This window comes from Actinoplanes aureus (genome assembly GCF_015704865.1).
Taxonomy (GTDB): Bacteria; Actinomycetota; Actinomycetes; order Mycobacteriales; family Micromonosporaceae; genus Actinoplanes; species Actinoplanes aureus.
Genome location: NZ_JADQTO010000016.1, coordinates 55032 through 111949, shown reverse-complemented (window position 1 = coordinate 111949; position 56918 = coordinate 55032). Strand labels below are relative to the sequence as shown.

General features: G+C 68.7%; 51 protein-coding genes, 2 tRNA genes and 5 pseudogenes (2 of these 58 cut by a window edge). 22 read left to right on the top strand and 36 right to left on the bottom strand.

Annotated features, from left to right (window positions below; all coding sequences use genetic code 11):
* The 6 genes from I4J89_RS30040 to urtE all read left to right on the top strand — a co-directional run.
* Positions 1–395, top strand: partial view of a substrate-binding domain-containing protein gene (locus I4J89_RS30040; protein WP_196417475.1) — the 3' portion only. Its footprint begins 652 nt before the window's first position; the window shows 395 of its 1047 coding nt (coding positions 653–1047); its start codon lies beyond the left edge, outside the window; the stop codon is at positions 393–395.
* Between the two features lie 288 nt (positions 396–683).
* Complete coding sequence (urtA, locus tag I4J89_RS30035) at positions 684–1931, top strand: urea ABC transporter substrate-binding protein (RefSeq protein WP_196417474.1); 1248 nt, start codon at positions 684–686, stop codon at positions 1929–1931.
* 51 nt (positions 1932–1982) lie between these two features.
* Entirely contained in the window at positions 1983–2870 is an 888-nt protein-coding gene (gene urtB, locus I4J89_RS30030; RefSeq protein WP_196417473.1) for an urea ABC transporter permease subunit UrtB, read from the top strand.
* A complete protein-coding gene (gene urtC, locus I4J89_RS30025; RefSeq protein WP_196417472.1) occupies positions 2867–3955 on the top strand; it encodes an urea ABC transporter permease subunit UrtC in 1089 nt (362 codons plus the stop codon). The genes urtB and urtC overlap by 4 nt, the downstream gene beginning before the upstream one ends.
* Positions 3952–4686 carry an urea ABC transporter ATP-binding protein UrtD gene (gene urtD / locus I4J89_RS30020; RefSeq protein ID WP_196417471.1) on the top strand — a complete coding sequence of 245 codons (735 nt, stop codon included), beginning with the start codon at positions 3952–3954 and terminating at the stop codon, positions 4684–4686. Before urtC ends, urtD begins: the two co-directional genes overlap by 4 nt.
* Positions 4686–5378 carry an urea ABC transporter ATP-binding subunit UrtE gene (urtE, locus tag I4J89_RS30015; protein WP_196417470.1) on the top strand — a complete coding sequence of 231 codons (693 nt, stop codon included), beginning with the start codon at positions 4686–4688 and terminating at the stop codon, positions 5376–5378. Before urtD ends, urtE begins: the two co-directional genes overlap by 1 nt.
* A gap of 48 nt (positions 5379–5426) precedes the next feature.
* On the opposite strand, the gene I4J89_RS30010 is transcribed toward urtE, so the two are convergent.
* From I4J89_RS30010 to I4J89_RS30000, 3 genes are all read right to left on the bottom strand, one after another.
* Entirely contained in the window at positions 5427–6290 is an 864-nt protein-coding gene (locus tag I4J89_RS30010; RefSeq protein WP_196417469.1) for a GDSL-type esterase/lipase family protein, read from the bottom strand.
* A gap of 214 nt (positions 6291–6504) precedes the next feature.
* Positions 6505–8034 carry a M1 family metallopeptidase gene (locus I4J89_RS30005; RefSeq protein ID WP_196417468.1) on the bottom strand — a complete coding sequence of 510 codons (1530 nt, stop codon included), beginning with the start codon at positions 8032–8034 and terminating at the stop codon, positions 6505–6507.
* Between the two features lie 94 nt (positions 8035–8128).
* The gene (locus tag I4J89_RS30000; protein ID WP_196417467.1) at positions 8129–9592 is read right to left on the bottom strand and encodes a glycoside hydrolase 5 family protein; all 1464 of its coding nucleotides are present in this window, start codon (positions 9590–9592) and stop codon (positions 8129–8131) included.
* Positions 9593–9748: 156 nt separating this feature from the next.
* On the opposite strand from I4J89_RS30000, the gene I4J89_RS29995 reads away from it, so the two are divergent.
* Positions 9749–10765: a hypothetical protein gene (locus I4J89_RS29995; RefSeq protein WP_196417466.1), complete on the top strand. Its 1017-nt coding sequence runs from the start codon at positions 9749–9751 to the stop codon at positions 10763–10765.
* Here I4J89_RS29995 and I4J89_RS29990 read toward each other — a convergent pair.
* Positions 10749–11909, bottom strand: coding sequence for a hypothetical protein (locus tag I4J89_RS29990; RefSeq protein WP_373688172.1), 1161 nt, complete (start codon positions 11907–11909; stop codon positions 10749–10751). The two genes, I4J89_RS29995 and I4J89_RS29990, sit on opposite strands and share 17 nt — an antisense overlap.
* A 52-nt stretch (positions 11910–11961) precedes the next feature.
* On the opposite strand from I4J89_RS29990, the gene I4J89_RS29985 reads away from it, so the two are divergent.
* The 3 genes from I4J89_RS29985 (at position 11962) to I4J89_RS29975 (ending at position 15497) form a co-directional block, all read left to right on the top strand.
* Entirely contained in the window at positions 11962–12921 is a 960-nt protein-coding gene (locus I4J89_RS29985; RefSeq protein WP_309238528.1) for a nucleoside hydrolase, read from the top strand.
* A gap of 110 nt (positions 12922–13031) precedes the next feature.
* On the top strand, positions 13032–14258 hold the full coding sequence (locus tag I4J89_RS29980) for a serine hydrolase domain-containing protein (protein WP_196417465.1): 1227 nt from the start codon (positions 13032–13034) through the stop codon (positions 14256–14258).
* Positions 14259–14309: 51 nt separating this feature from the next.
* Positions 14310–15497: a cytochrome P450 gene (locus I4J89_RS29975; protein ID WP_196417464.1), complete on the top strand. Its 1188-nt coding sequence runs from the start codon at positions 14310–14312 to the stop codon at positions 15495–15497.
* A gap of 98 nt (positions 15498–15595) precedes the next feature.
* On the opposite strand, the gene I4J89_RS29970 is transcribed toward I4J89_RS29975, so the two are convergent.
* Complete coding sequence (locus tag I4J89_RS29970) at positions 15596–16975, bottom strand: alpha/beta hydrolase family protein (RefSeq protein ID WP_196417463.1); 1380 nt, start codon at positions 16973–16975, stop codon at positions 15596–15598.
* A gap of 141 nt (positions 16976–17116) precedes the next feature.
* Here I4J89_RS29970 and I4J89_RS29965 point away from each other — a divergent pair, with 141 nt between their 5' ends.
* From I4J89_RS29965 to I4J89_RS29950, 4 genes are all read left to right on the top strand, one after another.
* Entirely contained in the window at positions 17117–18355 is a 1239-nt protein-coding gene (locus I4J89_RS29965; RefSeq protein ID WP_196417462.1) for a sensor histidine kinase, read from the top strand.
* A complete protein-coding gene (locus tag I4J89_RS29960; RefSeq protein WP_196417461.1) occupies positions 18343–18987 on the top strand; it encodes a response regulator in 645 nt (214 codons plus the stop codon). Before I4J89_RS29965 ends, I4J89_RS29960 begins: the two co-directional genes overlap by 13 nt.
* 427 nt (positions 18988–19414) lie before the next feature.
* Positions 19415–19936, top strand: coding sequence for a hypothetical protein (locus tag I4J89_RS29955; RefSeq protein ID WP_196417460.1), 522 nt, complete (start codon positions 19415–19417; stop codon positions 19934–19936).
* A 394-nt stretch (positions 19937–20330) separates the two neighbouring features.
* On the top strand, positions 20331–21131 hold the full coding sequence (locus tag I4J89_RS29950) for a PIG-L family deacetylase (protein WP_309238527.1): 801 nt from the start codon (positions 20331–20333) through the stop codon (positions 21129–21131).
* On the opposite strand, the gene I4J89_RS29945 is transcribed toward I4J89_RS29950, so the two are convergent.
* Positions 21113–22276 carry a glycosyltransferase family 4 protein gene (locus I4J89_RS29945; protein ID WP_196417459.1) on the bottom strand — a complete coding sequence of 388 codons (1164 nt, stop codon included), beginning with the start codon at positions 22274–22276 and terminating at the stop codon, positions 21113–21115. The genes I4J89_RS29950 and I4J89_RS29945 overlap by 19 nt on opposite strands.
* 568 nt (positions 22277–22844) lie before the next feature.
* On the opposite strand from I4J89_RS29945, the gene I4J89_RS29940 reads away from it, so the two are divergent.
* Positions 22845–23984, top strand: a complete 1140-nt coding sequence (locus tag I4J89_RS29940) for a hypothetical protein (RefSeq protein ID WP_196417458.1) — start codon at positions 22845–22847, stop codon at positions 23982–23984.
* Here I4J89_RS29940 and I4J89_RS29935 read toward each other — a convergent pair.
* Genes I4J89_RS29935 through I4J89_RS29915 form a run of 5 tightly spaced genes read right to left on the bottom strand, consistent with a single transcriptional unit; the run spans position 23962 to position 30373 of the window.
* Positions 23962–25413, bottom strand: coding sequence for a lipopolysaccharide biosynthesis protein (locus I4J89_RS29935; protein WP_196417457.1), 1452 nt, complete (start codon positions 25411–25413; stop codon positions 23962–23964). The genes I4J89_RS29940 and I4J89_RS29935 overlap by 23 nt on opposite strands.
* Complete coding sequence (locus I4J89_RS29930; protein ID WP_196417456.1) at positions 25410–26951, bottom strand: ArnT family glycosyltransferase; 1542 nt, start codon at positions 26949–26951, stop codon at positions 25410–25412. The genes I4J89_RS29935 and I4J89_RS29930 overlap by 4 nt, the downstream gene beginning before the upstream one ends.
* A complete protein-coding gene (locus I4J89_RS29925; protein WP_196417455.1) occupies positions 26948–28084 on the bottom strand; it encodes a glycosyltransferase family 4 protein in 1137 nt (378 codons plus the stop codon). Before I4J89_RS29925 ends, I4J89_RS29930 begins: the two co-directional genes overlap by 4 nt.
* Positions 28081–29514 (bottom strand): glycosyltransferase family 4 protein, encoded by a 1434-nt coding sequence (locus I4J89_RS29920; RefSeq protein WP_196417454.1) that lies wholly within the window; start codon positions 29512–29514, stop codon positions 28081–28083. The genes I4J89_RS29925 and I4J89_RS29920 overlap by 4 nt, the downstream gene beginning before the upstream one ends.
* 46 nt (positions 29515–29560) lie before the next feature.
* Positions 29561–30373: a glycosyltransferase gene (locus I4J89_RS29915; RefSeq protein WP_196417453.1), complete on the bottom strand. Its 813-nt coding sequence runs from the start codon at positions 30371–30373 to the stop codon at positions 29561–29563.
* 287 nt (positions 30374–30660) lie between these two features.
* On the opposite strand from I4J89_RS29915, the gene I4J89_RS29910 reads away from it, so the two are divergent.
* Entirely contained in the window at positions 30661–30918 is a 258-nt protein-coding gene (locus tag I4J89_RS29910; RefSeq protein ID WP_196417452.1) for a hypothetical protein, read from the top strand.
* Positions 30919–30940: 22 nt separating this feature from the next.
* Here the strand turns inward: I4J89_RS29910 and I4J89_RS29905 are convergent, their stop codons facing one another.
* The 6 genes and pseudogenes from I4J89_RS29905 to I4J89_RS52030 all read right to left on the bottom strand — a co-directional run.
* Positions 30941–31768 carry a hypothetical protein gene (locus I4J89_RS29905; RefSeq protein WP_196417451.1) on the bottom strand — a complete coding sequence of 276 codons (828 nt, stop codon included), beginning with the start codon at positions 31766–31768 and terminating at the stop codon, positions 30941–30943.
* A gap of 10 nt (positions 31769–31778) precedes the next feature.
* The gene (locus I4J89_RS29900) at positions 31779–32990 is read right to left on the bottom strand and encodes a hypothetical protein (RefSeq protein ID WP_196417450.1); all 1212 of its coding nucleotides are present in this window, start codon (positions 32988–32990) and stop codon (positions 31779–31781) included.
* A complete protein-coding gene (locus tag I4J89_RS29895) occupies positions 32990–33262 on the bottom strand; it encodes a hypothetical protein (RefSeq protein ID WP_196417449.1) in 273 nt (90 codons plus the stop codon). The genes I4J89_RS29900 and I4J89_RS29895 overlap by 1 nt, the downstream gene beginning before the upstream one ends.
* Positions 33259–33669 carry an SAV_915 family protein gene (locus tag I4J89_RS49995; protein WP_230859822.1) on the bottom strand — a complete coding sequence of 137 codons (411 nt, stop codon included), beginning with the start codon at positions 33667–33669 and terminating at the stop codon, positions 33259–33261. Before I4J89_RS49995 ends, I4J89_RS29895 begins: the two co-directional genes overlap by 4 nt.
* Before the next feature lie 247 nt (positions 33670–33916).
* A pseudogene (locus tag I4J89_RS52035) lies at positions 33917–34323 on the bottom strand (TOTE conflict system archaeo-eukaryotic primase domain-containing protein).
* A 110-nt stretch (positions 34324–34433) separates the two neighbouring features.
* Positions 34434–34535: pseudogene (locus I4J89_RS52030) on the bottom strand (hypothetical protein); the annotation flags it as partial.
* Between the two features lie 635 nt (positions 34536–35170).
* On the opposite strand from I4J89_RS52030, the gene I4J89_RS29880 reads away from it, so the two are divergent.
* From I4J89_RS29880 to I4J89_RS29875, 4 genes and pseudogenes are all read left to right on the top strand, one after another.
* A complete protein-coding gene (locus I4J89_RS29880) occupies positions 35171–35839 on the top strand; it encodes a hypothetical protein (RefSeq protein WP_196417448.1) in 669 nt (222 codons plus the stop codon).
* A gap of 233 nt (positions 35840–36072) precedes the next feature.
* Positions 36073–36216 (top strand): annotated as a pseudogene (locus I4J89_RS51645) (replication initiator); the annotation flags it as partial.
* 1 nt (position 36217) lies between these two features.
* A pseudogene (locus I4J89_RS49985) lies at positions 36218–36334 on the top strand (helix-turn-helix domain-containing protein); the annotation flags it as partial.
* Between the two features lie 2 nt (positions 36335–36336).
* A complete protein-coding gene (locus tag I4J89_RS29875; protein WP_196417447.1) occupies positions 36337–36657 on the top strand; it encodes a hypothetical protein in 321 nt (106 codons plus the stop codon).
* A 60-nt stretch (positions 36658–36717) separates the two neighbouring features.
* Here the strand turns inward: I4J89_RS29875 and I4J89_RS29870 are convergent.
* The 4 genes from I4J89_RS29870 to I4J89_RS29855 all read right to left on the bottom strand — a co-directional run bounded on the left by I4J89_RS29870 (position 36718) and on the right by I4J89_RS29855 (position 38561).
* Positions 36718–36791: transfer RNA gene (locus I4J89_RS29870), tRNA-Ile, on the bottom strand.
* Positions 36792–36841: 50 nt separating this feature from the next.
* Complete coding sequence (locus I4J89_RS29865) at positions 36842–37012, bottom strand: hypothetical protein (RefSeq protein WP_196417446.1); 171 nt, start codon at positions 37010–37012, stop codon at positions 36842–36844.
* A gap of 10 nt (positions 37013–37022) precedes the next feature.
* Positions 37023–38285, bottom strand: coding sequence for an NAD(P)/FAD-dependent oxidoreductase (locus I4J89_RS29860; protein WP_196417445.1), 1263 nt, complete (start codon positions 38283–38285; stop codon positions 37023–37025).
* Between the two features lie 203 nt (positions 38286–38488).
* A tRNA-Asn gene (locus I4J89_RS29855) sits at positions 38489–38561 on the bottom strand.
* A gap of 207 nt (positions 38562–38768) precedes the next feature.
* Here I4J89_RS29855 and I4J89_RS29850 point away from each other — a divergent pair.
* On the top strand, positions 38769–39119 hold the full coding sequence (locus I4J89_RS29850; protein WP_196417444.1) for a hypothetical protein: 351 nt from the start codon (positions 38769–38771) through the stop codon (positions 39117–39119).
* 58 nt (positions 39120–39177) lie between these two features.
* Here the strand turns inward: I4J89_RS29850 and I4J89_RS29845 are convergent, their stop codons facing one another.
* From I4J89_RS29845 to I4J89_RS29780, 15 genes and pseudogenes are all read right to left on the bottom strand, one after another.
* Positions 39178–40185: a sugar phosphate isomerase/epimerase family protein gene (locus I4J89_RS29845; protein WP_196417443.1), complete on the bottom strand. Its 1008-nt coding sequence runs from the start codon at positions 40183–40185 to the stop codon at positions 39178–39180.
* 177 nt (positions 40186–40362) lie between these two features.
* The gene (locus I4J89_RS29840; protein ID WP_196417442.1) at positions 40363–41241 is read right to left on the bottom strand and encodes a TIM barrel protein; all 879 of its coding nucleotides are present in this window, start codon (positions 41239–41241) and stop codon (positions 40363–40365) included.
* Between the two features lie 492 nt (positions 41242–41733).
* Positions 41734–42924 carry a Gfo/Idh/MocA family protein gene (locus I4J89_RS29835; protein WP_196417441.1) on the bottom strand — a complete coding sequence of 397 codons (1191 nt, stop codon included), beginning with the start codon at positions 42922–42924 and terminating at the stop codon, positions 41734–41736.
* 9 nt (positions 42925–42933) lie between these two features.
* Positions 42934–43971, bottom strand: coding sequence for a substrate-binding domain-containing protein (locus I4J89_RS29830; protein WP_196417440.1), 1038 nt, complete (start codon positions 43969–43971; stop codon positions 42934–42936).
* Between the two features lie 20 nt (positions 43972–43991).
* A complete protein-coding gene (locus I4J89_RS29825) occupies positions 43992–44999 on the bottom strand; it encodes an ABC transporter permease (protein ID WP_196417439.1) in 1008 nt (335 codons plus the stop codon).
* A 49-nt stretch (positions 45000–45048) separates the two neighbouring features.
* Positions 45049–46608: a sugar ABC transporter ATP-binding protein gene (locus tag I4J89_RS29820; RefSeq protein WP_196417438.1), complete on the bottom strand. Its 1560-nt coding sequence runs from the start codon at positions 46606–46608 to the stop codon at positions 45049–45051.
* Complete coding sequence (locus tag I4J89_RS29815; protein ID WP_196417437.1) at positions 46605–47837, bottom strand: ROK family transcriptional regulator; 1233 nt, start codon at positions 47835–47837, stop codon at positions 46605–46607. The genes I4J89_RS29820 and I4J89_RS29815 overlap by 4 nt, the downstream gene beginning before the upstream one ends.
* A gap of 225 nt (positions 47838–48062) precedes the next feature.
* Entirely contained in the window at positions 48063–49187 is a 1125-nt protein-coding gene (locus I4J89_RS29810) for a YihY/virulence factor BrkB family protein (RefSeq protein ID WP_196417436.1), read from the bottom strand.
* Positions 49188–49388: 201 nt separating this feature from the next.
* A complete protein-coding gene (locus I4J89_RS29805) occupies positions 49389–50198 on the bottom strand; it encodes an ABC transporter permease (RefSeq protein ID WP_196417435.1) in 810 nt (269 codons plus the stop codon).
* A gap of 1 nt (position 50199) precedes the next feature.
* Positions 50200–50955: an ABC transporter permease gene (locus I4J89_RS29800; RefSeq protein WP_196417434.1), complete on the bottom strand. Its 756-nt coding sequence runs from the start codon at positions 50953–50955 to the stop codon at positions 50200–50202.
* A complete protein-coding gene (locus I4J89_RS29795) occupies positions 50955–51881 on the bottom strand; it encodes an ABC transporter ATP-binding protein (protein ID WP_196417433.1) in 927 nt (308 codons plus the stop codon). Before I4J89_RS29795 ends, I4J89_RS29800 begins: the two co-directional genes overlap by 1 nt.
* 10 nt (positions 51882–51891) lie before the next feature.
* Complete coding sequence (locus tag I4J89_RS29790) at positions 51892–52422, bottom strand: hypothetical protein (RefSeq protein WP_196417432.1); 531 nt, start codon at positions 52420–52422, stop codon at positions 51892–51894.
* Positions 52419–54290 carry a DNA primase gene (gene dnaG, locus I4J89_RS29785; RefSeq protein ID WP_373688174.1) on the bottom strand — a complete coding sequence of 624 codons (1872 nt, stop codon included), beginning with the start codon at positions 54288–54290 and terminating at the stop codon, positions 52419–52421. The genes I4J89_RS29790 and dnaG overlap by 4 nt, the downstream gene beginning before the upstream one ends.
* Positions 54291–55067: 777 nt before the next feature.
* A pseudogene (locus I4J89_RS52020) lies at positions 55068–55262 on the bottom strand (CHC2 zinc finger domain-containing protein); the annotation flags it as partial.
* Between the two features lie 11 nt (positions 55263–55273).
* Positions 55274–56488: a deoxyguanosinetriphosphate triphosphohydrolase gene (locus I4J89_RS29780; protein ID WP_196417430.1), complete on the bottom strand. Its 1215-nt coding sequence runs from the start codon at positions 56486–56488 to the stop codon at positions 55274–55276.
* Positions 56489–56532: 44 nt separating this feature from the next.
* On the opposite strand from I4J89_RS29780, the gene I4J89_RS29775 reads away from it, so the two are divergent.
* Positions 56533–56918: the 5' portion of a methyl-accepting chemotaxis protein gene (locus I4J89_RS29775; RefSeq protein ID WP_196417429.1), read on the top strand. Its footprint extends 1273 nt past the window's final position; only the first 386 of its 1659 coding nucleotides appear in the window; the start codon lies at positions 56533–56535; the stop codon falls past the right edge of the window.

Below are 56918 nucleotides of genomic sequence, written 5' to 3'. Positions count from 1 at the left end.
GCTGCCTGCGCCTGAGCACTCTCATGGACGAGAACATGCTGCTGGCCAGCGGCGCCGAGGCGACACAGGACCTGTTCAGCACGGCCGGCTTCTTCGCCTCCATGGTCACGCCGGAGAACCTCGACTTCCACGGCCGGTACGCGGCCCGCTTCGGCACCGAGGCACCCCCGCTGGGCAGCCTCGGTGAGTCCTGTTACGAGGGCGTGCTGCTGCTCGCCGCCCTGATCGAACGGGCCGGCACCATCGATCCACGCGCGATCGGGGCGTACGCCGAGTCGGTGTCCTATGTGGGCCCGCGCGGTCTGCTGCGCTTGCGGCAGCGGCACGTGAGCCAGCGGATCTATCTGGCGCAGGCGCGCGGGGTGGAGTTCGACGTCCTGACCCAGCTGCCTTGACAGGCGGCCCACCCGCCCGCGAAGATGCTTCCAGCCGGAAGTAACCGCTTTTAGCCGACCTTTTCAAGGTCGGCTTTTTTGTTTTTCTGCGGGAAACGCAGGAAACGCCGTATTAAGGCACGGGAAACGACCCGGAAATCGAAGGACATGAAACTAATGCTGCCCAGCAGATCGGCAGCGAGGCCGGTCAGGGGCGGCGTCCTGCGGCGCAACGACCGGCAACCCCGGCGGCTAGGACTTCATCGACATCAATCCGAGTTCGGCTATTCAAGCCGCTACGGAGGTTTCATGTTCAGGATTGACGGCCGCCGCACCGCGGCCATTCTTGCATCGATTGCGACGTTCGCGGCACTCACCGCCTGTGGCGCCAAGACCACCGACGACGCGGCCCCGGCCGCCGGCGCGGCGATCGACACAGCGGGCGACACCGTCAAGGTCGGCCTGCTGAACTCGCTCTCCGGCACCATGGCGATCAGCGAGGTGACCGTACGCGACTCGCTCCAGCTCGCCATCGAGGAGATCAACGCGGCCGGCGGTGTGCTCGGCAAGAAGATCCAGGCGGTGAGCGAGGACGGCGCCTCCGACTGGCCCACCTTCGCCGAGAAGTCGCAGAAACTGATCAGCGAGGACAAGGTGGCGGCGGTCTTCGGCTGCTGGACGTCGGCCAGCCGTAAGGCGGTCAAGCCGGTCTTCGAGAAGAACAAGTCGCTGCTCTTCTACCCGGTGCAGTACGAGGGACTGGAGCAGTCGCCGTACATCTTCTACACCGGCGCCACCACCAACCAGCAGATCGTCCCCGGCCTGGACTACCTCAAGGCGCAGGGCAAGACGAGCGTCTACCTGGTCGGCTCGGACTACGTCTTCCCGCGGACCGCAAACAAGATCATCAAGGCGTACGCCGAGGCGAACGGCATGAAGGTGCTCGGCGAGGACTACGCGCCGCTGGGTTCCACGGAGTTCTCCACGATCGTCAACAAGGTGAAGGCGTCCGGTGCCTCGGCGGTGTTCAACACCCTCAACGGCGACAGCAACGTGGCCTTCTTCAAGGAGTACAAGTCGGCCGGTCTGACCGCCGAGGGCATGCCGGTGGTCTCCGTCTCGATCGCCGAGGAGGAGGTCAAGAGCATCGGCACGCAATACCTCGCGGGCCAGCTCACGGCCTGGAACTATTACCAGACCACCGAGGGCGCGGCGAACGAGAAGTTCGTGGCCGCGTACAAGAAGAAGTACGGCGCGGACAAGCCGACCAGTGACCCGATGGAGGCCGCGTACGTCTCGGTCTACCTGTGGAAGGCGATGGTCGAGAAGGCCGGCTCCTTCGACGTGGAGAAGGTCAAGGGCGCGGCGGACGGTATCACGTTCGACGCCCCCGAGGGCAAGGTGACCGTCGACGGCGCGACGCAGCACATCTCGAAGACCGCCCGGATCGGCAAGATCGGCGACGACGGCCTGATCAAGGAGGTGTGGAACTCCGGTCAGCCGATCAAGCCGGACCCGTACCTCAAGGGCTACAGCTGGGCCGGCGGCCTGGCCTGACCGTCGTGGCGGGCCGCCCGGCGACGGGCGGTCCGCTGGAAGGGGTGCACCGTGACCGTCGTCCTCAACCAGCTCTTCACCGGCATCAGCATCGGCGCGGTGCTGCTGCTCATCGCTCTCGGCCTGTCGCTGACCTTCGGTCAGATGGGCGTCATCAACATGGCGCACGGCGAGTTCATCATGGCCGGCGCCTACACCGTGTACGTGCTCCAGCAGGTGATCACCGGAGCCGGCTGGTCCCTGCTGATCGCGCTGCCGGTCGCGTTCGCCATCGCCGGCCTGATGGGCGTCCTGCTCGAGTTCCTGCTGATCCGCCGCCTCTACGCCCGCCCGCTGGACACCCTGCTGGTCACCTGGGGCGTCGCCCTGATCCTGCAGCAGGTGGCCCGGGACGTCTTCGGCGCGCCGAACGTGCAGACCCGGGCCCCGGAGTTCCTCACCGGCAGTGTCACCCTCTTCGGTGACCTGGTCATCTCCAGCAGCCGGCTGTTCATCCTGGCGCTGTCGCTGGTCGCGGTCGCCGCCCTGACCGTGGTGCTGAAGACCACCTCGCTGGGCCGCCGGATCCGGGCCGTGGTGCAGAACCGCGACCTGGCCGCCGTCTCCGGCCTGGCCACCGGCCGGGTGGACCGGCTGACGTTCTTCATCGGCTCGGGCCTGGCCGGCATCGCCGGGGTCGCGCTGACCCTGATCGGCCCGATCGGCCCGACCATGGGCACCAACATCATCGTCAACGCGTTCCTGGTCGTCGTCGTGGGCGGCATCGGTCAGCTGAAGGGAACCGTCATCGTGGCGTTCGTCCTGGGCATCCTCCAGTCCATGGTGGAATACACGACCACCGTCAGCGTCGCCAGCGTGATCGTCTTCGTCGCCATCGTCGCCTTCCTCCAGTGGCGCCCGCAGGGTCTCTTCACTCTTCGGACGAGGAGCCTGGCATGACGTACCTCAAGAAACCCCTGGTGGGCTTCGGCATCGCGGCGGTGCTGCTCTTCGTCGTCGCGCCGGTGGCGCTCGGCGACTTCCGGCTGAACCTGCTCGCCAAGTACCTGTGCTTCGCCATCATCGCGGTCGGCATCGGCCTGGCCTGGGGCCGCGGCGGCATGCTCACTCTCGGACAGGGCGTCTTCTTCGGCCTCGGCGGCTACGCGATGGCGATGCATCTCAAGCTCGCCGACGCGGGTCCCGGCAGCATGCCGGACTTCATGATGCTGTACGGCCAGCTGGACGAACTGCCGTGGTGGTGGAAGCCGTTCGCGAACCCGATCTTCGCGCTGGCCGCCACGATCCTGCTGCCGATGTTCGTCGCCCTGCTGCTCGGCCTGCTGATCTTCCGGCGCCGGGTCCGGGGCGCGTACTTCGCGATCCTGTCCCAGGCGCTCTGCGCGGCCTTCGCGATCCTGCTCATCGGCCAGCAGGGCACCACCGGCGGCACCAACGGGCTCACCGACATCCAGGGCTTCTTCGGGTACGACCTGAACGACCCGGTCAACCGCCGGATGATCTATTTCATCATCGCCGGGAGCCTGCTCGCCGTACTCGCCCTCACCTGGCAACTCAACCGCAGCCGGTACGGCGAACTGCTGGTGGCGGTCCGGGACGGCGAGGAGCGGGTGCGGTTCCTCGGCTACGACCCGGCGAACGTCAAGCTCGTCGCGTACGTCGCCGCCGCCGGCATGGCCGGGCTGGCCGGTGCCCTCTTCGTCCCGGCCGTGGGAATCATCTCGCCCGCCATGATCGGCGTCGTGCCCTCGATCGAGTTCGTCATCGGCGTCGCGGTCGGTGGCCGGGCCAGCCTGGTCGGGCCGGCACTCGGCGCCATCGCGGTGGCCTGGGCGAAGACCGCCCTCTCCGAGAAGGTGCCGTCCGCGTGGACGTACTTCGAGGGGCTGCTCTTCATCCTGCCGATCGTGTTCCTGCCCGGCGGCCTGGCCTCCCTGGCCGGGATGATCCGCCGGCGGCGTGCCGTGGTTGTGGATAACCCTCCCGCACCTGTGGAGAAGACTCCCGTGGAGGTGACGACATGAGCGGCCTCTCCGTCCGCGACCTGCGGGTCGTCTTCGACGGGTTCGTCGCGGTCGGCGGCGTCGACCTGGACGTGCCGGCCGGCGACGTGCGGTTCATCATCGGCCCGAACGGCGCCGGCAAGACCACCCTGATCGACGCGGTCACCGGGCTGGCGAAGGCCACCGGCTCGGTCACCTTCGAGGGTCAGGAGCTGCTCGGGCGCAAGGTTCACAAGATCGCCCGGCTGGGCGTGGGGCGGACCTTCCAGACCGCGACGGTCTTCGAGGAACTCACCGTCCTGCAAAATCTCGACATCGCCGCCGGCTGGGCACGGGGTCCGCTGACCCTTTTGCGTACGCGTAAAGGCGTGCCACCCGAGGTCGAGAAGGCCCTGGAGACGGTACGGCTGACCGGGGTCCGGGACAAGCCGGCCGGGACACTGGCGCACGGGCAGAAGCAGTGGCTGGAGATCGGCATGCTGCTGGTGCAGAACGCCCAGTTGTTCCTGCTCGACGAGCCGGTCGCCGGGATGAGCCACGACGAACGCGACGCCACCGGTGAACTGCTCGGGCAGCTCAGCAAGGACCACACCGTGGTGGTGATCGAGCACGACATGGACTTTTTGCGGCGGTTCGCCCGTACGGTCACCGTCATGCACGCCGGAAAGATCCTCTCTGAGGGCACGGTTGCGCAGGTCCAGGCAGATCCGAAGGTGCAGGAGGTCTATCTAGGACACCCGGTGGAGGCGTGATGCTGCGATTCGAGGAGATCCACGCGGGGTACGGCCGCAGCATCGTCCTGCACGGCGTCAGCCTCACCGTGCCGACCGACGGGGTGGCCGCGGTGCTCGGGCACAACGGGGCCGGCAAGAGCACCCTGCTGCGTGCCGCGATCGGGCTGATCAAACCGCGCAGCGGCCTGATCCTGCTGGACGGCGAGGACATCACCAAGCTGGCGCCGCACGAGCGGGTGGCGCGCGGCATGGCGTACGTGCCGCAGGGGCAGCAGAGCTTCCCGCACCTCACGACGCTGGAAAATTTGCAGCTGGTCGCCGACGGGCGGGCGGACGGCAAGACCGCGATGGCCGAGGCACTGGACATGTTCCCGGCGCTCACCGAGCTGCTGAACCGCCGGGCCGGCCTGCTCTCCGGTGGTCAGCGCCAGCAGCTGGCCCTGGCCCGAGCGCTGATCACCCGGCCCCGCCTGCTGCTGCTCGACGAACCCACCGAGGGCATCCAGCCGTCGGTGGTCGCCGAGATCGAGCAGACCATCCTGGGGCTGGCGAGCCGGGGCGGGATGTCGGTGCTGCTGGTCGAGCAGCACGTGGGGTTCGCCCTGCGGGCCGCGCAGACCTACCACGTGCTGGAGGCGGGCCGGGTCACGTCGACCGGCGACGGCGGAGCGGAGGCCGAGTCGACGGTCCGCCAGGCCCTCACCGTCTGACGGCACATGAGCGGGGTGATGCCGGGTTGCCGCCCGGCGTCACCCCGCTCACCAGTTGAACCGGCCGGGAAAGACCACGTCGGCCAGCTCGTTCTGGCCCTCGACGTTGGGGTGGAAGTAGTCGATCCGGTTCACCAGGTCGAGCGAGAAGCGGACCTCGTGCGCCCGGCCGCCGTCCCAGCGGCACCGCTTGCCGTACGCCCGGCACGCCTTGCGCAGCTGCTCGTTGTACGCGTCGATGCGGTCCCGCACCTGCTCGCGCCGCTCCTGGTCGGCGCGCGCCGTCGAGGCGGGGTTGGCGAGCATCGACGGGCAGATGTCGCTCTGGCTCCAGACCCGCACCGCCTGCTCGTCGTCGCGGCCCAGCTCCCACAGCCGGTAGAGGTCGGGGACGCTCACCACCAGCACGCGGGCCTTGGGCAGGCCCTTCTTCAGCCGGGCCAGGCCCCGGTCGACCTCCTTGCGGAACTGTGCCGCCGAGGTCATGTTCCGCACCGAGGCGGCACACGCGTCGTTCGCTCCGATCAGGACGGTCACGTACTGCGCCTTCACCTCGACCGCCCGATCGGCCTGCCCGGCCAGGGCGTCCGCCTCCGCGCCCGGCTCGGCAAAGTTGTGCGCCTCGCCCTTGATCTTCGGGTTGTCCTCCAGGATCCGCCGGTAGTGGCTGTCCACCGCGGAGCTGGTCCCGGTCGACCAGGAGTTGCGGCTGCACGCGACGAAGGCCAGGCAGCTGCCGAACCCGGCGGTGATCGAGTCACCCAGGGCGGCCATCGACGACGGCAGCGCGGCCGCCGGCCTGCTCGTCGGGGTGTCGCCGCTCGGCTCAGGTGTGGCGCCGCCCGCGCCCTCGCACGCCAGGGCGAACACCGCGAGGAGTGCCAGAGCGACCAGGTGCCGGCGGCGGAACATTCCGGCACGATATGCCATACCCGGCCCTGGCGTCGAAGAAATGATCACACTGTGCGATCAACAGAACTCAATCTGTCACTTTCTCGTGCTGTTTCCCGGCGGTCGCGCTGGGGCCCGCAGTGCAGATCATCGCGCTGGTAGAGCGGGGACTTTTTCGTCACGCGTACCGATAAGGGGCGGGCCGGGCAATGTGCTTGCCCGGCCCACGCATCAATCAGTGGCGGTGCAGGAGCTCGTGGGTCTGGCTGATCTTCGCCCACGACTTCGGGGCGGCCGGGGCCGCCTTGCGGGCCAGCGTCGCGGCGCCGGCCACGGCCGGCTTGGACGGGGTGAAGAGCCAGGCCTGGAAGAGCGCGTCCAGGTCCTCGCCGGAGATCTTCTCGGCGAGGGCGGTGAACTCCTCGGTGGTCACGTCGCCGTACTTGTGCTCGGCGGCCCAGGTACGCACGATCTCGAAGAAGTCGTCGTCGCCGACGGCCAGGCGCAGCTGGTGCAGGGTCATCGCGCCGCGGTCGTAGACGGCGTCGCCGAACAGCTGGGGCACGCCGGGATCGGCCGGTGCGGTGGTCCAGATCGCGGCGTCATCGGGGTACGTCGCGTACAGGTAATCGAAGATCTCCTGCGCCGTGCCCTCCTCGTTCTTCTCCGACCACAGCCACTCGGCGTAGCTGGCGAAGCCCTCGTTGAGCCAGATGTGCTTCCACTCGGCCAGCGACAGCGAGTCGCCGAACCACTGGTGTGCCATCTCGTGCACGACCACCGAGGTGTTGGAGCCGCGGCGGAAGAACCCGGACGAGTAGGTGGGCCGGGTCTGGTTCTCCAGGGCGAAGCCGAGCGTGTTGGGCGGCGCGACGAGCCCGCCGATCGCCTCGAACGGGTACGGCCCGAACACCGTCTCCTCCCACTCGGTGATCTCGGCGGTCCGCTCGATGCTGGCCTGCGCCGCGTCCCGGAAGTCCTGGGTGAGCAGCTGGGAGTAGGCGTTGTAGACCGGCAGGCCACCCGCGGTGGTGTCGGTGGTGACGTCGTACTGACCGACGGCCAGGAAGGTCAGGTACGTCGCCTGCGGCTTGACCGACCGCCAGCTCCACCGGGTGTAGCCGAGCGTCTCGCGGACCGGCGGGCGGGGCATGACGCCGTTGCTGATCGCCTCGACGCCCTCGGGCACCGACACCGACACGTCGAAGGTCGCCTTGTCCGACGGGTGGTCGTTGCTCGGGTACCACCACCAGGCGATCTCCGGTTGCCCGACGGCGAGGGCGCCGTCCGGCGTGCGGACCCAGGCGGTGAAACCGGCCGCGACCTCGGTCGACGGGGTGCCGGCGTACTGCACCACGACGGTCATGGCCCCGCCGTCGGCCACCGGGCGGGCCGGCGTGACGACGAGCTCGTGCTCACCCTCACGCACGAAGGTGGCCGGCCGGTTGTTCACCCGCACCGACGAGACGTCGAGCAGGAAGTCGAGGTTGAACCGGCTGAGATCCTGTGTGGCCGTCGCCAGGATCGTGGTCGTTCCGGTGAGCCGGTCGGTGGCCGGCGTGTAACGCAGCCGGACGTCGTAGTGGGAGACGTCGTACCCGCTGTTGCCGTAATCCGGGTAGTACTCGTCGCCGAGCCCGGGCCCGCCCGGCGCCGGCGCGGCACGGTGTTGCTGTGGCACGGCAACGGGCGCGGCCTGAGCGGCCGCGCCCGTTCCAGCAAGGGTCAACGCTGTGGCGGTCACGGCCACGAGCAGTCTTCGCACGGTCGAGCTTCCTTCCGTCGGCGGACCGGGTCGCGGCCCGACGTTGGCGAGAACGAACCCCGCCAACCTATCGAAGGATGTCGACTATTTTCTGTCAGGACATCGCCACATCGTCGAACCAGACCGTGCCGGTGTTGTCGCCGGACTTCAGGTGCAGCTGAACGCTCGTCGCACCCGCCGGGGCCACCGCCTCGATGACGAGCTTGGTCCAGGTGGTGTTGCCGCTCGGCAGACGGTTGGAAAGGTTCTGGCTGATCCACTTGCCGTTGACGTCGAACCAGCTCAGCGACATCTCGGTGGTGCCGGTCGCGGCGATGCCGCGGGCGAACGCCTCGGCGCGCCACCGGTAGCCGGCCTGGACCGGGGTGATCGGCGCGGTGACCACCGACGGCAGGCCCGCCGAGGTCCGGGTGGTACGGGAGAACCGGATCGACTTGGTGCCGTTGCGCGGCATGTCGGTGCTGACCACGCCGACGCCGGCCAGCGGCTGGTTCACCCGCCACGGCGAGTCGATCTCGGCGGCCTCGAAGCCCAGGTTCAGGAAGCTGTTGGGCGTGGTGCCGGTCGTCCAGGCGGTGTGCACGACGGAGGCGGCGATCTTGGCGGTGCCGTCGGCGCGGTAGAGGCCGAACTTGTACTGAGCGGGCAGCGTCGACACCACCGAGTTGCTCGGGATGGCGCCGGCCGAGAAGTCGTTGAGCGTCCACGGGGCCACCGAGCCGACACCGGCCTCCTTGGCGGCGCGGAACACCCGGGCCAGGTACGCACCCTGCTCGCCCTCGCTGACAACGGCGCTGCTGACACCGGTCTCACCGATCACGATCGGGGACGGCGCGACCGCGGCCTGAGCCTTGCGGATCTCGGCGAGCGACCGCTCCGAGTTGCCGTAGAAGTGGAAGTCGTAGTAGTCCAGCGGGGTCTCGGTCAGCGCCGACTTGATCTTCGCCATGCCGGCCGCGCCGGTGGCGCCGTCGACCGAGAGGGTCAGCGGCATGGCCGGAGCGGCCGCCCGGATCGCCGGGATGACCTGGCGGACCCAGGTGACGGCGGCCGTGTCGTTCGGCTGGAACTCGTTCTTCACCTCGACCGCGATTACCCGCGGGTCGTTCACGTACGGCGCCAGCACGGCGTTCGCCCAGGTGATGCTGTTCGCCACGTCCGAGTAGCCGGCCCACCAGTCGAAGAGCGTCACCTTGACGGTGAGGCCGTTCGCGTCCGCGATGCTGATGAACTTGCGCAGCCGCTCGGTGTATTCGATCTTCGGCTGCGGGTAGCCGAAGACCTGCGGGAAGACGATCACGCGGACGTTGTCCGCGCCGAGGGCGGCGATCCGGGCCATGTCCTGCTCGATCCGGACGGCGTCGAAGCCGGTCCACATGGCCGACCAGCCCGCGTCGGACGGGTAGTAGTTCAGCGACTTGGCCACCTTGACCGCGGCCATCCGGTTCGCCATGTCCGGCACCTCCAGGGTGGCCGCCTGGGCCTGGGCGACCGGCACCATCATGCACAGCAGGAACGAGAAGGTCACGATGTACGCGCGGAAGCGGGTGCTGGTCATTGGGGGGTGGCCTCTTCGCTTGGGTTGCTTTTCGGGGGTGACCACCCATTCGGCGGGTATCACCCGGGTTGCAGGGCTTGGCTGATCGCAATGAGGGTGCAAATCAGGAGTGAGGTCAACCTGAACCCGGGGCGCGGCACCGGTGTTTTCCCACATATGCACACCCACCAATGGCCGTCTTACGCGACGGAGTACTACCCGTACCAGGGCGAGGCCGCGGCCATCACGGTCACCATGAAGTACTCGCCGCTCGGATTCCTTCTGGGACTCTTCACGCCGGTACTGGTGATCGACGGCCAGCCGATCCCGGCCGGCTGGCGGCGACCGATCGCCACCACCGTTGTCCCTGGGCAGCATCACGTGCACGCGCACGTGCCGTACCTGATCCCCCGGCGCATCGGGAAGGCCGACCTGGTCGTCACCGCGATGCCGGGTCAGAACGTCGACCTGGAGTACCGGGCCCCGCTGATCGTCTTCATGCGGGGCGCCCTCGGCGCCGGGCCGCAGAAGTACCCCGGCCTGGTGGCCTCGATCCTCCTGCTGGTGGTCACCCTGCTGCTGGCGCTCTGCTCCTTCGGCGGAACGCTGGTCATGAACCGGTACGCCGCCCAGCTGGCGTCCACATCAGAGGCGGATCGCCCCATTCCCCCGTTGCCCGAGCTGCCGGAGTCCGCTCCGCCCCTGCCCAACCTGCCGGAACCGGCCGAGGAACGGCCCGCCCGCCGGCTCACCGGTGCCACCTTCGAGCCCGGGGAAAAGACGTTCACCATGCGGTTCAAGGACTGGCCGTTCGCCTTCCGCACCCCACCCACCTGGGGCTGCCTCGGCGCCCGTACCGACATCCCGGATTCGAAGGCGTACATCTGCGTCGACGAGGGAGATCCGGGCAGCGGGAAGCGCCTCGCCGTCCTGCTGCGGGCCTGCCCGGCGCCCTGCGGCGCCAAACAGCAGAACACCCTCGGCAAGAACTGGTTCCGCGCCGGCGAGAAGCCGCGCAAGTTCGACGCCACCACGAAGTTCCTCGAGGTGGAGAAGAACCGCTACCAGCTCGTCATGAGCCACTTCTTCGGCACCGAGCCGAAATGGCAGGTCGCCGTGGACGCCACCGCGCCGGTGAAGGCACGCTCCGAGATGCAGAAGGTCGTCAACGACATCCTCACCCAGACGTCTTGACCGAGGCGTCCGCTCCGATGAAGAAGATGCCCGGCAGCCCCTGCGTCTCGAACCCCGCACTGCGGTTGCGGCGTAGCGTGGAGTTGCGGACAGTCAAGGTCCCGGTGCGGTCGTTGCTCACGAAGAACACCGCACCGCCGCCCTCGCGCGCCTGGTTCTTCTCGATGACGGTCCCGTCCACGGTAAGCGTGAACCGGTTGCCGTCCAGGTAGATGGCACCGCCACTGCCCCCGCCGGGCGTACCGGCCCGGGCCGGGTTCGCACCGTTGCCGACCGCCTCATTGCCCGAGAAGTGGCTGTTCAGCACCGTCCAGGAGACGCCGATGCTGCTCAGCGCCCCGCCGTTCGAGCACACCCCGCCGGTGAACGTGCTGCCCACCACGTACACCGGGTCGTCACCACCCTGATCGAGCACGCGTACCGCCGCGCCACCCAGATCGGGCCCGGTGCGATCGCACCGGTTAGCGGTGAACCGCGAGTTGAGAATCCGGACGTGGCCGCCACGCACGAAGACCGCGCCGCCACCACCGCCCTCCGCGGACTCCCCCGTGCTGTTCCCTTGAGTGAACGCCATGTTCTGAATCGTCAGGCGCGGCGTGTCCTGGTCCTGGCAGTGCGACGTGGTCCAGCCCTGCGCCTCGTCACAGGTGTTCATGTAGAGAATCCGGCGCTTGCCGGCGCCGCTCAGCGTGACCCGGCCGCCACCGTCGAGCACCACCTTGGCACTGGCGTTACGCACCTTGGCCGTCTTGGTCATCGTGATCGTGACCGGATCCGGCCCACAGTCGAAGGTGATGACACCACCGGCCGCGACCGCCCGGACCACCGCGGCGGACGTGCAGCCGGCCGGTGTGCCGTCACCGACCGTACGGGTCGGGCGGCTGGTGTCGACCGGCCGCGCGGCGGCGGGAACGGCGGCGCGACCCTTGGGATTGCCCGGCTTCGGCAGCGCCCGGGGCGGCTTGCTGCTCGGCGCCGCCTTCTTCGAAGGCGCCACCTCGGCCGCCGCAGACGGGGGCGAGCTCACCCCACCGGCCTGAGCGGCCGGACTCGGCGCGGCCGCCGGCGGGTCGGCGTCGGCTTGGCAGCCACCCAGCAGGCCAGCGCCGAGCAGCGCGGCAACAAGGGCCCGTCGTTTCAACACCGGCCGATGGTACGGGCCGTCGCGAGATGCGGAAACATCTATCGTCGTACGGGTGAGTGAGTCCGCTGCTCGTCCGGTGATCGTCGACTGCGACCCGGGGCATGACGATGCGCTGGCCCTGTTGCTGGCCGCGGGTGACTACCGGCTGCGACTTCTCGGCGTCACCACCGTCGCCGGCAACCAGACGCTCGACAAGACGACGAAGAACGCGCTCAAAATTCTCGCCCTGGCCGGTGCCGCCGGCGTTCCGGTCGCGGCCGGCTGTGCCCGGCCGCTGGTCGGTGACCTGACCGTTGCCGAGGACATCCACGGGGCGTCCGGGCTCGACGGCCCCGACCTCGATTTACCGGTCGGCGGGGTTGCGGACGTGCACGCGGTCGAGCTGATGCGGCGGCTGATCACCGGCTCTCCCGAACCGGTCACGCTGATCGCCACCGGACCGCTGACCAACGTCGCGTTGCTCTTGCGCAGCCATCCGGAGGTCACGCCACAGGTACGCCGCATCGTCTTCATGGGCGGATCGACCGGGCGGGGCAACACGACGCCCTACGGCGAGTTCAACATCGTCACCGATCCGGAGGCGGCCGACATCGTGCTGCGGTCCGGGCTGCCGACCACGATGATCGGGTTGAACGTCACGCACCAGGCCCTGGCGACCACGGAGATCATCGCCGAGTTCCGTGGGCTGGGCACCCGGCTGGGCGAGATCTGCGCGGAACTGATGACGTTCTTCGCGAGCACGTATCACCGGGTGTTCGGGTTCGAGCACCCACCGGTGCACGACCCGATCGCCGTGGCACAGGTCATCGACCCGGCGATCGTCCGGACCGTCACGGCACCGGTCGCTGTCGAGCTGACCGGGACGTACACCCGCGGCGCGACCGTTGTGGATCTCCATCACCGCACCGGGCGTACCCCGAACGCGGACATCGCGGTGGGCCTGGACGTCGGCGCCTTCTGGCGCCTGCTCATGGCCGCCGTGCGTCAGGCCGGCGAGCAGCGGACCGGGTAGCCCGATGCCGACCTGCTCGTGATGGAAGACGCCGGCCCGGCGTGCACGGGACCAGGCCTGTCGAGGCGCCTGGCCTTCCCCTCCTGGGATCGAGGGTTTCCAATGGAACGATGCGCACTCAGACTCGGCTTCTGATCGCCGCCGGCATGACCTTGGCGCTGCTCACCGGCGCATCCGGTCCGGCCGTGGCGAACCCGTCGACGCCACATCCCCGGGCATGGCAGGAGACGCTTGACGCCATCCATGACGCGGGCATGGCCGGGGCGTTCGCAGAGGTACGCGACGGGCGTCACGTCTGGCGTGGTGCAGCGGGAGTAGCCGATGTGGACACCGGCCGGCCCATGCGGCCGGGGTTCCAGCATCGCGTCGGCAGCATCACGAAGACCTTCACCGCCACCGTCATCCTGCAGCTGGCCGGAGAGGGCCGGCTGGGCCTGGACGACCCGATCGGCCGGTTCGTACCGGACCTGGTGCCCGACGATCTCGCGACCGGCGTGACGGTACGGATGCTGCTCAACCACACGAGCGGCATCGCAGACTACGACACGGTTCTGTTCCCCGACCTGGCGGCGATGGAACGGTTACGGCATGTGACCATTCCGCCCTCGCGACTGGTGGCACTGGGCCTGTCCGAGCCACGCACCGGCGCGCCGGGTGAGCGCTGGAGCTACTCCAACACCAACTACATCCTCGCCGGCGTCATCCTCGAACGGATCACCGGACGATCGGCCGAGAGCGAGTTCGCACGGCGGATCATTCGACCCTTGGGACTGCGGAACACCTACCTTCCCGGGCGGTCGCCGTACATCCGCGGGCCGCACTCCGAGGGCTACGTGCCATGGCCGGACGGGACGCTGCGTGACTTCAGTGTGTACAACATGTCCTGGACGTGGACCGCGGGGGCGCTGGTGTCCTCGGCGAGCGATCTGAACCGCTTCTACCGCGCGCTGCTCGGTGGCCGGCTCCTGCGGCCCGCGCAGCTGGCGCAGATGAAGACCACTGTTCCGATCGCGCCGGGCCAGCAGGACGGTGGCTACGGACTCGGGATCGCCGGGGGAAGACTCGGCTGCGGTATTGAGGCTTGGGGGCACGACGGACTGGTCATCGGTTACTACGCGATGTCCTACCACGCGCCGACCGTGGACCGGCACGTGAGTTACGGCGACAACATGGCCTTCTACGGACCGCCCGACCATCCCGTCGACCAGCTCAGAAACGCGTTCTGGCCGGACGTGCTGTGCGGCGCTGCGGACGCCGTGCACGCCACCGGCTCGTCACCCGGTGTGTTCGCCCCGGACCGCGGCTTCCTCGCTGATCGAGCATTCTGCTCTTGGTGACCCGTGCGGCACACTCGGTGACACATGCATGACCGGACGGGGAGGCATCGCATGCCGTACCTCAATGTTGTCGATCCGGCTTTTGATTTCACCTCGCCGGAGGTGCTCGCCGCGCAGGCCGCCGATTGGTACGCCGACAGCCCGCTCGGCCCGCTCGTGCTGCGTTACGCGGAGGCTCAGGAACTGCTCCGTGACCGTCGGCTCGACCACGGCGGCGACGACTACCTGCGACGCAACGGCATCACCTCCGGGCCGATCCACGACTGGTGGGTCCCGATGATCGTCAACTGGGACGGCGCCGACCACCGCAGGCTCCGCGGCCTGGCCGGCCGCTCCTTCACGCCGCGCACGGTCGACCTGCTGCGACCCTTCATCCGGGCGACGGCCGAGGCACTGGCCGATGAGATGGCAAGTGCCGGCGAAGTCGAATTCGTCGACGCCTTCGCCAATCGGCTGCCGCTGGCGGTCATGGGCGAACTACTCGGTGTGCCCGCCGCGGACCACGACATATTCAGCGTCTGGTCCAGCGACATCGGCCTGATCTTCGCCTTGGCCACCGGCGGCGACACGGCGGCCCGCGTCGAACGGGCCGTCGCGGGACTGGACGGCTATATAGACGCACTGATCGACGAGAAAACCAAGCGCCCGGCCGACGACCTGATCTCCACGATGGTCGGCGCCTGGCGGGTCGATGCGACGGTTACCCGCGAGGAATTGCGCAACCTGCTGGTCACGCTGGTCTTCGGCGCACACGACAACACCCGCCACCAGTTCTCCAACATGATGGTCACCTTCGCCGAACACCCCACGCAGTGGACGCTGCTGCGCGACCGGCCCGACTTGGCGGAGAACGCGGTCAACGAGACGATGCGCTGGCGACCGTCGGCGGCGAGCCTGTTCCGCCGCGCGGCCGAAGACTTCGAGTTTCGCGGTGTGCCCATCCCCGCCGGGACCTTCGTGACCATGGCCGTGCGGACCGCCCAGCGGGATCCACGTGCTTATCCCGGCGGAGGCACCTTCGACATCACGGCAGTCCGCGATGCCCCGCTGCTCCAGTTCGGCGCCGGACCGCACTATTGTCTCGGCTCCGCGCTCGCCCACGCCGAATTGAGCGAAGCCCTGGCGATCCTCGCCCGTCGTTTCGGCCCGCCGGTCATCGCCGGAGAGGTGACCTGGCGGCCGGCGATCGGCACCCACGGGCCGAACGAACTGCCGTTGCGGCTCCCGAAGCCGGCCTGAAGCACGCCCACACGATACGGGTGTCCGTGGCCGGACTGTGCTGCTACCGGCCCGGCCACCGAGGACCCGGCGCCTGGTGATGCCGGTCGTCTGATCACTCACGGGAGGAGCAATCCCCAGTGGACGGCCCACGGGACGAACAACAGCCCGCCCGCCGTGAGCAGGCTGAGCCGAATCCGGTCGGCCGAGCGGTGCTGGAACAGGCCCCACGCGACCGTGAGCGTGGCAATCACGGTGACGCAGGCGAGCAGTTGCAGGCCGAGCCACACGACCGGGCGGCCAAGGACCACGGGCCCGGTGACCTTCGCCGCCGTGGCGAGCAGAACGAGCAGGTACAGCAGCGTGCCGGCAACGGTGGCCGGGCCCAGCACGGCGAGCCAGCGGGCCGATCGTAGGGCCTGGACGCGCGGGCCGCGGCGGATGCGGTGGACGGCGGCGGCCACCGGGTACGCCGCGAACGCGAGGAGCAGCGCCAGGAACGCCACCAGTTGGACCGCACCCCCCTCGTACCAGGCCGGTGCGCCTATGGCCGGTGCGGCCGGCTCGGGGCCGAAGTCACCGCTCGGGAGGGACTCCTGCCGGGGGTCGACGATCCAGCGCGCCTCGGCGTCGCCGTAGTCCGCCGGCAGGTCCGGCAGGCGGTCGAAGCCGTCGTCGGCAGTGCGGTGCAGGTTGTGGTTGGTGGCGTCGACGATCCGGATGGTGTGCCGGGTGTTCCCACCGCGCTCCAGCGCCTGCCGGATGAGCTGGCTGCTCTGCCCGGGCACGGCGTCCCGGTCGAGGCGGCCCCACTGGGCGAGCACCGGCTGCCGCACCCGCTCCCAGTGCGGCAGTGGATCGAAGTCGGCCTCAGCGAAGATGCCCGCCCCGATCGCGGTGCGGACCGTGGTGCCCCGCATGGTGCCGGGCAGCGACCCGTTGACGCCGGCGTGCTCCAGGTACGTGCCGTAGGCCCAGGCGGTCTGCACGGCCGGGGTGACGCCGACCGCGCCGACCGTGACGAGGAAAGCGACATCGGCGGAGCGGTTCGCAGCGATCGGGGCGACGAACGCGCCTTCGGACAGCGCCCACAGCCCGGTCCGCCCCGGGTCGACGTCCGACCGTGATCGCAAGTGCCGCAGCCCGGCGAGCGCGTCGTCGGCGAGCAGCCCGTAGTCCCGATGCAGCATCGAATAGCCGACTGTGCGCTTGTCGTACACGAGCGTCACGATGCCGTGCCGGGCGTATGCCCGCGCCTCCGGCATGAGATATTCCCGGCCGCGGTTGCCCGCGCCTTCCAGCATCACGATCCCCGGTCGCCGCGTCTTCCCGGCGTCCTGAGCCGGCGCGAGGACAGTGCCGTGCAAGACCACACCACCGGCGCCGGTGAATTCGACCTCGGTGGCGACCACGTCCGCCGGCCCGGCGAAGGCCGGCGTCGGTACGGCGGCCAGCGCCGCTGACAGCGCGACGAGTACGGCTATGGCGATCTTTCGCATTCGGGGTCTCCCAGGTCGATCTCGGTTCGTCGGGAGCCAGCATCGTCGTCGCGCCGCTCGGCACACAGGGCGAGAACACCTGGGATCGACGGGGTGCAGGCACCCTGTCGGCCATGATTCGCGCGCCCTACTGTCGATGCCGTGAAGCAGATTCGCAGTCATGGACGTGACCTGGGTTGGCTGGTGGTGAGCGCGGCGATCGGCCTACCCGCTCCCGTGCTGCTGTTCCTCCTCGTCGCGTCGTTACCGGCGACCGTGGCGGCCGGTCTGGGTCTCGGACTCTTCGCGGCCGCCGTGTGGGTCACCCGTCGGCTCGCCGGACTCCAGCGTCGCCGGGCGGCTGCGGTGCTCGGAGCGGCGGTGCCGGCCTCGTACCGGCCGCTGCCTGCCGGGGCCTTCGCCCGGCTGCGCATGATCCTGCGCGAGCCGGCGACCTGGTACGACTTCGCTTGGCTAGCCTGCCAGTTCGTCGTCGGCGTGGTCTGTTTCGTGCTTCCGGTTGCCCTGTGGCTGGGCGCGTTCCAGTGCGTAACCGCACCCGTGCTGAGCGCGGTGCTGCCGGAGCCGACCGGGTACGACCCCCTGGTACTGGAGCTGACCGGCCGGTCCACGGTGCTGAGCTGGGTGCTGGTGCCGGTCGGCCTAGGACTGGCAGTCGTCGCGTACCGGCTGCCCCGGCCTCTCGTCCACGGGCAGGCCCGGCTCGCGGCGGCGCTGCTCGGCCCGACCTCCAAGGCGGTGCTGATCGACCGGGTCGGCAGCTTGACCGCCACTCGCGCCGCCACCGTCGATGCGTCCGCCGCGGAGCTGCGCCGCATCGAGCGTGACCTGCACGACGGCGCGCAGGCGCGGCTGGTCGCGATGGCGATGAGCCTGGGCGTCGCCGAGGACGTCATCGATGCCGATCCGGCCGGCGCCAAGGCTCTGGTGGCCGAGGCACGGGCCGGCGTGGGCGCGGCGCTGACCGAGCTGCGGGACCTGGTGCGCGGCGTGCACCCGCCGGTGCTGGCCGACCGGGGCCTGGCCGCAGCAGTCGAGGCGCTCGTGCTCGACACCGCGTTCCCGGCCGACCTGGACCTGAGGCTGGACCGGCGGCTCACCGCCCCGGTCGAGGCCGCCGCCTACTTCGCCGTCGCCGAGGCGCTCGCCAACGCCGGCCGGCACAGTGGCGCCACCCGCATTCAGGTGACCATCGCCGACACCGGTACGGCCCTGCACATCACCGTCCGAGACGACGGGCACGGCGGCGCCGACCCGGCCGGCGGCACCGGCCTGCTCGGCATCCGGCGCCGGATGGCCGCGTTTGACGGCGAGCTGCGTTTGAGCAGCCCGGCGGGCGGCCCGACGGTACTCAACATGGAGCTGCCGTGCGCGTCCTGATAGCCGAGGACCAGGCACTGCTGCGCGACGGTCTTACCCGCATGCTGACCGCGTACGGCTTCGACGTGGTGGCGACGGTGGCCGACGGATCGGAGCTCACCGAGCGACTACTCGAGGTCCGTCCCGACATCGCCGTGGTCGACGTCCGGATGCCGCCTACGTTCACCGACGAGGGGCTGCGCGCCGCCCTCGCCGCCCGACGGCAGGCGCACGGCCTTCCGGTGCTCGTACTCTCCCAGTACGTCGAACGGCTCTACGCCCGGGAATTGCTCGCCGACCGCGCCGGCGCGGTCGGCTACCTACTCAAGGACCGAGTCGGTGACGTCCGCCAATTCGTAGCCGCGCTGCGCCAAGTCGCGGCCGGCGGCACTGTCATCGACCCCGACGTGGTCGCGCGTCTCCTGCACGGACGCGACACTTTGACCGAGCTCACCCCACGGGAGCATGACGTCCTACGGCTCATGGCGGAGGGCCACTCCAATGCCGCGGTAGCCGAGCAGCTCGTCATCGCCGAGAAATCGGTCAACAACCTGATCAACACGCTGTTCGCCAAGCTCAGTCTGTCCCCCTCAACCAGCCATCACCGCCGGGTGCTCGCGGTGCTGGCCTACCTCGACGGCCGAGACCGATGACGAGCGTCTGCGAACAGGTCCCGGGGAAATTCAGAACGTGGCCTCTCGAAGCGCCGGAAGGGACACAGACGGCGCTCAAGGAGGGCTTCCGAACGATCGGCGACGGGGTTGGAAACGCTGCCGAGGCAGTCGCCGACAACGCGAAGAGGGTATGGAACAGCATCTTCTGAGACGACTCACGAAGGCGTACGCCAAGGCCGGGCTGAGTCTGGCCGGTCCGGCTCACCGTCGAAACGAGCAGCCCGCTCACCTCTGCCCTACCAGGCGAAAGGATTCGGGCGAGCCCACACTTTCGCTCGATCGCGGGAAATGAAGACTGTCGTCGCGGATCTCCGTGATACGGCCCTTCGGGGTCGGCATAGTGAGACAGCGCAGGAAATGCGTATCTCCGGCACATCCTCCTATTCCGTAAACGCGAAGGATCCCTGTGAAGAATTTTCTGAGGCTGGCCGTCCTTACCGGCGCAGTGACCGCGGCACTCGGCTTCGTTGCGGCGCCCGCCAGTTCGGCGCTCGCAGCGGGGGCCTTCGTTGCCGCCAATGCCGGCAGCGACAGCGACCATGGCAAGAGAAAGGGAAAAGGCGAGGGTCCTGACACCATCAACAACAACACCAACCACAACGCGAATCGCGACAAGACCTACAACACCAACCACAACGCAAACCACGACAAGCACCACAACACCAACCACAACGCAAACCGCGACAAGCACTTCAACACCAACCACAACGCAAACCGCGACAGGCACTACAACACCAACCACAACGCAAACCGCGATAAGCACTACAACACGAATCACAACATCAGCCACGACCGAAACTACAACGTCAATTACAACACCAGTTACGACAAGCACTACAACGTCAATTACAACACCACGTACGACCGGGGCACGCATTTGCTCCCCGACATCCACCTCGGCGGCCTGCCCCTCTGGGATCTCTCCTGACCTGATTCCGAAATCGAGGCGGATTGCGGCGCGGCAAGCAGGAGCGCAGAAAGTACCTGATGCCGTTCAGATCAGGTGTCCGCTGAGGAGACTGTGACGTCGCCGGCAGTACAGGAACGTCGTGGGGCCGGTTGACCGACCACATCGAGTGGGCGTGGTGCCGGCGGGCCCCGACCAAGTCGGCGGATTTGTCCGGAATGGTAGGCAATCTTCGCACCGCCGGCTTCGCCGCACGCTCGGTGATCATCATCGCCGAGGCGGCCGTGCCCGCACGGTCGTGCGAGGCCCAGCACCCAGGTATGACATCGCCGGGAACCGGCCGCCGTGGCAATACGCCGGCCCGAATGTGGTCATCGGACGCCACGCCGGCGTTGCCGAGCCCAGGGAGACACCCGTGCCTGATCAACAGATGCCAGCTCCGCTCCGGTCTGCGCTCGACGCGGGGGATCCGATCCTGTTCGTGTCGCCGCACCTGGACGACGCCGTGCTGTCCTGCGGAGCACTGCTGGAAGTCGCGGCGCGGCACTGCCCGGTGATCGTGGCGACGATCTTCACCACCGCCGGCCCGCCACCGCACACGCACGCGGCGCGCGGCTTCATGCGAGCCTGTGGCTCGGACGACGCCGCGTCGCTGTACTCGGCCCGCCGCCGCGAGGACGCCGACGTGCTGGCCCAGCTGGCCGTACAACCGGTACATCTGGGCTTCGCCGATGCGCTGTTCCGCCGGCGGCGGCGCGGCGGACCGATGCGGGAAAGGCTCGGACGGGTCGTGCCCGAACTGGCGCACCGCTATCCGACCTACCACTTCGACATCGCCCGGGGACGGCTCGCACACGGCGACCGCCCGCTGATCCGCGACGTCCTGGCGGCGATCCGGGCGACCGCCCGGCGCGCGGGCGCGAAGCTGCTGTTCTGCCCGCTGGGTGTCGGGCGGCACGTCGATCACCTGATCGGCCGGCTGGCCGGCACGCAGTTCCGCGAGCACGCCGTCTACTACTCCGACTTTCCCTACGATCTGGTGGCTCCGGTGGATACGCGCTTCGTTTCGGCGCATGCCCTCACGCCCTGGCGCCTGAGCACCGGCGTCGCCGCGAAAGGCCGGCTGATCAGCGGTTATCGCAGCCAGGTGGCGGGGCTGTTCCATGGGGGCGTCATCCCGGCGGTGCCGGAGGTGTACTACTGCCCCCGCCCGTGACGGTCCTCGGCGAGGACGGCGTCCAAGACGGCGCGGTACCGCGCGGATACGGCGTCCCAGTCGTAGTCCCTGCTGCGGGCGTAGCCGCGCCGGCCCAGCCGTGCGCGCCACTGCGGATCCGCGGCGATGTCGTGCAGCGCCCGGCCGAGGGCAGCTTCGTCGAAGGCGGGGACCCGGATCCCGCAGTCGTCGCCGATCCAGCGCAACTGGGGAAGATCGAAATGAACCACCGGCTTCCCGTACGCCATGGCGTCCAGCGCACTGAGGCTGAAGGTCTCGAACCGCGACGGCACCACCACGGCGGCGCACGAGCGGAGCAGGCGCTCCTTCTCTGATCCGTCGACCCGGCCGACCAGCCCCACGCCGGGGCCGGCCGCGGCGACCAGACGGCGCAGCTTGCGCTCCTCCTCGGCAGTGCCCGACCCGGCGACCACCAGCGGCAGCGCCGGCCGGTGACGGCGGACCGCGGCGAGCAGCAGATCGAGGCCCTTCTGCTCGACGTCGATGCGCCCCAGAAAGAGCAGATGGTCGCCGGTGCCGAACTCGCTCTCCGACAGGGCCGGGCGGTACGCGCCGTTGGGGATGAGGTGACAGGTCGCCGGGTGCGCGTACTTCTCGATCATCGCGCGGTCCAGTTCGTTGAGGGTGATGAAGTGCCGGTACAGCCGCACCGCCCAGCGTTCGACGAGATGGAACGGTATCCGGTACTTACGCGCCATGTCGGCGCCGCCGAGCATCTGCACGAGCGCGACGACCGGGCGCCGGGACAGCATCGGCAGGAGGCTCGCTGAGATCGGCGGCGTGACGGTCTCGATCCAGGCGCCGTGGCCCGCCAACGTAGCGACGAACGGAAGCATCAACTGGAAGAGGACCTGCCCGGCGCGGGGGCCTGCCCAGCCGACCGGGAGGTATACGTACCGGACGCCGTCGCGCACGTCGGCGCGGCTGCCGCGATGCGAGGCGGTGTACACGACGACGTCGTATCTCGTCGCCAGCCGGGTGGCCACCTCATGCACGACGACCGGGCCGCCCCCGCTGTAATGCGGGTTGCCGATGCTGTCGAAGATCGACATGGCGATCTTGCGCGTCCCGCGTTGCGGGCACGCCGTCGGAACCGGTTCCTCATCGCCGCGGTTTTCGTTCATGCGACGGCATCGGTTCGGAACTGGGCAAGGTCAGTGGGCATGGCTGCGGGAACCGGTGAGGCGGGTCAGCCGTGGAGCCCGCGGCCGGCCGCACAGCCGGGGATCGCGATCACAGCCGCCACACCGTGGACGGGACTGTTCTGCCGCACCGCGCTGCCCTCCGAGACTGATCACGCGCATCGCCGTATACGGCTGAAGTATGTCGGAGAGCCGTGCTTCACATGGCAGTTCTGCCTGATGAGAGGCCGGTAGTGGCCCGAAAGGGTGTTATCGGCGCTGGATCGGGTGGTTTGCGAGCATCCAAGCGAAAATCGCCTTCCGATCCAGGTCCTGATTATGGGCGCGGCTCCAGCACCGAGATCGCCGGCAAGCCCTCCTCATCGCCGGTTCTCGGCAGGGACGGCGGTGCGTCGTCGCGGCGCGCCGGGAGCAGTCGGGTCGCGACCGGGGTAGCAATGGGTTACAACCGTAATTGAGACCCATGGCGCGTCGAACAGCCGTCGTGCTTAACATTCCGCAAAGCGCTTCGGCGCGAGTGATTGCCCGCACTGCAGCCATTGTCCTGGCGATGTCCGTGACAGTTTTCACTTTTTCGCCCCCCAGCAACGCCGCGCGCCGTACCGGAGCGGCCTTGAGCAGGCCTTTGCTGGGGATTCTGCAGCCGGCCGATGGCCGGGCAGTCACGACCAAAGCCGCCGGCGTGGGGGCGGTATTGCTGGAGGCGCGTTGGCGGGATCTACAGCCGGTGGCCGGAGCGGGTCTTGATTCGGCGGCGGTTTCGGCGCTGCGGAAGCGGTACGCAACATTTCAGCGCGCCGGGCTTCAGGTGGTTTTCTCGCCTGGTTTGCAGGATGCTCCGTCGTGGGTCTTCGACCTGGATCCGGACACCCGATTTGTCGATCAGTACGGCATCAAATGGCACGGCGGGCCGGGCGAGGACGTTCCGGATGCGGTGTGGAATCCGAAGGTGCGCGCGGCTCAGAAGGCCTATCTGCAAAAGTTGACGGTGGCCATCAAGGGCCTCAAGTTCACGGCTGTGCGGGCCGGTGGTTTGCTCAACGGTGAGTTGCGCTATCCCGATCAGGCCCTGCCGAGGCATTCCTTCTGGGCCTTCGGGAAGTGGGCGCGAGCGAGCAATCCGGTTCGCGGATGGGTGCCGGGCACCGGTAAGCCGGCCCAGGCGCAGAAGTTCATCTCGTGGTATTTGGACAGCCTCGTCGAGTACCAGCGGTTCATCGTGGCTCAGACGCAGTTGATGGTCCCGGGGGCGCCGGTGCTGGTGCTGTATCCGAATGTGGGGCTGCGTCCCGGCCAGGCCGAGGCGGCAGCGGCCGCACGCTTGTCCGGCGGCACGTTGGCGGAGAACAACAACACCCTGTCTCAGGGACTGGATTGGGCGCGGCAGGTCGCGGCGCTGCCGAAGCGCGGGGTGCTCGCCTATCAGTCGTCGATTGATCGCGCGGGTACCGGCACGACGGCGCAGACCAAGTCGCCGATCGCATACTTGTCGGATCTGGCCATTCGTGCCGGTGTGGGCATCGCGGGCGAGAACCAGGGCAGCAACACTCCGGCGGAGCTTGCGAGGGCCTACGCCCACGCGCGTACCTACAAACTGTCGATGATGTTCATCATGAACGAGGCCGACCTGTACAGCGGGCGCACGGACCGGCCGTCGCTGAGCCAGGTCACCGCGATGCAGACCAGTTAGCCGGGCGGCACCGCCCGGATACGGCGCCGGTGGCGGGTGTGGCACTGCTGTGCTGTCCCGCCACCGGCGAGCCGTGGGGCCACGGTGCCGGGTTCGATGTCGTCACCGAGGCTGGCGAGGACCGATTCGCCGGTGCTGCCTTCGTTGCCGCAGCGGCCGGTCGCAGGACCCGCGTATCTCGCGAGCCGGCGGTGACCTGCCCCTCGACCGCGTGACCGGTGCCCACCGAGGAGGCCGGCCGGCGCGGCGCCACGAGAATCATCGTCACGAGCGCGGTAGCCGCAGTCGTGCTTGCCGAAGTCCAGGCGAAGACCCGGAGGTCACCCGAAGCCGCGGTGAGGGCGGCTGCCGCGGCGACGGCGCTGATGGCCAGGACGATGATGGCCGCGCGGTATCGTCCGGCTGCTTGGAGAAAGGTGGTGGCCAGGCTGAGCAGGCCCGCGAGTGCGCCGGCGAGGGCCAAGGGGAGCAGCAGGGCGTGGAACTTGGCGTAGTGCGCGGGCAGGATCATGGCGAGGATCGAACGCGGCAGAGCCGCCAGTGCGACGACGACGAGGCCGGACAGCACCAGGTAGAGCGCGAGTGTCTCGCGAGTGACTCGCCGGGCCTCGTACTCGGTGATGTCGTCGGCGGCCAGCCGGGGAAACGCGATGACCGACAACGCGGTGGACACGAAGAGCGGAATGCGGCCGAGCACCATCAGCCCTTGGTAGCCGGCGGCGGCCGGGGTGGCGCCGACGCTCAGGCTGAGGACGATGACGTCCGCGGCCTGGACCAGGGAGCAGAGGCACTGGACGGCGCCGATTCCTATCGCGTCACGCCAGAGGGTGCGGTCGCCGGCCTGGCCGCGACCCCGCCGTCCGATGTCAGATCGCATGATCCACAGAGCCCAGCAGGCGCACAGCGTTGAGCCGGTCGCCATACCGGCCACTCCGGCCGTGGCGGATCCGGCGAGCGCCGCGCCGCCGAGGCCAATGACGATCTTGGCGGCGACCTCGGCGAGGCGGTACATGGTGAGCTCAGCCAGGCGCTGCCGGCCCTGAAGGTATCCGGCACCGGCGGCGGTCACGAAGATGCTCAGGCAGCTGACGGCGGACAGCAGGATCAGGGAAGTGTCCGCGTAGGCGGCCTCCACCAGCCACAACACCGCAGCGGCGGCAATGCCCGCGAGTGCCGAAGTGGTTAGCGCGAAGCCGACCGCATGCCGCCGCCGGTCAGCCGAGTGCGCCGAATTGCAGATCTCGCGGGCGAGCACCCAGGGGATCGTTGCCGAGGCGGCGGTGCCGACCAGCAGGAGCAACGAGGAGATCGAGGCAACCTTGGCGAAGTCGGCCGGGCGCAGCAGAAAAATCAGGGTGACGGTGTACCCGTAGTTGAGCAGCCCGGTGGCGAGAGATCCCGCCAGCACCAGCCACCCGGTGCGCTTCACCAGAGATTCCGGTCGATGGTCTGATAAATAGCGACTTCACCGTACGATCGTCCGGTCTTGGAGAAGACCTTGGTGCCGTGCTGGGCGTACCAGTCGACATGGCGCGGGGTCGTGAAGGTGTAGCCCTCGTCCACGAGCTTCTCCAACGTGACCAGGTAACTCACTCCCTCGCTGGCCATGGTGGACGGGGCACCGAGTGGAACCGGCACCAAGTCGGTACCCAGCAGGCTGAGCTCGGTCTGGCCCGCGACCCAGGCCACGCGCGATCCGGCAGGGGCGTGTGCCAGTAGCCACTTCATCGCCTCGCTGTGCCCGTTGTCGGGGGTGGACCGCAGACGGACCCAGGCGGTTGCGTCGAGGGCGAGGAGCAAGACCAGGATGCCGGTCAGCAGTGGCGTCGTGGCGGTGAGCCGCGGGACGCGTCGCGACAGCTCGGCACCGGCTACGACGGCGCTGATGAGGGCCGGTACGGCCAGGTAGTACAGGAAGTGTTCCTCGATCGTGCCGAATGCCGTGTCGTAGGCGACCATGAAGGCGGCCGAACTCGTGAACAGGCCGAGGACACGGTGGGCCGGTGTGACGGGACGTACCAGCAACCACAACCCGGCCAGTGTCCCGGCTCCGATCAGGGCATAGCTCCCGCCGAACTCCAGCAGCTGGGACCACATCACGTGACTCAGCGACGGTGAATGCGGCGCGTTGAAACCCGTGGTGATGTGTGTGCCCAGCAGGCGTGCGAATCCGGAGGTCTTCGCCGTCCAGAGAGCAGCGCCGTGGCCGCTGACCACGACCACGACCGAATAGGTGACGTAGAGTGCTGGGACCGCGGCGGCGGCGACGATCGCCTGCCGCCGTACCCCGCACCAGCCCGTCACCGCCATCAGCAGCAGCGGCACCGTGGTGATCAGCACTGCCATGTCCTTCGTGAGGACCGCGGCGCCGAAGCACACACCGCACAAGACGCCGCTCCGGCCACGACCCGGCGCACCCTGTACGAGCCGTACCAGCTGGAGATAGCCGGCCAGCACGAAGGTCAGCGCCGTGGTCTCCAGCAGCACCCGCGCGTTCTGCCGAAGTATGTAGGCGTCGATGGCGAACAGGGCGGTAGCGGCCACCGCGGCCCGGAACCCGGCCAGGCGGTGTGCCAGGAAGAAGATCAGGACGGCGGACGCGGCGGCCATCACCTCCTGTAGCGCCCGCATGAGATAGACGGCGCGGTCCGCGCCACCGTCGATCGGCACGATCGTCGACCAGAGGGCCTCGAGCCAGAAGAAGCCGGGTGGATGCAACAGAAACGGTTGTCCTGCGTTGTCCGGCAGCAGATGTCCGGCGGCCACCGACCGTCCGAGAGCGGCGTAGAAATGTTCGTCGACGAAGATGTCATAGCTGGTCGTCAGGCCGACAAGGCGCAGCGCGAGTACGACGGCGACCGCGGCGGCCACGGTGAGCCCGGTACGCGTACGCGACCGCCGCCCCGGGCCGGCGGTCGGCGGCGCGGGCTCGGTACGACGTGCCATGCCGAGGTTTTCGGTGATCATGGCTTACCTCCGTCGTACCTCGCGAAAGCGACGCGACGGTAAATGGCTTCCTGCCGTGCCGCGATGGTTTGCCAGTCGAACTGGCTGGCGAAGGCGCGGCCGGCCGCTCCGAGCCGCGCCGCCCGTTCCGAATCGGCCAGCAGCCGGGTGACGGCCTCGGCCAGCGCACCGACGTCACCGGGCGGGACCCGTACCCCGGTCTCGTCGGTGATGACGTTGCGCAGGCAGGCGATGTCGGAGCCGATGACCGGGGTCCCGGTGGCAGCGGCCTCGACGGCGACCATGCCGAACGTCTCGAACCGCGACGGGACGATCACCGCGGCGGCCGACGCCAGCAGGGCGTACTTGCGGTCGCCGTCGACCCGGCCGAGCCAACGGATCCGGTCGGCCACCCCCATGGCGGAGGCCAGCCGACGCAGTTTGTCATGGTCCGACCCGTCACCGGCGATGTGCAGCGGCCGGTCGGGGATCGAGGCAAGCGCCCGGATCAGGACGTCGATGCCCTTCTGCGTGGTATCCAGCCGGCCGAGATAGACCAGCGGAGCCGACGGGCTACCGAATCTGCCGATGTCGGCCGGGGTCAGGAACGCCTCGGACTCCACACCGTTTGGTACGACCTGCACCTCGGCGCCGGGATGGCGGCCGGTGATGTCGGCGGCGAGATCGTCGGAGACGGCGATGAAGTGCCGGTGCTGCCGTACTCCCCACCGCTCGATGAGCTGGAAGGGGAGCCGGTACTTCGCCGTCATCTCAGCGGCGAACATCCATTGCACCATCGCGATGACGGGGACCGAGGTAAACCGAGGAATGCCGACCGTGCCGACCGGCGCGCCGAAGTCCTCGACGATCAGGTGCGCCGTGGAACGGTGCGCTTGGCGCGTGGCGCGCAGGAAATACGAGATCGCCCGCGCGCGGGTACGCCCGGATCCCAGGTGTACGTAGCGGACGCCGTCTTCGATCCGGTCACAGGCACCCGGCCAGCCGGCGGTCAGAACGGTGAGGTCATGGCGCCGGGCAAGCTGCCGATTGATCTGGTGCGTGCGGATCGAGCCACCGCCGGAACCGGGCTGATCCTTGTCTTCGTAGCCTAGGTGCAAAATGCTCATGCGTTCGGCGCGGCGAAGGCGCGTCACGACGATCCGCTTTCCCCGTCGGCCCCGGTGAGCGACAGATCCGCGACGCTGGAGGCCCAGCCCAGCAACTCGTTCGGGCGAGCCAGGCGACAGTCTCGGATGGTGGCCGTGGGGACCCCCATCTGCGTCAGCCGTGCTCGGGCGTCCTCCTCGTCCGCGCCGAGCAGGAGCAGACGCGCGGTGTCGGCTCCCAGATCAATCTGGTCGGTGCCCGGCAGCACGGACAGATCCGCGGTGCGAAGGCCGACCGGGTCGAGGTCGACGATCGTTGCCGCGTCGCTCACGTGCTCAGCGCGCCGGGCGACACTGCCGTCGTGCAGGCGCGCGCGCTCGGCGGTCAGCACCGCGAGCAGCCTGTCGGCGGTCGCCTGCCAGCTGAACCTGTCGGACCATCGCCGGCACGCGTCAGCCATGGATCGAGCGGTGGCGTCCTCACGGAGTGACGCCACCGCGTTCACGATGGCGGTGGGCAGGTCCACGGGATCGTTCACCAACCAGCCGGTGACTCCGTCGATCACCGAGTCCTGCAGACCTGACACCCGCAGGGCGACCGCGGGGACACCGCGTGCGGCCGCCTCCATCACCGACAGTCCCCAGCCTTCGCCGACCGAGGTGCCGACGGTCATCCACGCCTGGTCCAGAAGGTTGTCACGACGCTGGTCGCTCACTCGACCGTGGAAGCAGATCCGTTCACCCACTTGCAGCTGATCGGCGAGAGTACGCAACGCCGGCAGTTCCGGCCCGCTTCCGACGATGTCGAGCCGCAGATCCTCGACCCGGCTCATCACCTCGGCGAATGCCCGAACGAGCAGATCGACCCGCTTGTGGTTCACCAGCCGGCCCACGAAGACGATGCGCGGATGCACGTCCCGCAGTACGCGGACCGGGTTGTCGGCCCGATCCTGCCCGCATGCGGTTATGAACACCGGTCCGGCGAATCGCAGCAGCCGGCGCACCTCGGCGCGCGAGGAGGGTGACACCACGCAGACGGCTCGCCGCCCGTAAACCCAGCGACTGACCGTGCGTTCAAGCCACTGCCCGAGCAGGCTCACCGGCCGCGGGAAATAGAGCGTGAACTGATGCTGATGCACGTGATGGATAAGCAGGGCGACCGGCTTGCGCCGCCCGGTGGCCAGCGGCGAGAAGAACGGAATACCGTTCTGGGAATCGATCACGGCGTCAAATTGGCGGCGATGACGCCTCAGCCACACCAGGGTATGAAAATAGACGGTGAACCTTCCGCCCCGTCGAACGATCCGGCCGAACGTGGCCTCCTCGACGGGCGTCGCACCCTTGAAACCAGAGGTGAGCAGCGTGACCTCATGCCCGTTCCGGGTCAGGTGCTCAGCAACGCGTTCACAATACAATTCGGCACCGCCGGCCAAGGGGTGCCCGCTGTCGCGCCAGTTGCAGATGACCACATGGGACATGTTTTCTGAATCATCTTTCTCAGTAAGTCGGAAGGATTCGATCGGCTCAACGCTCGGTCATGCTGCGGTGCAGCAGCCAGAGTTCCCGGGCCACCTCGACACTGTCGCGCAACGGCGCGAACGTACTTCCCGACCGGTCGTTCCATTCGACGCCCAACTCGATGATCGACAACCCCATCCTGCGGGCCTTCGCAAGGACTTCGAGGTCGAACGCGAAACCGGTGAGCGTCACAGTGGAGAACAGACGCCGGGCAGCCATTCCTTCGAAGAACTTGAATCCGCATTGGGTGTCGGTGAGGTCACCGACGTATCGGCGGGAAACCATGCGAAACGCTGTCCCACCGAATCGCCGGACCAGCGGTTGCCGCATGGTCACCCTGGAACTCGAGTGCCGCCGGGACCCGATCACGACCTGCCAGCCGTCGGCCAGCAGGCTGACCACGTCATCGATCGCGGTGGGGGCGGTAGCAAGATCCGCGTCACAGAATCCCACCCACCGCGCCCGGCTGGTCAGCACCCCTCGCCGTACGGCGGCGCCTTTACCGCGCCGGGAGCAGCCCGACACAGTGATCGGCACATTCGCCGTGCTGAGCGGATCGACGACTTCGGCGGTGCGATCCGAACTGCCGTTGTCGATGACTCTGATGGCCCCCGAGATCGGCATGGCGGAAAGGTGACCCGCGAGCGCAAGCAACGTCGGGCCGATACGGAACTCTTCGTTGTATGCCGGGACGATGACTTCCAGATCGAGCCCGTCGGCCGATTGGCTCCCGGGCCATACTCGGTCCGTCGCGCTGGACGTCGCTGCGCCCGATATCAGAAGCGGATGCGGCGCTTCCGGGTCTGTCGCAGCGCGCATGAGGCCCTCCGTGGCCGTTGTTCCGACCACGCTTCGGCCGGTATGTGAAGGTTCTTTGTTCTCACAAAAGACAGTCGGCTGATGCTTGGATCTCGGCATGCTGCGGGCACCCGAGTCCGACGCCACGGAACATTCTCCCTGTATCGCGACGAAATGATGCCAAAATACTGAAACTGACCACGGGTCCGACCCCGGCACCCGGCCCCCAAGGCACGGCCAGGGTCAGCCACAGTGATACTCGCCGGACCCGTGATCCGGCCCTGCCGTCGTACGTCTGGTATCCGGACGTGGCGGGCTTCATCGACCTCGTCAGCGACGATCGAGCAGCCCGGCGGCTTGCCCGCGCGATCAACGGCCGCGGCGCGTTCCACCGGTTCGAGAACGAGTTGAACGAGGAATACCCACACCTCGCCCGCGCCTGCCTGATGGCCGAGCGGGCCCGCGCGCTGGCGAGGTGGGTGCTCCGTCCCGGCCGGCCGGTGACCGCGACGGCGCCCTGGTGGAGGTCACCGTGCTGGACGCCGTCCCTGACATCCTCGACCTGACCGACAGAAAGGCCAGCAGCGTTCAGGTGTTCAAGGCTGCGGTCGAGTTCAGCACGGTCCGCTGCTCCGGGTGCCGTAGGTAGTGATCGAGCGCTTGGTAGGTCGGCCGGGCGTTCGCGCCGAGCCAATAGGCCCCGATGACGAGGAAGGGCAGGAACTGCTCCTCGAACCTGTTCCGACGGCCGGCGAAACGGTTCTGCCGAGCACGCGGCGAGGGATACGCCTTGATGACGATCATGGGTTGGTCGGTGGCCACCTCGACGTCGTAGACGGCGTCCCACGGCGTGAAGTACTCGGCTGCCAGGGAACGGTGATAGATGCCGGCCGGAGTCAGGACGACCCGCCCGGGCGCACGGTGCAGCACCCCGGCGATGTACCAGACCAGGTAGGCGATCGCGGCCGTAGCGACCGCGGCCATGATCCAACCGCCTGGAGGACCGCTGGCGGCCGTGGCGATCACAGCGGCGACCAGGACGAGGACGGTCATGGCCAGCAGGGAGAACAGCCAGTAGTACGGCATCCGAGCGTACGTGAAGGTCAGGCCCTGTTCGGCGTGGTCGTCGACGCCGAGCATCGGCGGACTCCCGCCACGGCGGGGATAGCGAAGGTGGCTCAGCGTCGCCCCGGCCAGGTGACCCAAGTAGACGGCGGCGGCAGCCAGGAGGATCGCGGTGACCGGATCGCCGGCGGAAGCCGCCCAACCGGCCCCCGCCAGAACGCCCGCGGTCATCAGGATGAAGTAGCCACCACCGAACATCAGCAGCAGCGGGCGGGCCGGGTGGGGCCAGTTGTCAGGCAGACCGGCGGAGGCCGCCTGTCTGAAGAAAGGATCGTGCGTCGGCTGCATCATGTCCGCCTTGTCAGAAAATGGCGTTCCACACCTTCTTGGCGCTGTCGCCGACCGCTTCGCCGGCATTCCCGACCGCTTCACCCGCATCGCCCACGGCGTTGCCGACCGTCGTAAAGCCCTCCTCGATGGTGGCCTTCACCCCGTCCGACAACAACTCGTCGTAGGCCCAGTCGGCGGCGCCGCTGGCGATCAGGCTCGCTCCGACACCCGCCACGGCCCCGATGAGAATGCCGGGTGGACCGCCCAGCGCGCCGGCTGCGGCGCCCGACGCCATCGAGCCGATCAAGGCACCCACCCCGATCGCCGCGCCGGCCCCGACGACGCCGCTGATGACCGCCTTACCAGCGGGCTTTCCCTGGTGGATGTCGTAGCCGATACCGGCGGCGGTGATGCCCAGCCCTATGATCGGGATTTTGCTGCTCACCCGGCGGGCCACCGAACCCGCCTGACGGGTGTACTTGTCAGCGTCGAGGTAGCGCTGGTAGGCCTCCCGGTTGTACCGCATGGCTTCCGTGGAACCGCCACGCGCCTTGAGGTACCGCTCCTCGGCGAGCTTCTTCTCGTCCAGGAGGGCCTGGGCCTGCGCCTTCATGATGCTGGTGTGTCGAGCGGCGAAACCGCCGACCGCGCCGTTGGCGAAGTCGCCGACGTTCAGCAGTGCCTTGCCGACCAGGTCGTCCCAGACGTTGCGGCCGATGATTCGCACCGCCTCCCAGTCCTGGCGGGCACGGTCCGCCTCTTGTTGCGCCGTCACATAGGTCGCCACTTTCGCCTGATGGCCGTCGTACGCGGCGACCGATTGCTCGTACGCCTGAAGCAACTGCGGTGTCGCCGGCCGACTGGCCGGAAGCTCCTTGACAGAGGGAGTAGGACCGGGATCCAGGATGACGTCTCCTGCCAACTCCAGTCCGCCGTCGCGGGCAATACCCCGCGCACGCCGCATCCCGGCCTGCGCCGTCACCAGACCGTCGGCATACGCGTGGAAGGAATTCGCCGCCCGTTCCACGTCGACCCGCAGGTCATCGGTCTTGCGGCCCGCCGAGTCCATCCGGGCACGGAAGGCGGGGCCAGCGTCACCCTGCCAACTCGAGTCGGCCCGGTCCCGTGCTGTGTGCAACTCGTCGACTGCCCGGTCCACACCACCGGCCAGTCGATTGCGCAGCCAGTCAGCGGTGACGCGGATGGTCTTCGGGTCGCCGTCGATGCGGGTGTCGATGGGCATCAGAACAGCTCCTGCAGCGAATCCGCGCCGCTCTGATCCTGGACCGTGTATCGCGTGCGCGCCAGATCAACCCGATCGGCAGCTTCCAACATGCCCGTTACGAGATTGCCCGCGCCGTCGAAGAGATGCGCCAACACGGTGGCTATCAGTTCGGTGTCCTCACCTGCGGAGGGCGCGGCGGGCCGGTCCGCGCCGACTTCGTCGAGCGACTGGCCGGTACGCCGCAACCCGTCGGCCACCATGCCCAGCACCTGGGGGTCCGCGCGCATCACCCCGCGCTCCCGGACCGCCGGTGCTCCTCCGGGATCTCCAGGTCGAGGAAGACGAGCTCGAAGCCAATCGATACGCGCAGTTGTTCGAGAGCCGTCGCCGGTAGGACAGCCCACGGTTGCTCCGGTCCACAAGAGTCCACGAGCCGGTCCAGTGCGGAGTACACCAGCAGCGCCTTGCGCCCATCGCGGGTCGGCCACACGTCCACGGCAACCTCACCGGCCCCGACCGGCACAGGACCGCACGGCAGATACACCACGGGCGGAAACGCCCGCTTCGTGTCCGGCATGTCTTCCGGGCGGCTGCCTGGAACGCGGCCTCCCGTAAGGCTCATCTCTGGAAGCGCACCCCACCCTCCGTCGGCACCACGCATCGGCCGGTAGGCTTCGAACTGCTGATGCCGTCCCACGGCCGCTCCCTCCTCGCGCATACCAGCCCACACGCTGAGGGGTACGCCCTCCTCGCTACGTTGGTTCACTGCCGAGACCGGCCTGGCACACCTTCGTCCTCGTGTGGATGCCGCCGAGGCGACCACCGCGAGACGGCGAAACAGCTGATGACTGCCGCTTCTTGAACACGGGCCGGACGATGCGCCACGAACCGCACCACCGTCGTTCCAGGTAGCCCACTAGCGGGACGCTTGACCAGCTCACGCATCAAGCAACGGCAATAAAGTCGAGGAAGAGCGTAAGGCCGTTTTCGCGGCGCCGACCCTGCAGCGGCGCCGCGATCAGGTTTCCGAGGCCTCCGTCGGGTAGGACGTCCTGGTTCGGGAACAACCGGTCGTACGACCGCAGGTCCATCGAGCCGCGCAGCACCATGGCCTCATGCAACAGGACCGTTCCGATCGACCGGGCCGTAGCAGCGGGAGTCGGGTCGGTGATGAACACCCATGCGTGCGCCCCGCGTCCCGACTGGGAGATTTCCAAAGCCGCCGGGCACCGCTGGCTCGGGCGGCTTTGCAGTAAGCCAGCGCATCGAGCATCGCAGTGCTGCCATCGAAGTCCGCGGCCAGGAACTGGCAGGTGTTGTCGGTGAGCAGCGGATACAGGCCCAGAAACACGTCGCCGACCACATGGCGGCAACCACCTCCGCGGTGAGCGGCAGATAGGCCGCCGTACGCCGGTCCATCGCCTTGCGCCAGCCACCCGCCACTGCGGGAGACCACCCCGCCGTACCGAGCCGGTTGTTCTCCCAACGCTTCGCATAAGCATCCCGCCGCGCCTGGAACAGGTTGGCGTAGAACGCCAGCTTCTCCCGCACCGGCGACGCCATCGTGACCGGTCCCGGCGTGGCCATCGCCGCGAGTTGCTCCTGAGCCGGAGCGGTGTGCTGGCCCCGCAGATCCAGCAGACGCGACAGCCGATTGTTCTCCGCCCGTAACCGCTCCAGCTCACGACGCAGCCGAGCGACCTCGTCGTCAGTCACTGCGTCAACGGACCACCGGTCAATCTTCACACGCCGGTCGCCGCGAGCCTGACAGCCGAGTCAGTCCAGCCGGGCGCGAGCGGAAAGCTCTAAGATTCCCAGGTAGCACGCCAAAAGTAGAGGCGCCGCTACCAAAGCAAGCTCCCACATGTGCTCGGAAACAGAGACTCTGCTGGCATTGCGCGCACGGCTGCCGGACAGAGAAGAAGGGCTCGGCAACCGGCGTGGGTCCTCCGCCGTGCAGCATCACCGACGAGCTCGTCGGCCTGGCCGATGCCGGCCGAAGGCCGCCAGCGGCCGAGTCAGTCCCGTTGCGCGCGATCGCCCGGCGCCTTGACGACCAAAGTGGGCCTTGTGGGCAGTCAGCTGCCAACCCGACGCGGCGTTGCACTGTGCGACGAGCAGTGGCGAAGGCGCCTCCGGCATCCCTCAATCGTGAGTTGGGCGGTGTAGACGCATCAGAGCGGGTTAGATGGATACTCATGATGCGCGCCTTCGTTGCGATGACAGTCGCTGGCATGCTGTTGGCGGGTTGCTCTTCGTCAGGGCAGGAAGCGACTCCAGAGACCGCGCCGGTGGAGGCTTCGCCGGAAATTGATCTCGGCGAGGAAGGGATCGCCAGCGCGGCGCCGGTCGAAACCTACGACGTCGGACGGCAGTTCACCCTGGCTTGGAAGGAAGCTGAGGCGACCGACACCCCTGAGGACGTCAACATCACCTTCACAGTGACTGGCTGGAGGTGCGGCGATCAGGCAACGCCGTATCTAACGCGGGGCAAGAGGAAGTACGAAGAGGACTACGGGCAGGCCTCGGACGCGAAGGTTGACGGCGGCTATCAGCTGTGCGTAGCGCTGCTGAAGGTGGCGAACACAGGCAAGCGCAAGTATCAGCTAGACCCTGTAGTGAAGGCTGTTGACCCGAGCGCAGTTGAGTACGACGCCGATGACGAACTGACCAGTGTCATCGGCAACGAGATCACCCGGAACAATCGGGAATCGTACGGTTCAGCCATCGTGTCTATGAACCCCAGGGAGACGGCGGTAACCGCAGCAGCTTTTCAGATCCCTGCCGACACCACCATCGCCAACCTCATGATCGTCGGGGGAAGCGTCTACTCCGAAGCCTCGAGGGCACTGGTTCGAGTGAGTTAGCCGGCGGCCACGGGGCCAGTTGCTTGAGGCGTCGCACCCCAATCCCGTCCGCCTTAGAACCACGCTGTGAAGCGAGCCTCGTCCAGGGCGGCAAGGTGGAGCGGCCTACCGGACGAGCGACCTTGTCACCCTGAGCCAGGCGCTGGAACTGGCCGTCCGGCACGGCCGTCGGTGCTGGGGTAACCCGTCCCTGGCGTGCGGGATCCCGCCCAAAGCCCATCGCTGATCTGAATCCTCCTGGCCCGCCCGTCAATCCAGCGCGTTACGACTACCGGCGGGCGGCCTGGGACGCCGTTCATTTCCCCCGACTGCTCGACCGGTACTGGCAGAACCTGCGCCGCGCGGTCGGCTGGAACGTCCAATACGCCGGCTGCGTCGGTCGGCACGCTCTACCAGTGGCGGCACCGTGGCCAGGGACCGCGTGCCCGCAAAGTGGGCCGGCACCTGCGCTACGACCCGGTTGACGTGCAGTCCTTGCTGGCAGAAGCGGCCTGACGATGAGCATGGCGAAGCGACCCAACGGCAAGTGGCGCGCCCGATACCGCAACACCTCCGGCCGCGAGCATTCCCGGCACTTCGATCGCAAGGCCGACGCCGAACGCTGGCTCAACTCGGTGAAGAACAGCATCGCGCGGGGTGAGTGGATCGACCCCGCTTCGGCGAAGGTGAGCGTCGGCGATTGGGCGACCCGGTGGATCGGCAATCAAGTCCGGCTCAAGCCCCAGATCTTCCCGGTCTGGGAACGGGTAGAGCTTTCGGCAATCACGCACGCCGACGTAGGCGAGTGGATCCGCCGCATGTCAGAAGCCGGCCTCTGATAACGCCGGACCGGCCTTCGACGCGGTCCGGCCGCCCGCAAAGAAGCAGGCCAGATAACGTGGGGCGGGCGGGACTCGAACCCGCGACCGAGGGATTATGAGTCCCCTGCTCTAACCCACTGAGCTACCGCCCCGTACCGGCGGCGATCCTATCCCGTGCCCCGCACCCTCAGCTAGCGATCTATCACCGCACCAGGGATTTCGGCTGTAGGACGATCTGTCGCCGGGGGTCGGAGACGAAATCGGGGGGCTGGAGATCTTCGACTCTCGGCAGCCCTTCATCGCCCACCGAGGGCTCGTCGGGGCCGTCCTGTGTAGTGAATTCGGCGTAATTCTCCGGGTTGAGATCGCTCAAAACGGCCCTCCTAGACCCCGATCCCGGCGCCGATTGACGCCAGGACTGCTCCGGCTGCGCGCCAGCCGCCGGCTAGCGCGCCCTGGATGGAGGGGCTGTCTCGGTGGTCGCCGGCCACGAAGAGGCCGTCGCCCAGGGCGACCGGCTTGCGCAGCCGGGCCTGGGGGGTGCGGGCCGCCGGCAGCGCCTGCGGGATGGTGACCACGTTGAGCAGCTCCCAGTCGTCGGTCGGCGCGCCGTAGATCCGAGACAGCTCGACCCGGATGACGGCCTCGGAGGCGCTGGACGGCGCCGAGACGCCGACGATGGTGGCCGCTATGAGGCTTTTGCCGCTGGGAGCGTACTCGGGGGCGGCGTTGCTCAGCACGACCGTGTTGGCGATGATCTCTCGACGGTCTCCGTCGAGCAGCAGGATGGGCTCGTCGATGGGTGCGCGGCCGGCGCCGAAGTAGAACGTCGTCAGGCCGTGCACCTCGGGACGGGGCAGCCGCGGCAGCAGGGCGGCGGCGGTGAGCGGGTCGGTGGCCACGATGATGGCCCGGCAGTGGATCTCTCCGCCTTCGGTGACGACCATGCCGGGTCCGATGGAGAGGGTGCGCGCGCCGATCAGCAGCTGCGGGAACGGCAGCGGGCCGGCGATCGCCGCGGGCAGGGCGGCCATGCCGGCCGCCGGCACGCCGATGCGGCCGCGGGTGAACGAGCGCAGCACCATCGCGGCGACGTGGCTGGACGTGTCGAGGGCCCGTTCGGCGAAGACGCCGGAGAAGAACGGGCGCAGCACCTCTTCGATGATCCGGTGGGAGAGGCCGGCGTGCCGCAGCATCTCCTGGGTGGTGGTTTCGGGGGCGTCGAGCAGTTTCGCGACCGGCAGGGTGGCGCAGCGGGTGGCGAGCGCCGCGAACTTGAGCCGGTCGGCGAAGGTGCCGACCCCGGAGGTGAGGGTCTGCGGAGTGGCGAGCGGATCGCGCAGCGGGTTCTCCAGGCGGTGCAGGCCGCCGCCGCGGCGTACCAGCACGCCGGAGGTGAAGTAGCGCATGTCGAGCGCGTCGACGTCGACGAGTGCCGGAAGGCGCGGATAGGCCGTGTTGAGCACCTGGAAGCCGCGGTCCATCCGCCATCCGTCGAGGACGTCGGTGGCGATCCGGCCACCGAGCCGGTCGGACCCCTCGACGAGGAGCCATTCCACGCCCGCACGGTCGAGCCGCCGGGCAGCGGACAGCCCGGCGAGCCCGCCGCCGACGATGACGACGTCCACCTCAACCGGCTGCGACATGAATACCTCACAGGATGCAATCAACGCGAGACCCAGCGTAACCGGGCATGTGCGGCCAGGGAGGCGAAAGAGCCAGGCGGCCTCTGGCCACAAGATCAAAAACAAGGAGGGGTACGGGCTACGCGTTCCCGGTCGAGAAGGATCGCCGACACGCGTACCCTAAAGAAGAAATCCCAGGCCACCTGGCCTGGGATTCAGTGAAGCTCCCCGAATTGGACTCGAACCAATAACCTGCCGGTTAACAGCCGGCTGCTCTGCCAATTGAGCTATCGGGGACTGCTCTGCATGCTCTGCCGCCGGGCTTCCCTGGCGACGGAGAACAGACTACATGACCATCGGGGCGACCCACCAACGGGATACCCCTGAGGTGAGTCGGGTCCGGGCGACATCCGGGAAAGGGCATATCCGGTGAGTACCGGACCGACAGGATGGGTATGCAACCCCGCAGACGCACGCGCGTCAACAACGGAAGGAGCCGCCATCATGCGCGGAAAGCTGATGTTCCTCACCGGTCTCGCGGCGGGCTTCGTCCTGGGCAGCCGTGCCGGCCGGGAGAAGTACGAAGAGATCCGGGCCAACGCTCAGAAGGTCTGGCAGCACCCGACGGTGCAGGAGGCCGCCGGCGTCGCTCAGGCTCAGGCGAACAAGCTCTACACCGAGGGCAAGGACAAGCTCCAGTCGTCCAAGCTCGGTGAGAAGCTGCAGACCACTGACACGTCGTCCAGCAGCACGAAGAGCTCCAGCACCACGGACGAGCTGCTGGCGCCCAGTGACACGCTCGCCGGGTCGAAGAGCAGCAGCACCGGCAGCACCAGCACCGGCACCACGTACTGACGCCGGTTTCGCCGCAGGGCCGCTCCGCACGCGGAGCGGCCCTGCGCCGCGCGCCGGGTCAGGAGTTGGACGAGAAGGCGGCGTCGAACGCGGCGGCGGGCGCGTCGAAGGCGAGCCCGCGGACGAACTGGAGCGCCTCGGGGGCGCCGACCAGCCGGTCCATCCCGGCGTCCTCCCACTCGATGGAGATCGGTCCGGCGTACCCGATGCTGTTCAGCGCCCGGAAGCAGTCCTCCCAGGGCACGTCGCCGTGGCCGGTGGAGACGAAGTCCCAGCCGCGCCGCAGGTCGGCCCAGGGCAGGTGGGAGCTGAGCCGCCCGCGGCGCCCGTCACCGGTACGCACTTTCGCGTCCTTGCAGTCCACGTGGTAGATCCGGTCCCGGAACTCGAGGATGAAGTTGACCGGGTCCAGTTCCTGCCAGACGAAGTGTGACGGGTCCCAGTTGAGCCCGAAGGCCGGCCGGTTGCCGATCGCCTCGAGGGTCCGCCGGGTGGTCCAGTAGTCGTAGGCGATCTCGCTCGGGTGCACCTCGTGCGCGAACCGCACGCCCACCTCGTCGAACACGTCCAGGATCGGGTTCCACCGGTCGGCGAAGTCGGCGTACCCACGGTCGATCATCTCGGTGGGCACCGGCGGGAACATGGCCACGGTGTGCCAGATCGACGAGCCGGTGAAGCCGACCACCGTGTCGACACCGAATTTCGCCGCGGCCCGTGCGGTGTCCTTCATCCGGTCCGCCGCGCGTCCGCGTACCCCCTCGGGGTCTCCGTCCCCCCAGATGGCCGGCGGCAGAATGCCGCGATGGCGCTCGTCGATCGGGTGGTCGCAGACCGCCTGCCCGACGAGATGGTTGGAGATCGCGAAGCACTTGAGGTTGTGCTTGGCGAGCTGTTCGTGCTTGCGGTCGATGTAGTCGTCCTCGGCGAGAGCGCGGTCCACTTCGAAATGGTCGCCCCAGCAGGCGATCTCCAGTCCGTCGTAGCCCCACTCGGACGCGAGCCGGCAGACCTCCTCGAACGGCAGGTCGGCCCATTGACCGGTGAAGAGCGTGATCGGTCGTGCCATGATCCCTCTTTCGTGGCGGGCGGTGGCCGGCCGGCGAGGGAGACCGGCCAACGAGGCGCCGCCAGGAGATCGGGCGACCGGACCGCCGGGTTTGCGCCTCCCGCTCGGCCCGCCCGTCACGGCGGTGGCCCCAACCGCGACTCTACGGCGGCACGGCCGGGCAGCGAAAGGGCTTGATCAGGGTGCGGTGCAGGGCAGCTGCTCCGGAACCAGCCCGATGCCGGTCAGCTCCTCGATGACGTACGCGAGATCGTCCGCCGCCTGCTCGTCGTCCCGGCCGGTGTCCACGTCGATGTACTCGGTGCGGGCGGTGTCGGCCGCGAGCAGGTGCCGCAGGACCGGCTGCCATCCGCCCGCCGGGTCGGTGATCCGGGCGGTGATGACCGAGAGGCCGGCGTCGGTGAGCTGGTCGATGCCGGACTCCGGTTCCGGCCAGTCACGCAGCACGGTGGTCAGGTCGAGGCAGACGCCGAGCCGGTCCTTGTCCACCCGGGTGAGCGCGGCGACCGTCTGCTCGGGACTGTCCAGGACGCGGCCGGGCGCGGGCTGGAAGCCGGCCCGGACCGCGCGGCCGACCCGCCAGGCGAGGTCGGCGAGCCCGCCGGAGAGCCGCCTGAGGTTGCGGGCGCAGGCTTGCTGCCGCGGCTCGTCCCAGTCCTCGGCGCGCCCCAGGCCGCAGGTGCCGACGGCGCCGCGGACCTCCTCGGCGGGCAGCAGGTCGACGAGGATGCGGGCCAGGTCGAGGGTCTGCCGCAGGCGCTCCGGTTCACTCCAGTCGGCGGTGGAGGTCTCGCCGCTCAGGGTGACCACCTCGAGGCCGCGGGCGTCGAGTTCGGCACGGAGCCGGGTGCGGGCTCGTCCCTCGTCGGCGAGCGCGGCGGCCAGTGGGTACGGCAGCCGCAGCGCCACCGCGAGCCGGCCACTGCCGAAGCGGGTCCGTAACGCCGAGGTGGCGGCGTCGAGGCGTTCGCCGGCGGCGGTCAGCGAGTCGGCTTGATCTAGGCTGATGCCACAACTGAGGTGCACGATCCGGCCGGAGGGATGTCGCAGCCGCATCAATATCCTCCCCGGACGAGGTCACCCGTGCAGGTGCACGTGCATTCGCTCGTGCTAACGCTTCCAGTATGGACCATCTCGGCGTCGGTCCTAGATCGACCGATCTCACCTGCCCGGGGTGTCATGCCGCCTCCATCCGTGGAATGCTCTGCCCTCGGATACGAGCGTGCGACGTGGCCCGGATCACCGGCGTACGGCGCGTGCGACCCGTGACCGGCCACGACTTGATCGGAAAAGGCCCAAGGGATCGGCGAGCACCGATCTCTTGGGCCGGGGTGACCAGCGGGTAGCTTTCCGAACACCGTCCCGAAAGAGCGTTCTCTCGGGTTTACCCGATTCACATTTTGCATAAACGGACACGCAACTGCGGACGCACGCCGAAGCGGGTGCGCGGGCAGACCCGCCCACGCACCCGCATCACCCACCGCGGACCGGTCGGCGCGGGGCGCAACCACGCCGTCCCTCACCGATCCCGGCGGACGTCTCAAAGGGTCAGCCCTGGACGGCCTCCAGGACCGGCTCCACCTCGGTCCAGCTGCCCGCGGCCGCGGATCGTTCGACCGCGTCCAGGACCAGCTGCACCTGCAACGCGTCGGCGAACGACGGCGCCGGGTCCTGCCCGGCCGCGATCGCCTCGATCAGGTCGCGGACCTCGTGGGTGAAGGAGTGTTCGTACCCGATCAGGTGCCCGGGCGGCCACCACGCGGCCATGTACGGATGCTCGGCCTCGGTCACCAGGATCTTGGTGAAGCCCTGCTCCGCTGCCGGGACAGTGGCGTCGTAGACCTCCAGTTCGTTCATCCGCTCGAAGTCGAACGCCAGCGAGCCGAGCGAGCCGTTCAGCTCGACCCGCAGCGCGTTCTTCCGGCCGGTGGCGAAGCGGGTCGCCTCGTACGTGGCGACCGCTCCCCCGTCGAGCCGGGCCAGGAAGAGAGCGGCGTCGTCAACCGTGACGTCACCCGTAGCGGCGCCGTTGCCCGAGGCGGAGAGCCCGGACGAGGCCGACGGCAGCGGACGGGTACGGACGAACGTCTCGGTCAGCGCCGACACCGCGGTGATCGACTGGCCGGTGACGAACTGGGTGAGATCGACGATGTGCGCGCCGATGTCACCCAGGGCGCCCGACCCGGCGATCTCCTTACGCAACCGCCAGACCAGTGGGAACTGCGGATCGACGATCCAGTCCTGGAGGTAGACGGCGCGGACGTGACGGATGGTCCCGATCCGGCCGGCCGCCACGAGCTGACGCATCAGCGCGACGGCCGGCACCCGGCGATAGTTGTAACCGCACATCGCGCGTACCCCGCGGGTTTTGGCTGCGGCTGCGGCCGCGGCCATCTCGCGCGCCTCGGCCACCGAATTGGCCAGGGGTTTCTCGCAGAGAACGTGCTTGCCGGCGGCAAGCGCGGCAAGCGCGATCTCGGCGTGGGTGTCGCCGGGAGTGCAGATGTCCACCAGGTCGATGTCGTCGCTCTCCACGACGGATCGCCAGTCGGTGGTGTGCCCCTCCCAGCCCAGCTTGACGGCCGCGTCCGCCACCTGGCCGGCGGAGCGACCGCAGACCACCGACATCCGGGCCCGTGCGGGCAGATCGAAGACGTGATTGACGGTGCGCCAGGCCTGCGAGTGCGCGGCCCCCATAAACGCGTAGCCGACCATGCCGACTCGCAGGTCCTGCGACATGCTGCCCCCTTAGAACCCGAGCTTGGCGTACTGTGCGGCGTTCTCCTTGGTGATCGTCTCGGACGAGAGCATGATCTCCTTGGGCACCTGGAGCTCGACCAGGTCGCTCATCCCCTTGCCTTGAGCGATCAGGCGGGCCAAAGAGATCGCCGAGGAAGCCATCGACGGGCTGTACGTCACGGTGGCCTTCAGAACCTTGTCGTCCTTCGTGATCGTGTCGATCGCCGCCTTCGAACCGGCGCCGCCGACCATGAAGAACTCGCTGCGCTTCGCCTGGTCGATCGCGGCGAGAACACCGATGCCCTGGTCGTCGTCGTGGTTCCAGAGCGCGTCCATCTTGGGCAGCGCCTGCAGCAGGTCGGTGGCCGCCTGCTGGCCGCCGTTGACCGTGAAGTCGGCGGCCCGCCGGTTGGCGACCTTGAAGCCGTACACCGCGAGGGCCGTGGTGAAGCCCTGCGAGCGCTCCTGGGTCAGTTCGAGCGAGTCGATGCCGGCGATCTCGCCGATCACCGGGCTGCTGACGCCCTTGGCCTTGAGCTGCGCGCCGATGTACGCACCGGCGGCCAGCCCCATGCCGTAGTTGTCACCCTTGATCTGCAGCCGGTACGCGGCCGCCGAGGGGAACGCCCGGTCCAGGTTCACCACCGGGATGCCGGCCTGCATCGCCTGGATGCCGGCCGCGTTCAGTTCCTTGCCGTCGTACGGCAGCATCACGATGATGTTGGGCTTCTCGGCGATCAGCGTGGCGATGGCCGCCCGCTGAGTCGCCGCGTCCGCCCCGGCCTCGGTCAGCTTCAGCTCCACGTCGGAGTACTGCCCCGCCTGAGCCTTGGCATTGCTGGTGATCGCGCCGATCCAGCCGTGGTCGGCGGCCGGGGCGGAGAACCCGATCACCACCTTCTCGCCGGGTGCCGCGTTGTCGTTGCCTTCGTTGGTGTTGACCTGGGTGTTCTCGGTGGGATTGTTACTGGTGCAGGCGGTGAGCAGGGCGCCGGCGCCGACAGCAGCGCCGCCGAACAGAACGCGCCTACGGGACAATGCGGACATTATTGCTCCCGTCTCGAATTTCACTTCTTGAACAACTGCGTGAGTGACTGATAGCGGAACTGCTGGATCAAGACGGCGGCGACGATGATGCCGCCCTTGACCATGTTCTGGACCTCGGTCTCGAGGTTGTTGATCGCGAAGAGGTTGGTGATGGTGGAGAAGACCAGCACGCCGAAGACCGCGCCGACGATGGTGCCCCGGCCGCCACTGAGCAGGGTGCCGCCGATGATGGCGGCGGCGATGGCGTCCAGCTCGTACAGGTTGGCCATGCCGGCCTGCGCGCTTGTCGCCTGCGAGGTCAGCATGATCGCCGCGATGCCGCAGCAGAGTCCGGAGAGGACATAGAGCAACACGGTCTGCCGCTTCACGTTGATGCCGGCCAGCCGGGCCGCCTCCTCGTTGCCGCCGATCGCCACCGTGCGGCGACCGAACGTGGTCCGGTTCAGCAGCACCCAGCCGGCGGCCGCCACCGCGGCCAGGATGTAGACGAGCAACGGGATCCCGAAGATCCGGGTGGTGGCGATCGCGTTGATCGTCTCGTTCGTCGAGATCTGCGTCTGCTTGTCGGAGATCTGCGCGGCCAGGCCGCGCGCCGCCACCAGCATCGCCAGGGTGGCGATGAAGGGCACGAGTTTTCCGTACGCGATGAGCAGGCCGTTGACCAGCCCGACCCCGATCCCGACCATGAGCGCCGTGAAGATCATCCCGGCCGCGCCGAAACTCTGTGTGGCGACCGTGGTGCACCAGACCCCGGCCAGCGCGATGATCGCGCCCACCGACAGGTCGATGCCACCCCCGATGATCACGAACGTCATCCCGACCGTCACGACACCGATCGCCGACGCCTGCTGAAGGATCACCAGGATGTTGTTCCGCACCCAGGCCGGGTCGCTGTAGAGCTCCGGCCGGGTGATGATCCCGATGATCACTAGGAGCACCAGTACGCCGATCAGACCCAGATTGCGGATCGTCCCCTCGTCGAGGCGCCGTGGCTCCCGCTTCTCGGCGGGCAGAGTCTCAGTGATCATGCTGTGCCTCGTCTCATCGGAGCGGCCGGGTGCCGCTCGGTGTAGACGGTCATGCCGGCTCCCCTTCCAGCAGCGACCCCGCCATCACGAGGTTCAGAACGGTGTCCTCGTCGATCTCCGCAGCCGGAGACTCGTGGATCATGTGGCCCTCGCGCATCACCAGCACCCGGTCGGCCAGACCGAGCACCTCGGGCACCTCGCTGGAGACCAGCAGCACGCCCACCCCGCGTTCGGCGAGGTCGCGGATGACCTGGTAGAGCTCGGCCCGGGCGCCCACGTCCACGCCCCGGGTCGGCTCGTCGAGCAGCAGCAGCCGGGTCCCGCCGAGCAGCCAGCGGCCGACCACCACCTTCTGCTGGTTGCCGCCGGACAGCGTGCGCACCGGCCGGATCACGCCGGGCGGGCGCAGCTCCAGCGACTTCGCGGTCCGCTCGGACGCGGCCCGCTCACCGCCGGTGTCGGTGAACCCCACCTTGGCGAACTTGGTGAACGACGCCAGCGTCATGTTCTTGAAGATCGGCTCGTCCAGCAGCAGCGCCTGACTCTTGCGCTCCTCCGGGGCCATCCCCATCCCGCCACGCACCGCGGCCTCGACACTGCGGACCGGCTTCCCGGCCAGCTTGACGGTGCCGGCGTCCGGGCGGCGAGCGCCGAAAATGGTCTCCAGCAGCTCGGACCGGCCGGAGCCGACCAGCCCGGCGATCCCCACGATCTCGCCGGGGCGGACCGTCAGACTCACGTCGGCGAACTCGCCGGACCGGGTCAGGTTCTCCACCACCAGCAGCGGGTCCTCTTCGGGAGGTGCGTCCCGGCCGGGCGGGAAGACGTACTCGATGGAGCGGCCGGTCATCTTTCCGACCAGCTCACGGGTGGGTGTGGTGCGGGCCGGCAGGTTCGCCGCGGTGGTCCGGCCGTCCTTCAGCACGGTCACCCGGTCACCGATGTCGCGGATCTCGTCCAGCCGGTGCGAGATGTAGATGACCGCGATCCCCTGCGCGGTCAGCTCCCGGATGATCCGGAACAGGTTCGCCACCTCGTCGTGGGCGAGCACGGCACTCGGCTCGTCCATCACGATCAGCCGGGCGTCGTGGGATAGCGCGCGGGCCATGCTCACCACCTGCTTGGCGGCGGCCGGCAGGGAGCGGACCAGGCGGCGCGGTGAGATCTCGGCATGGCCGAGCCGGGCCAGGATCTCCCTGGTACGCGACGCCGTGACCCGCCGCCGGGTGAAGCCGAACAGGCTCGGCTCGTGACCCAGAAACGCGTTCTCCGCCACCGACAGGTCGTCGACCAGGTCCAGCTCCTGGTAGATCGTCGCGATCCCGGCCCGCATCGCGGCCTGCGGCGTGCCCGGAGCGAACGGCTCGCCCCGCCAGGTGATCTCACCGGCGTCGGCGTGGTGCACGCCGGCCAGCACCTTGATCAGGGTGGACTTGCCGGCGCCGTTCTGCCCGAGCAGGCAGTGCACCTCGCCGGCGCGCACCTCGAGTTGTACGCCGTCCAGAGCACGTACGCCCGGGAAGATCTTGACCACGTCGTGCAGCCGCAGCACCACCTGGTCCTCCGTGCCCTGCGGCACCGCGCTCTCCTCTGGCTCCGGGGCGGTCATGACGCCTGCTCGAAAGCGGAGTCGCTGGCCAGCACGGCGGCGCCGGTCACCCCGGCGCGGCTGCCCAGCTCAGAAAGGACGACCGGGAGGTTGCCGGTGGCCAGCGGCAGCGACCGGCGGTAGACGACGCTGCGGATCTCAGCGAGCAGCACGTGCCCGAGCTGCGCCAACCCGCCCCCGATGACGATCATCGACGGATTGGCGAAGGAGACCAGCGTGGCGAGGACACCGCCGACCCGGCGACCGCCGTCGCGGATCAACCGGATGCAGGCGATGTCGCCCTCGGCGGCACCGTCGGCGACGTCCTTCGCGGTGACCACCGCGCCGCTCTCGGACCCGCCCCGGGCCGCGCGGCCGGAGCCGGAGCGAGCCGGCCGCGCCGCCGCGAGGCGCTGAGCGAGGGCGGGCGACTCGCCGGAACGGGCCGCCGCGAGGGCGTCCCGAGCCAGTGCCGCGCCGCTGAACAGCGCCTCCAGGCAGCCGGTGTTGCCGCACGAGCAGGCCGGGCCACCCGGTTCGACCTGAATGTGCCCGATGTCGCCGGCACACCCGTCCACTCCGCGGAAGACCGCGCCGGCCAGGTGGATGCCACAACCCACCCCGGTCCCGATCTTGACGAAGAGGAAGTCGTCGACGGAGTGCGCGACCCCGCCGTGGCGCTCCCCGATCGCCATTATGTTGACGTCGTTGTCCACCACCGCCGGGCAGCCGTGCTCGCGAGCGAGCAGCTCGCGCACCGGATACCGGTCCCAGCCCGGCATGATCGGCGGGGAGACCGGAACGCCGTCGCGGAAGCTGACCGGACCCGGCACGCCGATGCCGACCGCGTCGAGCCGCTCGTACACACCCTCGGCCTTCGCCTTGGCCAGCAGATCGTTGACCCGGTGCAGGATCGCCCTCGGCCCGGAGCGGATGTCGGTCGCCTCCCGGTACGCCGCGAGCGGCTCCAGCCGGCCGTTCGTCACCTCGACGTCGATCGAGGTGGCGCCCAGGTCGACCGCGGCGAACCGCAGCCCCGGATGCAACTCGACAAGCGTCGAGCGGCGGCCGCCCCGGGAAGCGGCCATCCCCGCCTCGGCGATGAGCCCGGCAGCCACCAGCCGCTCGACCTCGGCGAGGAGGCGCGGCCGGCTCAACTCGAGACGATCACCCAGCTCCGCGCGGGAGACTGGGCCCTCGTCACGTAACAGGCGGAGGATCCGCAGATGGGGTGCATCGGTCAGGTACAACGAACACCTCCGATGAAGTGGTGCCCGTCACATTAAGCCCGTTCCGTCTCTCCGGTCCATACCTTCTGCATGATCAATAAAAACTTTTGCACTTTGACACGAAAGTTCGGCGGGCGCGATCGGGCGCCGGGCGCCGCCGCGAGCGGCAGCGGCAGGGCCGGAAACAGCGATCGGCGTGCCGCCGCGGATGCGACGGCACGCCGATGACAGGCGTGAAGGAGCGGGTCAACCCTGACTCAGGCCCTGCTCGCTCCCCTTCTTCAGCTTGCGGGTGTCGCGCAGTTCCAGGAACGGCTCGTCGTCGGCCGGGTGACCGGCGGCGATCGCCCGGCCCCGCTCGAGCTCCGCGTCGAGCTCGGCGCCCAGCATGATCGCCATGTTGGAGATCCACAGCCAGACCAGGAAGGCGATGACACCACCGAGCGTGCCGTACGTCTTGTTGTAGTTGGCGAAGTTCGCCAGGTAGAGGGCGAACGCCGCGGACGCCGCCACCCAGAGCACGACCGCGAAGATGCCGCCCGGGCTGACCCACCGGAAACCGCCGGTCTTCGCGTTCGGCGAGGCCCAGTAGAGGACCGCGAACATCAGGCTGACCAGCGCCACCAGGACGGGCCACTTGGCGATGTTCCAGGTCGTGACGGCGGCTCCGCCCAGCCCGATCTGCTCACCGACCACCCGGGCGATGTCCCCGGTGAAGATCACGATGGCGGCGGAGGCGACCAGCATCACGCCGACCAGGGCGGTGACGCCGACCCGGATCGGCAGGGTCTTCCAGACCGGCCGGCCCTCGGGCACGTCGTAGATGGCGTTCGAGGCGCGCATGAACGCGGCGATGTAGCCCGACGCCGACCAGAAGGCGACCGCCAGACCGATGAGCGCCGCGAATCCGGCGGTGCCCTGGTTCTGCACCTGGCCGAGCACGGTGTCGACGAGGGTCTGCAACTGCTCGTTGGGGGCGATCTCCTCGACGGCGTTGCTCACCGCTTTCTGGCCGTCGGTGCCGACCAGGCCGAGCAGGGAGATCAGTACGATCATGGCCGGGAAGATCGACAGCACACCGTAGTAGGTGAGCGCGGCCGCCCAGTCGGAGACGTTGTCCTCGGAGAACTGCTTGAACGTCCGCCGGACGGCCGCCCAGATTCCCTTGAAGTGCAACTGGGCCGGGCTGTCCGGTCCGGCGTCCGGTCCGGGCGCGTCCAGGTCGTTGTCACGGTCCTCGCCGGTACGGACCGTTGCGGCGGCGGACGTGTCGTAGTCTTCGGCACCGCGCTGCCGCGCATCCGCGGCCTCGGGGCCGTCGGCCGAGGAGTGCCGCGCGGGCTCCTCGGACTTGTGGCGAAGAAGTTTCATGGCGGGGCTTCCCTCCGGGTCAAGCGACGGCTCCGGTCGTCCCGCACGCCGCACTTCCCCGCCGCGAGGTGCGATTACGACCCGATTGCTTGTTGCCCGGCAACGGCCCGCCCTAACCTCCTTCGTCAGGCTCCGGCACACCAGGGACAGCCGAACGGGTATCCGGCCGCCGGAACGGACCGCCGGCCGGGGCCGGCGGGCTCACTTGCAGAGCATGCGCTCCATCCGGCGACCCGCCACGGCGAGTCCGACAGCGAGCAGAACCAGCAGGTACACCACGTCGAGCGCCTGCACCCAGCCGACGGTGCCGGTGGTGATGCCCCGGATCAGGTCCACCGACCGGTACAGCGGAGTGACCTCCACCAGCCAGCGCAGCGCCGCAGGGTACGCCGTCGCCGGCACGAACGTGCCCGAGAAGAGGAAGAGCGCGAACTGTGCCGAGCCGATCAGGTCGAAGTCCTGCCAGCTGCGGATCAGCGTGGACGTCATCATGCCCAGCGCACCGAAGGCGAAGCCCACCAGGACCGTCGCGGGGAAGGCGGACAGTGCCCGCCCCGGCGTGGTCAGGTCCATCGCCACCATGATCACCAGGAAGGCCGCCGAGTAGATGCTGCCGCGGATCATCGCCCAGGCCAGCTCGCCGAGCGCGATCTCGATGGGCCGCACCGGAGTGGCGAGCATGCCCTCGTACAGCCGCATGTACTTCATCTTCCCGAAGAAGTTGAAGGTGGTCTCGGAGAGCGCCCCGCTCATCGCGGACGCGGCCAGCATCGCCGGGGCCACGAACTCCGCATAGCTCACCGTGGCACCGCCGGGCAGGCCGATGTCGCCGATCAGCTGCCCGACCCCGATCCCGATCGAGAAGAGGTAGAGCACCGGCTCCAGGAAGCCGCCCAGCATCACCAGCCAGTACGCCGAGCCGAGCGCCGTGACGTTGCGCTCGGCGACCGAGGCGGATCGCCGGCCCGCGCCCTCGAAGGACACCAGTTTCGGCAGGACCAGAGTCAGCACGTCACACCACCAGCCGCTTACCGAATCGCCGAACCGCCAGAGACCACCCGGCCGCTCCCCAGCCCAGCAGGTAGAGGAGCTGCCACAACCCGTCCCACCCCGGTGAGACGCCCAGCGTGGCGGCCCGCGACAGGTCCACCCCGTGCCAGAGCGGCAACACGTATGCCACCCAGCGCAACAGCCCCAGCGACTCGATGGGGAAGAACACCCCGGAGAAGAGCGACATGGGCAGCACCGCGAACCGCATCAGGATCGCCAGATAGCTGTCGCTGGTGACACTGGCGCTGTACGCCATCACCGGCGCCGCCACGGCCAGCCCGGTCAGCGCCGAGATCGGCAGCACGGCCACCGCCCACAACGAGTGCAACGTCCCGAAGAACGCCGCCACCAGCAGAAACGCGCCGGCGCTGAGCAGCACCCGGAACAGCATGAAGGCCAGGTGCCCGGTGACGATGTCGGCGACCCGCAGCGGCGCGGCGGCCTGCGCGAAATAGACCTTCAACCACTCGAAGTAGCTCAGCACCGGCCAGGTGGACTCACCGATCGCGGTCTGCACGGCGGCCGACGCGATCAGGCCCGGCACCAGCCAGTCCAGATAGTCGACGCCGTCGACACCGGCGGTGACGTAACCGCCCACGCCGATGCCGAAGCCGAGCATGGTGAGCAGCGGCAGCACCAGCGTGGAGAGCGCGCTCGCCCGCCACGTCCGGCGGTAGTTGACCAGGTGGTACTCCAGAACATACGCCGAGGCGGTCATCAGTCCACCAGCGTCCGGCCGGTGAGGTGCAGGAACACGTCCTCCAGGCTGCTGCGCCGGACCAGTGCGCTGGACGGGCTGAGCGAGCGCCGGTGGACCTCGGCCAGCGCGTCGTCGCCATCCGCCACATACATCAGCACGCGGTCGGGCAGCACCTCGATCCGGTCGGCCATGCCGGCCAGCTTCTCCGCGTAGGTCCCCTGCTCATCGGTGGTGAAGCGCAACTCGACCACCTCGCGTGTCGAATATCGCTCGATCAGCTCCCGTGGCGAGCCCTCCGCCACGATCCGACCGCCGTCCATCACCACCAGGCGGTCGCAGAGCTGCTCGGCCTCATCCATGTAGTGGGTGGTGAGCACCAGCGTCACGCCCTGCTGCTTGAGCCGGAAGAGCCGCTCCCAGACCAGGTGCCGGGCCTGCGGGTCGAGCCCGGTGGTGGGCTCGTCGAGCAACACCAGGTCCGGCTCGTTGACGAGCGCCCGGGCGATCGTCAGACGCCGTTTCATCCCGCCGGAGAGCGGATCCACCTTGCTGTCGGCACGCTCGGAGAGCTGCACGAACTCGAGCAGCTCGGCGGCCCGGGCGCGAGCCACCTTGCGCGGGATGCCGAAGAACCGGGCGTAGGTCGTCAAGTTCTCCCGGACGGTGAGCTCGGTGTCCAGGTTGTCCAGCTGCGGGCAGACGCCGAGCCGGGCCCGGATCCGCGGCCCGTCGCGCCGCGGATCCATCCCCAGGATCCGCAGCTCGCCCTCGCTCGGTGGGGACACACAGCCGATCATGCGCATGGTGGAGCTCTTGCCGGCGCCGTTGGGCCCGAGGAAGCCGAATGCCTCCCCGGCACGCACGTCGACGTCGATGCCGTCGACCGCGGTGAAGTCGCCGAACCGTTTGATCAGGCCACGAGCCTGGATAAGCGGGGAGTTCACCCCTGCGACCCTACGGAGGGGGTACGACAGAATCCCGCGCGGCGCCGACCAGTTCGTCGGTCGCCCCGACCACCTCGGGGTGCTCGGCCGGCGTACCCGTGTCGTAGCGGACCGCCCAGCTCAGCCCGTCCCGCCCGCTCACCCGGCGGCCGACCACCCGGACCGCGCCCTCCGACAGAACGTGATGCGTGGTGTACGCGACCGACCGCGTCACCCGGGTCCGCACCTGGTCCGGCAGCTCCCCCGGCTCGAGGAGCAGGAACGACACCGCCGGACCGTCCACCAGCACGGTGTACCCGTCGCGCTCCTCGGACACCTCGGCCGGCGTGATCCGCAGCTCGCGCCCGGACCAGGCGGCCTTGTGGATCTCGTGCCAGCCGAGCCGCTCCACCCCGGACGGCAGCCAGAGCCCCCGGTTGGTGGCCACCACGACGTCGTCGGGCGACTCGGCCACCGAGCACCAGGCCAGCACCCGCTCGTCCGGATCCAGCGGAGGGCGCGAGTTCGCCGGCAACGAGGGACGCCGTCGGAAGAGTTTCACAATCCACCTGCCGCCTGTTCACGCAGGGCCCGAGCCTGCTGTTCCAGCGAGAAGAGCTCCCCGGCCAGGGCGAGGTACTGATCCTTGTGCGTCACCGGGTTGAGCCGCTGCACCTTGGACTTGAGATCCCGGACCCGGGTGGCCAGCGCGCCGCCCTGCAACCGGGCCAGGGTGACCTGCACATATCGCGGGTCGACCGACCCGTCGACGTAGAGCGGCTCGACCGCCAGTTCGCTGACCAGCACCTGACCGCCCAGGTCGGCGCACGCGTCGCGAACCTTCTCGATCCAGACCGCGCCGCCGGTGGCCGAGGACGCCCCGCCGGCCTGGGTCACCGCCTCACGGACCGCCTGCAGGACCGAGTCGCCGTAGTTCTCCGGGCCGAGCGCGTCGAACATCGGCCCGGCCAGCACCGGCTCCTGCAGCGCCAGCTTCAGCGCCTCCCGCTCGACCAGCCGCTGCGGCGAGTCGACGGCCGACGACTGGGTACCGCGGCGCGGCGCGGGAGCCGACTCACCGCGCACCGCGTTGTTCACCGCCCGCTGCACCGGATCGAGATCCATGCCGAGATCACCGGCGAGCTTTCGCGCGTACTCCGGACGCTTTTCCCGGTCTTTGATCTTGGCCACCAGCGGCGCGGCGCGCCGCATGGCCTCGACCCGGCCTTCCACCGTGTCGAGATCGAATTTGGCGAGAGTCTGCCGCAGCGCGAAGTCCACCAGGGGCTCCCGGCCGGCGATCATGTCGCGGACCGCGAGATCGCCCTTGGCCAGCCGCAGCTCGCACGGGTCCATGTTGTCGGGAGAGACCGCGATGAAGGTACGCCCGACGAACCGCTGATCCTCCTCGAACGCCCGCAACGCCGCCTTCTGCCCGGCCGCGTCCCCGTCGAAGGTGTAGATGATCTCGCCGGTGAAGCTGTCGCTGTCCATCAGCAGCCGGCGCAGCACCTGGATGTGGTCGATGCCGAACGCCGTGCCGCAGGTCGCCACCGCGGTCGGCTCGCCGGCCTCGTGGCAGGCCATCACGTCGGTGTAACCCTCGACGATCACCGCCCGGCCGCGCTTGGCGATCTCCCGCTTCGCGTGGTCGAGGCCGTATAGCACGTGCGACTTCTTGTAGATCGGCGTCTCGGGCGTGTTCAGATACTTCGGGCCGTCGTCGTCCTCGAACAGCTTGCGCGCGCCGAACCCGATCACGTCACCGCTCACGTCCCGGATCGGCCACAGCAGCCGCCGCCGGAACCGGTCGATCAGCGAACCCGAGCGGGCCGGCTTGCAGAGCCCGGCCGCGGTCAGCTCCTCGGCGTTGAAGCCCTTCATCCGCAGGTGCTTGGCGAGCGCGTCCCAGCTGTCCGGCGCGAAGCCGCAGCCGTACTTCTCCGCGGCGTCGCGGCCGAAGCCACGCTCGGCCAGGAACTCGCGCGCCTTGCGCGCGCCCGGCGAACCCAGCTGGTCCCGGTAGAACTCGACCGCCGCGGTGTGCGCCGCCAGCAGCCGCTGCTTCTGCCCGGCCTGCGGGCGCGGCTGCGGCGGCCCGCCCGAGTCGGTGTCGTAGCGCAGCTGGATGCCGGCCTTGCCGGCGAGCCGCTCCACCGACTCGATGAACGAGAGATGCTCCGCGTCCATCAGGAACTTGATGGCGTCGCCACCCTGCCCACAGCCGTGACAGTTACCGGTGAGGATGTTGTCCTCGAGGACGAAAGCATGCGTGCCGTCGACCACCGGGCAGAAGACTTCCTCGACTTCGCCGTGGTCCTCGATCGCTTCGACGACCCATCCGCGGCGCTCGTACTTCTTGCGCGCTGCCCGGAAACGGTCGCGGTGCGCCGAGATCAGAAAGAAATCCTCGAGGAGGTCCGCGCCCATGAGGGTCAGCCGGTAGATCGGCGTGGTGTACCCGACCTCCCCATTCGGCCGCTGCGCGGTGGGGAAGCCAGTCCGGACGTACTCACGGATCCCGTAGGTACCGACTCCGATGCGCGTGCAGATGTCCCGGACGTAGTCGAGATGCTCACGATGCGCTGAGTTCAGCGAGATGCAGCCATCGGCGGCGACGTCACCGTCAGCCGCGAAATACCCGGCAAGCCAGCCGTACAGGTAAGAGAGCGACTCGGTCAGCGGAGGCAGCTCGGTTTTGAAGTACGCAGGCAGATCGGTGACTGTGACCCGGTCGTCGGCCACGTAACTGTCGTTCAGCGGGAACCACTTCAGCAGTTCCTGATCCTTGTTCCCGTAAAGGACGGCGATACTGCCGCGGTTGAGAAGAGTTCCATCGCCGAAGACGATGCCTCGCGCGATGCCGAACGGTGATGGGGTCAGACGATGACCACCGTCACGGGTCGCGAGCGCACGAGGAAACACGTGAGCCAGGCGATCGCCGGGACGCAGTTCCGCCGTCGTGCGCTCGATGCGTTTGTCACCCGTACGACCACGGACGAACCAGCGATGGTTACCGGTAGCCCGGATCGTCTTCTTCTGGCCGTTGCGAGTCAACTTCAGATGGACGAGCGCCTGTTCACCGAAAGAGTGAAACGGTGCCTCCACGAAACGGCCGTGCGTCGTGATGATCCGGTGCCGCCCACCGGCGAGCTCTCGAATCTCACGAATTCCCTGGTCGGTGATGACCCTCGTCTCGCCCGCCAGACAGAAGTACACATTTCGGGCGGGTGACACGTTGAACGACGGAGTCTTCTCGTCGTGGAAAGGGCACAGCCCCTTCAGGTTGCCGCCACCGGCCGACCGCAGCGTAACCGTCTCGCTGATCACGTCGACGATCGAGCTCCGGTCACGGACCAGTGCGATGTCCTCGTCCTTGACCCTGCCCGCCACGGCATACATCCTGCCTCGCGCTATCGGCGGGCCGCCACCAGGGTCCGGTGCCAGGCCACCGCGGCGGGATCGGTGAGCGACGCCACCTGGTCGATCACCACACGGAGGGCGGCGGCATCATCGGCGGCGGCCGCATGCTGCGGCCGAAAGAGCGGATCCAACCTTTCCGGGGTACGCGTGAGCGCCTCCACCAGCTCGGCCAGGATGGTGCGCTGCTCCTCGTACCAGCCCTCGGCGGCCCGGGGTCGCATCACGTAGCGGAACGCCATGCCTTTGAGCAGGGCGCACTGGTCCCGCACCGTACGGGGAACCACGAGGTCGGCGTCGTAGCGGCGCATCGGGTCGGTGCCGAACCGGCTGTGCGTGGCACCGACCGCGGACGAGACGAACCGGCCGGTCAGCACGCTGGTCATCCGTTTGAGTGCGACCTGGGCCGGATAGCCGCCGTCGTAGTCGGCCACGGCTGCCACCACCGGGCCGGCCAGCAGCTGATCCAGTGCGGCGCCCAGGTCGTCGGGGCTCTCGCCGGAGTAGGTGGCGGCCACGTCGGCGCAGAGGGCGGCACGCTCGTCCGGGTCGTGCAGCAGCGGCCGCAGCTTCAGGTAGTTGCCGTGTATCCCGTCCTCGACGTCGTGCACGGAGTAGGCGACGTCGTCGGCCCAGTCCATGACCTGCGCCTCCAGGCACCGCCGCTCGTCGGTGCGGGGCTTGCGCAGCCACTCGAAGACCGGCCGGTCGTCGGCGTAGACACCGAACTTGCGGCTGCCGGGCTTGCGGAACCACGGGTACTTGGAGCAGGCGTCGAGGGTGGCCCGGGTCAGGTTGAGGCCGGCGCCGGGGACCTTGGCCTCCAGCCGGGTGACCACCCGCAGGGTCTGGGCGTTGCCCTCGAAGCCGCCGCACGCTCCGGCGACGGCGTCCAGGGCGGCCTCGCCGTTGTGCCCGAACGGCGGATGACCGAGGTCGTGGGCGAGTCCGGCCACGTCCACCACGTCCGGGTCGCAGCCGAGCCGGGCGCCCATCTCGCGGGAGATCTGCGCGACCTCGAGGGAGTGGGTGAGCCGGGTACGCAGAAAGTCGTCCGACCCGGCGGTGTGCACCTGGGTCTTGGCCGCCAGCCGGCGGAACCCGGCCGAGTGCAGCACCCGGGCTCGATCCCGCTGGTACGGCGTGCGCCCGTACCCACTGTCCTTGGTGGGTTCGGATGCCCACCGCTGGGCGTCGGCGGCCGTCATGATCTCACCCTAAGCCGGATGTCCAGGTTGCCGATGGGTCAAGCGTGGAGTCCGTTTCCCGCCGTCCCGGCGTCAGCATCGTCGGACGGCTGCTCATCCTGGGGGCGGCCGGCCTCTTCTCGGTGGCCCTGGTCACCGGGTTCGCGGTCCGTAACGCGGACGATCAGAGCGGGGCGAACACGGAAATCGCCTCGATCAGCGCGGCGATGAGCAACCAGTGGAACGCGGACATGATGCACGACGCGTTGAAGGCCGACGTCATGTCCGCGATGGTTGCCACGACCGCGGCGCAGCGTACGGAGTACGGCGTCGAGGAGGTGTCCGAGCACGGCCGGACGATGATCGAGAAGTTCGACGCGGCGGCCGCGCTCGCGCCGGTGGCGCTGCGGGCGGACTACGCGCAAGCCCGGCCGCAGGTGGTCGAGTACGC

What these genes read in the sequence shown, in the direction of transcription:
- urtA (WP_196417474.1), top strand. Translation starts at nt 684, where the DNA reads ATGTTCAGGATTGACGGCCGCCGCACCGCGGCCATTCTTGCATCGATT.
- urtC (WP_196417472.1), top strand. Translation starts at nt 2,867, where the DNA reads ATGACGTACCTCAAGAAACCCCTGGTGGGCTTCGGCATCGCGGCGGTG.
- urtD (WP_196417471.1), top strand. Translation starts at nt 3,952, where the DNA reads ATGAGCGGCCTCTCCGTCCGCGACCTGCGGGTCGTCTTCGACGGGTTC.
- urtE (WP_196417470.1), top strand. Translation starts at nt 4,686, where the DNA reads ATGCTGCGATTCGAGGAGATCCACGCGGGGTACGGCCGCAGCATCGTC.
- I4J89_RS30010 (WP_196417469.1), bottom strand. Translation starts at nt 6,290, where the DNA reads ATGTTCCGCCGCCGGCACCTGGTCGCTCTGGCACTCCTCGCGGTGTTC.
- I4J89_RS30000 (WP_196417467.1), bottom strand. Translation starts at nt 9,592, where the DNA reads ATGACCAGCACCCGCTTCCGCGCGTACATCGTGACCTTCTCGTTCCTG.
- I4J89_RS29995 (WP_196417466.1), top strand. Translation starts at nt 9,749, where the DNA reads ATGCACACCCACCAATGGCCGTCTTACGCGACGGAGTACTACCCGTAC.
- I4J89_RS29980 (WP_196417465.1), top strand. Translation starts at nt 13,032, where the DNA reads ATGCGCACTCAGACTCGGCTTCTGATCGCCGCCGGCATGACCTTGGCG.
- I4J89_RS29975 (WP_196417464.1), top strand. Translation starts at nt 14,310, where the DNA reads ATGCCGTACCTCAATGTTGTCGATCCGGCTTTTGATTTCACCTCGCCG.
- I4J89_RS29970 (WP_196417463.1), bottom strand. Translation starts at nt 16,975, where the DNA reads ATGCGAAAGATCGCCATAGCCGTACTCGTCGCGCTGTCAGCGGCGCTG.
- I4J89_RS29945 (WP_196417459.1), bottom strand. Translation starts at nt 22,276, where the DNA reads ATGAACGAAAACCGCGGCGATGAGGAACCGGTTCCGACGGCGTGCCCG.
- I4J89_RS29940 (WP_196417458.1), top strand. Translation starts at nt 22,845, where the DNA reads ATGTCCGTGACAGTTTTCACTTTTTCGCCCCCCAGCAACGCCGCGCGC.
- I4J89_RS29930 (WP_196417456.1), bottom strand. Translation starts at nt 26,951, where the DNA reads ATGATCACCGAAAACCTCGGCATGGCACGTCGTACCGAGCCCGCGCCG.
- I4J89_RS29920 (WP_196417454.1), bottom strand. Translation starts at nt 29,514, where the DNA reads ATGTCCCATGTGGTCATCTGCAACTGGCGCGACAGCGGGCACCCCTTG.
- I4J89_RS29915 (WP_196417453.1), bottom strand. Translation starts at nt 30,373, where the DNA reads ATGCGCGCTGCGACAGACCCGGAAGCGCCGCATCCGCTTCTGATATCG.
- I4J89_RS29905 (WP_196417451.1), bottom strand. Translation starts at nt 31,768, where the DNA reads ATGATGCAGCCGACGCACGATCCTTTCTTCAGACAGGCGGCCTCCGCC.
- I4J89_RS29900 (WP_196417450.1), bottom strand. Translation starts at nt 32,990, where the DNA reads ATGCCCATCGACACCCGCATCGACGGCGACCCGAAGACCATCCGCGTC.
- I4J89_RS29880 (WP_196417448.1), top strand. Translation starts at nt 35,171, where the DNA reads ATGATGCGCGCCTTCGTTGCGATGACAGTCGCTGGCATGCTGTTGGCG.
- I4J89_RS29875 (WP_196417447.1), top strand. Translation starts at nt 36,337, where the DNA reads ATGAGCATGGCGAAGCGACCCAACGGCAAGTGGCGCGCCCGATACCGC.
- I4J89_RS29860 (WP_196417445.1), bottom strand. Translation starts at nt 38,285, where the DNA reads ATGTCGCAGCCGGTTGAGGTGGACGTCGTCATCGTCGGCGGCGGGCTC.
- I4J89_RS29850 (WP_196417444.1), top strand. Translation starts at nt 38,769, where the DNA reads ATGCGCGGAAAGCTGATGTTCCTCACCGGTCTCGCGGCGGGCTTCGTC.
- I4J89_RS29845 (WP_196417443.1), bottom strand. Translation starts at nt 40,185, where the DNA reads ATGGCACGACCGATCACGCTCTTCACCGGTCAATGGGCCGACCTGCCG.
- I4J89_RS29840 (WP_196417442.1), bottom strand. Translation starts at nt 41,241, where the DNA reads ATGCGGCTGCGACATCCCTCCGGCCGGATCGTGCACCTCAGTTGTGGC.
- I4J89_RS29835 (WP_196417441.1), bottom strand. Translation starts at nt 42,924, where the DNA reads ATGTCGCAGGACCTGCGAGTCGGCATGGTCGGCTACGCGTTTATGGGG.
- I4J89_RS29830 (WP_196417440.1), bottom strand. Translation starts at nt 43,971, where the DNA reads ATGTCCGCATTGTCCCGTAGGCGCGTTCTGTTCGGCGGCGCTGCTGTC.
- I4J89_RS29825 (WP_196417439.1), bottom strand. Translation starts at nt 44,999, where the DNA reads ATGATCACTGAGACTCTGCCCGCCGAGAAGCGGGAGCCACGGCGCCTC.
- I4J89_RS29820 (WP_196417438.1), bottom strand. Translation starts at nt 46,608, where the DNA reads ATGACCGCCCCGGAGCCAGAGGAGAGCGCGGTGCCGCAGGGCACGGAG.
- I4J89_RS29810 (WP_196417436.1), bottom strand. Translation starts at nt 49,187, where the DNA reads ATGAAACTTCTTCGCCACAAGTCCGAGGAGCCCGCGCGGCACTCCTCG.
- I4J89_RS29800 (WP_196417434.1), bottom strand. Translation starts at nt 50,955, where the DNA reads ATGACCGCCTCGGCGTATGTTCTGGAGTACCACCTGGTCAACTACCGC.
- dnaG (WP_373688174.1), bottom strand. Translation starts at nt 54,290, where the DNA reads ATGGGCGCGGACCTCCTCGAGGATTTCTTTCTGATCTCGGCGCACCGC.
- I4J89_RS29780 (WP_196417430.1), bottom strand. Translation starts at nt 56,488, where the DNA reads ATGACGGCCGCCGACGCCCAGCGGTGGGCATCCGAACCCACCAAGGAC.